52 protein-coding genes and 1 riboswitch (2 of these 53 running past the window's edge) are annotated in these 55449 nt (G+C 59.5%); of the genes, 29 read left to right on the top strand and 23 right to left on the bottom strand.

Going from position 1 to position 55449, the window contains the following annotated elements:
• Positions 1-877, bottom strand: the 5' portion of a protein-coding gene (locus BMZ32_RS04255; protein WP_090240012.1) for a peptide chain release factor 3. Its footprint begins 707 nt before the window's first position; 877 of the gene's 1584 nt are visible here — the first part of the coding sequence; its start codon is at positions 875-877; its stop codon lies beyond the left edge, outside the window.
• A 461-nt stretch (positions 878-1338) separates the two neighbouring features.
• Between BMZ32_RS04255 and BMZ32_RS04250 the strand changes: the two genes are divergently transcribed.
• Both BMZ32_RS04250 and BMZ32_RS04245 read left to right on the top strand, forming a co-directional pair.
• Positions 1339-2502, top strand: coding sequence for a type III PLP-dependent enzyme (locus BMZ32_RS04250; RefSeq protein ID WP_090240009.1), 1164 nt, complete (start codon positions 1339-1341; stop codon positions 2500-2502).
• A gap of 338 nt (positions 2503-2840) precedes the next feature.
• Positions 2841-4223, top strand: coding sequence for an NAD(P)-binding domain-containing protein (locus BMZ32_RS04245; protein WP_090240003.1), 1383 nt, complete (start codon positions 2841-2843; stop codon positions 4221-4223).
• Between the two features lie 57 nt (positions 4224-4280).
• Here BMZ32_RS04245 and BMZ32_RS04240 read toward each other — a convergent pair whose 3' ends face one another.
• Positions 4281-6401, bottom strand: a complete 2121-nt coding sequence (locus BMZ32_RS04240; protein WP_090240001.1) for a TonB-dependent receptor — start codon at positions 6399-6401, stop codon at positions 4281-4283.
• Between the two features lie 212 nt (positions 6402-6613).
• On the opposite strand from BMZ32_RS04240, the gene BMZ32_RS04235 reads away from it, so the two are divergent.
• The 7 genes from BMZ32_RS04235 (at position 6614) to BMZ32_RS04205 (ending at position 15860) form a co-directional block, all read left to right on the top strand.
• A complete protein-coding gene (locus BMZ32_RS04235) occupies positions 6614-7294 on the top strand; it encodes a Fe2+-dependent dioxygenase (protein WP_090239998.1) in 681 nt (226 codons plus the stop codon).
• Positions 7291-8406, top strand: coding sequence for an alpha-hydroxy acid oxidase (locus tag BMZ32_RS04230; RefSeq protein WP_090239996.1), 1116 nt, complete (start codon positions 7291-7293; stop codon positions 8404-8406). Before BMZ32_RS04235 ends, BMZ32_RS04230 begins: the two co-directional genes overlap by 4 nt.
• Before the next feature lie 93 nt (positions 8407-8499).
• Complete coding sequence (locus tag BMZ32_RS04225; protein ID WP_425272851.1) at positions 8500-10716, top strand: TonB-dependent receptor; 2217 nt, start codon at positions 8500-8502, stop codon at positions 10714-10716.
• 236 nt (positions 10717-10952) lie between these two features.
• Positions 10953-13478, top strand: a complete 2526-nt coding sequence (locus BMZ32_RS04220) for a PepSY domain-containing protein (protein WP_090241540.1) — start codon at positions 10953-10955, stop codon at positions 13476-13478.
• 65 nt (positions 13479-13543) lie between these two features.
• A complete protein-coding gene (locus BMZ32_RS04215; RefSeq protein WP_090239994.1) occupies positions 13544-14287 on the top strand; it encodes a 5-oxoprolinase subunit PxpA in 744 nt (247 codons plus the stop codon).
• Positions 14284-14961: a 5-oxoprolinase subunit PxpB gene (pxpB, locus tag BMZ32_RS04210; RefSeq protein WP_090239991.1), complete on the top strand. Its 678-nt coding sequence runs from the start codon at positions 14284-14286 to the stop codon at positions 14959-14961. The genes BMZ32_RS04215 and pxpB overlap by 4 nt, the downstream gene beginning before the upstream one ends.
• Positions 14958-15860 (top strand): 5-oxoprolinase subunit C family protein, encoded by a 903-nt coding sequence (locus BMZ32_RS04205; protein WP_090239988.1) that lies wholly within the window; start codon positions 14958-14960, stop codon positions 15858-15860. Before pxpB ends, BMZ32_RS04205 begins: the two co-directional genes overlap by 4 nt.
• 167 nt (positions 15861-16027) lie before the next feature.
• Here BMZ32_RS04205 and lnt read toward each other — a convergent pair whose 3' ends face one another.
• The 5 genes from lnt to miaB form a co-directional block, all read right to left on the bottom strand.
• Positions 16028-17548 carry an apolipoprotein N-acyltransferase gene (gene lnt, locus BMZ32_RS04200; RefSeq protein ID WP_090239986.1) on the bottom strand — a complete coding sequence of 507 codons (1521 nt, stop codon included), beginning with the start codon at positions 17546-17548 and terminating at the stop codon, positions 16028-16030.
• Positions 17549-17672: 124 nt separating this feature from the next.
• On the bottom strand, positions 17673-18512 hold the full coding sequence (locus tag BMZ32_RS04195; protein ID WP_090239983.1) for an HlyC/CorC family transporter: 840 nt from the start codon (positions 18510-18512) through the stop codon (positions 17673-17675).
• 5 nt (positions 18513-18517) lie between these two features.
• The gene (gene ybeY, locus BMZ32_RS04190) at positions 18518-19009 is read right to left on the bottom strand and encodes an rRNA maturation RNase YbeY (protein ID WP_090239980.1); all 492 of its coding nucleotides are present in this window, start codon (positions 19007-19009) and stop codon (positions 18518-18520) included.
• Positions 19002-20006, bottom strand: a complete 1005-nt coding sequence (locus BMZ32_RS04185; protein WP_090239977.1) for a PhoH family protein — start codon at positions 20004-20006, stop codon at positions 19002-19004. Before BMZ32_RS04185 ends, ybeY begins: the two co-directional genes overlap by 8 nt.
• Before the next feature lie 90 nt (positions 20007-20096).
• Positions 20097-21440: a tRNA (N6-isopentenyl adenosine(37)-C2)-methylthiotransferase MiaB gene (gene miaB, locus BMZ32_RS04180; protein ID WP_090239975.1), complete on the bottom strand. Its 1344-nt coding sequence runs from the start codon at positions 21438-21440 to the stop codon at positions 20097-20099.
• Between the two features lie 135 nt (positions 21441-21575).
• On the opposite strand from miaB, the gene BMZ32_RS04175 reads away from it, so the two are divergent.
• The gene (locus BMZ32_RS04175; protein ID WP_090239972.1) at positions 21576-21899 is read left to right on the top strand and encodes a DUF1820 family protein; all 324 of its coding nucleotides are present in this window, start codon (positions 21576-21578) and stop codon (positions 21897-21899) included.
• 121 nt (positions 21900-22020) lie between these two features.
• Here BMZ32_RS04175 and BMZ32_RS04170 read toward each other — a convergent pair whose 3' ends face one another.
• The 5 genes from BMZ32_RS04170 to BMZ32_RS04150 form a co-directional block, all read right to left on the bottom strand.
• A complete protein-coding gene (locus BMZ32_RS04170; protein WP_090239970.1) occupies positions 22021-22572 on the bottom strand; it encodes a tetratricopeptide repeat protein in 552 nt (183 codons plus the stop codon).
• Between the two features lie 92 nt (positions 22573-22664).
• On the bottom strand, positions 22665-23321 hold the full coding sequence (locus BMZ32_RS04165) for a DUF6962 family protein (protein WP_090239968.1): 657 nt from the start codon (positions 23319-23321) through the stop codon (positions 22665-22667).
• Positions 23321-24610, bottom strand: a complete 1290-nt coding sequence (hemL, locus tag BMZ32_RS04160) for a glutamate-1-semialdehyde 2,1-aminomutase (protein ID WP_090239965.1) — start codon at positions 24608-24610, stop codon at positions 23321-23323. Before hemL ends, BMZ32_RS04165 begins: the two co-directional genes overlap by 1 nt.
• A 130-nt stretch (positions 24611-24740) precedes the next feature.
• Entirely contained in the window at positions 24741-25367 is a 627-nt protein-coding gene (thiE, locus tag BMZ32_RS04155) for a thiamine phosphate synthase (protein WP_090239963.1), read from the bottom strand.
• A gap of 13 nt (positions 25368-25380) precedes the next feature.
• Positions 25381-26175: a hydroxymethylpyrimidine/phosphomethylpyrimidine kinase gene (locus tag BMZ32_RS04150; RefSeq protein WP_090241538.1), complete on the bottom strand. Its 795-nt coding sequence runs from the start codon at positions 26173-26175 to the stop codon at positions 25381-25383.
• A 244-nt stretch (positions 26176-26419) separates the two neighbouring features.
• On the opposite strand from BMZ32_RS04150, the gene BMZ32_RS04145 reads away from it, so the two are divergent.
• From BMZ32_RS04145 to amn, 6 genes are all read left to right on the top strand, one after another.
• Positions 26420-28801, top strand: a complete 2382-nt coding sequence (locus tag BMZ32_RS04145) for a hybrid sensor histidine kinase/response regulator (RefSeq protein WP_090239960.1) — start codon at positions 26420-26422, stop codon at positions 28799-28801.
• 405 nt (positions 28802-29206) lie between these two features.
• Positions 29207-29854 (top strand): TetR/AcrR family transcriptional regulator, encoded by a 648-nt coding sequence (locus BMZ32_RS04140; RefSeq protein ID WP_090239958.1) that lies wholly within the window; start codon positions 29207-29209, stop codon positions 29852-29854.
• Positions 29855-29856: 2 nt separating this feature from the next.
• The gene (locus tag BMZ32_RS04135; protein ID WP_090239955.1) at positions 29857-31509 is read left to right on the top strand and encodes an acyl-CoA dehydrogenase family protein; all 1653 of its coding nucleotides are present in this window, start codon (positions 29857-29859) and stop codon (positions 31507-31509) included.
• Positions 31510-31611: 102 nt separating this feature from the next.
• Positions 31612-31819, top strand: a riboswitch (cobalamin riboswitch).
• Positions 31820-31874: 55 nt separating this feature from the next.
• On the top strand, positions 31875-32555 hold the full coding sequence (locus BMZ32_RS04130; protein WP_090239952.1) for an energy-coupling factor ABC transporter permease: 681 nt from the start codon (positions 31875-31877) through the stop codon (positions 32553-32555).
• Between the two features lie 209 nt (positions 32556-32764).
• Positions 32765-33091 (top strand): DUF3703 domain-containing protein, encoded by a 327-nt coding sequence (locus tag BMZ32_RS04125; RefSeq protein WP_167376711.1) that lies wholly within the window; start codon positions 32765-32767, stop codon positions 33089-33091.
• Positions 33092-33173: 82 nt separating this feature from the next.
• The gene (gene amn, locus BMZ32_RS04120; protein WP_090239947.1) at positions 33174-34649 is read left to right on the top strand and encodes an AMP nucleosidase; all 1476 of its coding nucleotides are present in this window, start codon (positions 33174-33176) and stop codon (positions 34647-34649) included.
• A 63-nt stretch (positions 34650-34712) separates the two neighbouring features.
• Here the strand turns inward: amn and ahr are convergent, their stop codons facing one another.
• Positions 34713-35747, bottom strand: a complete 1035-nt coding sequence (gene ahr / locus BMZ32_RS04115; protein WP_090239944.1) for an NADPH-dependent aldehyde reductase Ahr — start codon at positions 35745-35747, stop codon at positions 34713-34715.
• 204 nt (positions 35748-35951) lie between these two features.
• Here ahr and BMZ32_RS04110 point away from each other — a divergent pair, with 204 nt between their 5' ends.
• Positions 35952-36521, top strand: a complete 570-nt coding sequence (locus BMZ32_RS04110; RefSeq protein ID WP_167376739.1) for a pseudouridine synthase — start codon at positions 35952-35954, stop codon at positions 36519-36521.
• On the opposite strand, the gene BMZ32_RS04105 is transcribed toward BMZ32_RS04110, so the two are convergent.
• The 5 genes from BMZ32_RS04105 to BMZ32_RS04085 all read right to left on the bottom strand — a co-directional run bounded on the left by BMZ32_RS04105 (position 36522) and on the right by BMZ32_RS04085 (position 39580).
• Complete coding sequence (locus tag BMZ32_RS04105; protein WP_090239938.1) at positions 36522-36914, bottom strand: globin; 393 nt, start codon at positions 36912-36914, stop codon at positions 36522-36524.
• A gap of 74 nt (positions 36915-36988) precedes the next feature.
• On the bottom strand, positions 36989-37192 hold the full coding sequence (locus tag BMZ32_RS04100) for a DUF2788 domain-containing protein (RefSeq protein WP_090239935.1): 204 nt from the start codon (positions 37190-37192) through the stop codon (positions 36989-36991).
• A 179-nt stretch (positions 37193-37371) separates the two neighbouring features.
• Positions 37372-37851, bottom strand: coding sequence for an Lrp/AsnC family transcriptional regulator (locus BMZ32_RS04095; RefSeq protein WP_090239933.1), 480 nt, complete (start codon positions 37849-37851; stop codon positions 37372-37374).
• Between the two features lie 315 nt (positions 37852-38166).
• Positions 38167-39045 carry a cation diffusion facilitator family transporter gene (locus BMZ32_RS04090; protein ID WP_425272861.1) on the bottom strand — a complete coding sequence of 293 codons (879 nt, stop codon included), beginning with the start codon at positions 39043-39045 and terminating at the stop codon, positions 38167-38169.
• Positions 39046-39160: 115 nt separating this feature from the next.
• A complete protein-coding gene (locus BMZ32_RS04085) occupies positions 39161-39580 on the bottom strand; it encodes a polyribonucleotide nucleotidyltransferase (RefSeq protein ID WP_090239928.1) in 420 nt (139 codons plus the stop codon).
• A gap of 163 nt (positions 39581-39743) precedes the next feature.
• Between BMZ32_RS04085 and hrpB the strand changes: the two genes are divergently transcribed.
• Positions 39744-42278 (top strand): ATP-dependent helicase HrpB, encoded by a 2535-nt coding sequence (hrpB, locus tag BMZ32_RS04080; RefSeq protein WP_090239924.1) that lies wholly within the window; start codon positions 39744-39746, stop codon positions 42276-42278.
• Positions 42279-42363: 85 nt separating this feature from the next.
• Here hrpB and BMZ32_RS04075 read toward each other — a convergent pair whose 3' ends face one another.
• Both BMZ32_RS04075 and BMZ32_RS04070 read right to left on the bottom strand, forming a co-directional pair.
• Complete coding sequence (locus BMZ32_RS04075; RefSeq protein WP_090239921.1) at positions 42364-43710, bottom strand: cyclic di-GMP phosphodiesterase; 1347 nt, start codon at positions 43708-43710, stop codon at positions 42364-42366.
• A gap of 331 nt (positions 43711-44041) precedes the next feature.
• The gene (locus BMZ32_RS04070) at positions 44042-44785 is read right to left on the bottom strand and encodes a substrate-binding periplasmic protein (RefSeq protein ID WP_090239918.1); all 744 of its coding nucleotides are present in this window, start codon (positions 44783-44785) and stop codon (positions 44042-44044) included.
• 254 nt (positions 44786-45039) lie between these two features.
• On the opposite strand from BMZ32_RS04070, the gene BMZ32_RS04065 reads away from it, so the two are divergent.
• Both BMZ32_RS04065 and BMZ32_RS04060 read left to right on the top strand, forming a co-directional pair.
• Positions 45040-45279, top strand: a complete 240-nt coding sequence (locus tag BMZ32_RS04065; RefSeq protein WP_090239915.1) for a CDGSH iron-sulfur domain-containing protein — start codon at positions 45040-45042, stop codon at positions 45277-45279.
• Between the two features lie 35 nt (positions 45280-45314).
• The gene (locus BMZ32_RS04060; RefSeq protein WP_090239912.1) at positions 45315-46160 is read left to right on the top strand and encodes an SDR family oxidoreductase; all 846 of its coding nucleotides are present in this window, start codon (positions 45315-45317) and stop codon (positions 46158-46160) included.
• Between the two features lie 38 nt (positions 46161-46198).
• Here BMZ32_RS04060 and BMZ32_RS04055 read toward each other — a convergent pair whose 3' ends face one another.
• A complete protein-coding gene (locus tag BMZ32_RS04055) occupies positions 46199-46861 on the bottom strand; it encodes a hypothetical protein (protein ID WP_090239908.1) in 663 nt (220 codons plus the stop codon).
• Between the two features lie 132 nt (positions 46862-46993).
• Here BMZ32_RS04055 and BMZ32_RS04050 point away from each other — a divergent pair, with 132 nt between their 5' ends.
• From BMZ32_RS04050 to BMZ32_RS19290, 3 genes are all read left to right on the top strand, one after another.
• Positions 46994-47473 (top strand): NYN domain-containing protein, encoded by a 480-nt coding sequence (locus BMZ32_RS04050; RefSeq protein WP_090239906.1) that lies wholly within the window; start codon positions 46994-46996, stop codon positions 47471-47473.
• Positions 47474-47476: 3 nt separating this feature from the next.
• Positions 47477-48103 (top strand): 3'-5' exonuclease, encoded by a 627-nt coding sequence (locus BMZ32_RS04045; RefSeq protein ID WP_090239903.1) that lies wholly within the window; start codon positions 47477-47479, stop codon positions 48101-48103.
• A 108-nt stretch (positions 48104-48211) separates the two neighbouring features.
• Positions 48212-48388 carry a DUF6435 family protein gene (locus BMZ32_RS19290; protein WP_139213934.1) on the top strand — a complete coding sequence of 59 codons (177 nt, stop codon included), beginning with the start codon at positions 48212-48214 and terminating at the stop codon, positions 48386-48388.
• Between the two features lie 123 nt (positions 48389-48511).
• Here the strand turns inward: BMZ32_RS19290 and BMZ32_RS04040 are convergent, their stop codons facing one another.
• Positions 48512-49417 (bottom strand): GlxA family transcriptional regulator, encoded by a 906-nt coding sequence (locus BMZ32_RS04040; RefSeq protein WP_208598693.1) that lies wholly within the window; start codon positions 49415-49417, stop codon positions 48512-48514.
• A gap of 240 nt (positions 49418-49657) precedes the next feature.
• Between BMZ32_RS04040 and BMZ32_RS04035 the strand changes: the two genes are divergently transcribed.
• Positions 49658-50794, top strand: a complete 1137-nt coding sequence (locus BMZ32_RS04035) for an acyl-CoA dehydrogenase family protein (RefSeq protein ID WP_090239900.1) — start codon at positions 49658-49660, stop codon at positions 50792-50794.
• A gap of 59 nt (positions 50795-50853) precedes the next feature.
• Here the strand turns inward: BMZ32_RS04035 and BMZ32_RS04030 are convergent, their stop codons facing one another.
• Entirely contained in the window at positions 50854-51891 is a 1038-nt protein-coding gene (locus BMZ32_RS04030; RefSeq protein WP_090239898.1) for an NADP(H)-dependent aldo-keto reductase, read from the bottom strand.
• A 250-nt stretch (positions 51892-52141) separates the two neighbouring features.
• Here BMZ32_RS04030 and rplM point away from each other — a divergent pair, with 250 nt between their 5' ends.
• From rplM to BMZ32_RS04005, 5 genes are all read left to right on the top strand, one after another.
• Positions 52142-52570, top strand: coding sequence for a 50S ribosomal protein L13 (gene rplM, locus BMZ32_RS04025; protein WP_090239896.1), 429 nt, complete (start codon positions 52142-52144; stop codon positions 52568-52570).
• A gap of 14 nt (positions 52571-52584) precedes the next feature.
• Positions 52585-52977: a 30S ribosomal protein S9 gene (rpsI, locus tag BMZ32_RS04020; RefSeq protein ID WP_090239893.1), complete on the top strand. Its 393-nt coding sequence runs from the start codon at positions 52585-52587 to the stop codon at positions 52975-52977.
• Positions 52978-53232: 255 nt separating this feature from the next.
• A complete protein-coding gene (petA, locus tag BMZ32_RS04015; protein ID WP_090239891.1) occupies positions 53233-53829 on the top strand; it encodes a ubiquinol-cytochrome c reductase iron-sulfur subunit in 597 nt (198 codons plus the stop codon).
• A complete protein-coding gene (locus BMZ32_RS04010; RefSeq protein WP_090239889.1) occupies positions 53826-55037 on the top strand; it encodes a cytochrome b in 1212 nt (403 codons plus the stop codon). The genes petA and BMZ32_RS04010 overlap by 4 nt, the downstream gene beginning before the upstream one ends.
• On the top strand, positions 55037-55449 hold the 5' portion of the coding sequence (locus BMZ32_RS04005) for a cytochrome c1 (RefSeq protein ID WP_090239887.1). It continues 370 nt past the right edge of the window; only the first 413 of its 783 coding nucleotides appear in the window; its start codon is at positions 55037-55039; its stop codon lies beyond the right edge, outside the window. The genes BMZ32_RS04010 and BMZ32_RS04005 overlap by 1 nt, the downstream gene beginning before the upstream one ends.

Raw genomic sequence — 55449 nt, 5'->3', positions numbered from 1 at the left:
ATTTCTCTTCCACGGGCTCTACGGTCCGCTCGTTGGCGACCCGGGCCAGTGGCTTGGGTGCCCAGTTGACCACGGCGTCGAGCACATGATCGACGCCGAAGTTGCCCAGCGCGGTGCCGAAGAACACCGGAGTCAGTTGGCCATCCAAGAACTCTTGTTGATTGAATTCATGGCAAGCGCCCTGCACCAATTCCAGCTGCTCGGTAAAGCGCTCGTATTCGTCACCCAAATGGTCGCGTGCTTCGTCGGAGTCGAGTTTTTCGATGATCTTTACATCGGTACGCTCGTGACCGTGGCCAGGGGTGTAAACAATGATGTAGTCATCGGCCAGGTGATACACACCCTTAAAGTCGCGATAGCAACCAATCGGCCAGGTGATAGGTGCGGCTTTGATCTTCAGTACCGCTTCAATTTCATCAAGTAGCTCGATGGGGTCGCGAATGTCGCGGTCGAGTTTGTTGATGAAGCTGACAATCGGCGTATCACGCAGGCGGCACACGTCCATCAGGGCGATGGTGCGCGGCTCAACACCTTTACCACCGTCGAGCACCATCAGCGCACTGTCTACCGCCGTCAGGGTGCGATAGGTGTCTTCCGAGAAGTCTTCGTGGCCGGGGGTGTCAAGCAGGTTGACCATGTGGTCGCGGTAGGGGAACTGCATCACCGAGGTGGTGATGGAAATGCCGCGCTGCTTTTCCATTTCCATCCAGTCGGAGGTCGCATGGCGGTCTGACTTACGCGACTTCACCGTACCCGCGACAGAAATCGCCTTGCCCATCAGCAAGAGCTTTTCGGTAATAGTGGTTTTACCGGCGTCGGGGTGAGAAATGATCGCGAACGTGCGGCGCTTGGCGACTTCGGCGGCCTGGATGGTCATTGTGCGGGAACCCATCGACTGAATAGTCGGTCTGTCAAAAAAGGCGGCGATTATAACGGTAAACGCCTTCGTGCGCGGCGACCTGTAGTCAGAGGATAAAATCGCGAAGATTTCGCGTGTTGTGCAGCATTCCATGACTTTTTGTTTTGAATATAAAACGATCAATCAATAAGGCGACAATGCAGGTCAAAAGCACGGCATTTTTGATTGATCTAAGCTGTCCATAGCCCTAAAGTTCGCGCCGAACGTCCATGCTGGCAACGATCCATCCGGCTCAAGTACTGACGACGAGAGACCTCTAGGTACTCGGCGACATGCCTTGGGAAGTAGGCGAACCAAAGTGGGGAAACTGATCAGACGTTCTGGGCCGTTTGCGGCCGCCCCCTGAAACGCAGTTGAACCTGTGCCCGGTTTAGCTGCCCGAATTATTGTGTTTCTGGTTTTGCCATATGGAGTCGAGCATGTCGATCAAGGTCGAAGATTATTACGCCCCCGCCACTTTTCAGCGCATGAAGGCGTTTGCTGATACTCAGGAAACCCCGTTTGTGGTGATCGATACCTCGATCATCAGTAAAGCCTACGACGACCTGCGTGCCGGTTTCGAATTTGCCAGCGTGTATTACGCGGTCAAGGCCAACCCGGCAGTCGAGATTATCGACCTGCTCAAGGAAAAAGGCTCCAGCTTCGACATCGCTTCCATTTATGAGTTGGACAAGGTGATGAGCCGTGGCGTCGGCCCGGAGCGCATCAGCTACGGCAACACCATTAAGAAAGCCAAAGACATCCGCTACTTCTTCGAGAAGGGCGTGCGCATGTTCGCCACCGACTCAGAAGCTGACCTGCGCAATATCGCCAAGGCGGCGCCGGGCTCGAAGGTTTATGTGCGCATCCTTACCGAAGGTTCGACCACGGCCGACTGGCCATTGTCGCGCAAGTTCGGCTGCCAGACTGACATGGCCATGGACCTGCTGATTCTGGCCCGTGACCTTGGCTTGGTGCCTTACGGTTTGTCGTTCCACGTTGGCTCGCAGCAGCGCGATATTTCCGTGTGGGATGCGGCGATTGCCAAGGTCAAGGTGATCTTTGAGCGGCTCAAGCAGGAAGATGGCATTGAGCTCAAATTGATCAACATGGGCGGCGGCTTCCCGGCCAACTACATCACCCGCACTAACAGCCTGGAAACCTATGCCGAGGAAATCATCCGCTTCCTCAAGGAAGACTTCGGCGACGAGTTGCCGGAAATCATTCTGGAACCCGGCCGTTCGTTGATCGCCAATGCTGGCGTCTTGGTCAGTGAAGTGGTGCTGGTGGCGCGCAAGTCGCGTACCGCCGTCGAGCGTTGGGTGTATGTCGATGTTGGCCTATTCGGCGGTTTGATCGAAACCATGGGTGAGGCGATCAAATTCCCCATTTACACCGAGAAGAAGGGTGAAATGGAGGAGGTGGTGATTGCCGGGCCAACCTGTGACAGCGCCGACATCATGTACGAAAACTATAAGTACGGTCTGCCGCTGAATCTGGCGATTGGTGACCGTCTGTACTGGTTGTCTACGGGCGCTTACACCACCAGCTACAGCGCCGTGGAATTCAACGGTTTCCCACCGCTGAAGGCCTTCTACTTGTAAGGCTCTCGCGCTCGGCTAAAACCCCGCTCCGGCGGGGTTTTTCGTTTCTACTCGAGGGCTTTTCCAGACTTTTTTCAGCGAAAGTCGAATGTATTTGCAACCCTGCGGGTGGTGCGGCGGGACGTCTAGTTAGTAATTTGTATGAGTATATTTCATGGCCTGTCGGCAGCATGTTTAGCTTGTATAGGTGGATTGGCTGGGCTTTTCCGGCGTTTTGCGGGTGTGCGACTTTGCGCTGAAAGTGCCGTCATCGTGAACTAATTTCAGGGAACAAGCTTGCTGCTTGCGCGCTTGGCGCGTTAGGGTGAAAAGGCCATTCAATTAGAGAGGAGAAAGGTTTGTCCCTGAAAATCGCTATTCTTGGGGCCGGCCCCAGCGGGCTTGCACAACTTCGATCCTTTGTTTCCGCCCAACTTGCCGCACATGAAGAAATGCCCGAAATCGTCTGCTTCGAGAAGCAGAGTGACCTCGGCGGCATGTGGAATTACACCTGGCGTACTGGTCTGGATAAACACGGTGAGCCGGTCCACGGCAGTATGTATCGCTACCTTTGGTCCAATGGCCCGAAGGAATGTCTAGAGTTTGCCGACTACTCCTTCGATGAGCACTTTGGCCGCGCCATTCCCTCCTACCCGCCACGTGAAGTGCTGAAGAACTACGTCATGGGGCGGATTGAGCGCAAAGATGTACGTCAGTACATCCGCTTTGAAACGGCCGTGCGCTGGGTCAGCTTCGATGAGCACACACAACGCTTCAGCGTCACGGTCATGGACCACCAAACAGATCAGCTGCACAGCGAAGAGTTCGATTTCGTGGTGGTCGCTACCGGGCACTTCTCCACGCCAAACGTGCCTTATTTTCCGGGCGTCGAGCGCTTCCCCGGGCGAGTGTTGCATGCCCATGACTTCCGCGATGCGCTGGAATTCAAGGATAAGGATTTGCTGCTGGTCGGTAGCAGTTACTCGGCCGAAGACATTGGCACCCAATGCCACAAGTACGGTGCCAAGTCGGTGACGTTTAGCTACCGCTCCCGCCCACTGGGTTACGACTGGCCTGCAGGTATTACTGAAGTGCCGTTACTGGAGCGCCTCGACGGCAACGTGGCGCACTTTAGTGACGGCAGCAGCAAAGCAGTGGATGCGATCATTCTGTGTACGGGCTACCAGCACAGCTTTCCGTTCCTGCCGGATGATTTGCGCCTGCAAACCCGTAACCGGCTCTACCCGCAGAGCCTGTACAAGGGCATCCTCTGGGAGAGCAACCCACGCTTGATCTACCTCGGTATGCAGGATCAGTACTTCACCTTCAACATGTTCGATGCCCAGGCCTGGTATGCCCGCGATGTCATGCTCGGGCGCATCCCTTTGCCGGATGCCGCGACGATGCAGGCGGATATGCAAGATTGGCTGAGCCGCGAAGAAGCCTTGGCAAACGCCAGTGCCGAAATCGATTTCCAGGCAGCCTATGTGCGTGATCTGTTGCAGCCGACCGACTACCCCGAGTTTGCCGTCGAGGCCCAGGGCGAGTTGTTCAAGCGCTGGAAGCAGGACAAGAAGGTCGACATCATGGGTTATCGCAACCAGTGCTACACCTCCACCGTCACGGGCACCGCAGCCCCCGAGTTGCCAGCCCCGTGGCTGGAAATTCTCGACGACTCGCTGGAACACTTTCTCAGCCATGACTACGCCGGTGTTGTTGGCGAGCCTGTGGAGCAGGTCTGAATTTGATTGCCAGTACCGCCTCGGCTGCAATGCCGAGTCGGTACGGCGGCGCGAAGATCAGAAGCGGTAGTTAGCACTCAGTTCCAGGCTGCGTGGTGCGCCAGGCGTGATTAAGTCCACTGAGCCATGGGCTGAAGCGAAATACGCCTTGTCAAATACGTTGCGCAGGCGAAGTGCTGCGTCCCATTGTGGTTGGCCGTAAAGCAGCGCGGCATCGTAGGTCGTGTAGCTGGGCATGACGGTAGCGTTATCCAAAGCGGTGAAGCGCTCATCGACATAGTTGGCGCCCATGCCGACACGCCATTGCTGATTCAGCGAGCGCACCAGCCACAGGTTGGCGCTATTGCGTGGGGTCAGGGTTGGCGTCTGGCCCTGGTTGGCCACGCCATTGGTGAAGCTGGTGGACTTGCTGATCTCCGCATCGAGGTAGGCGTAGCCGGCATACACCTGCCACTTGTCGCTGAGCTGGCCGCTTAGGGTTGCCTCGAAACCATCGGTGCGTTGCTCGCCGGCGAGGATCGTCTGGCCTGGGTTGGCCGGGTCGCTGGTCTTCATGTCGGTGCGCTCAAGGCGGAACACCGACGCGGTCAGCGACAGACGCTGGTCGAGTAGGTCCCATTTGCCACCCAGCTCGTAATTGGTGGTCTGCTCTGGCTCTAAGTCTTTGATCGAGTTGTTCAGCGGGAAGGTTTCGCCTGACGGCTGGTAGGAGCGGCTCACCGAGACGTAGTAGGACTGCACCTGGTCCGGCTGGAAGACCAGCCCAACCCGTGGGCTCCAAGTGCGGTCGGTACGCGAGATGTCTTGGCCGCTCAGGTCGTCAGCGAAGGCCTGGTCGAATACGTCATAACGCACGCCGAGCAGGGCCTTCCACTGTGGCGCCAGTTCGATCAGGTCCTGCACATAGATACCGGCTGTGTCTTGGGTGTTAAGTCCTTTGGAGGTCATTTGTGCCGCCTGGAATGGCACGTCGACCAAGCCATCGCGGAACAACGGCACCCGCACCACATCGCTCTGGCTGAAAACCGTCTGATGTTTGTTCTGCCGACCCAGTTCGACCCCATAGAGCAGGCTGTGCTGCATGCCTGCAATCTGCGCCTGTTGCTTCAGTTCAGTTTGGTTGAACCAGCCATCCTCTTTGCGCTGCACGTTACCGCGACGCAATTTGACCAGCAGCTCGCCGTTGGCGGCGGTGACGAAGCGGTTGGCGTCGGTGTGGGCCAGGGTGTTATTGCGGTCCAGGTCGTAGTGGTAGTAACGACTGGTGTTGGACAGGCTGAAGTCGTCGTTGATCTGATACTCAAGGCCGGCGGTGAAGGAGAATACCTCGCTGCGGGTGTAGTCTTGGTCCGGGTCGGCGGAACCGAAGCGGGTGCCAGGGTCAACGTCCACCGGCCGGCCGTTTAGCGCTGGAATGCCGAAGTCGATCAGGCGCTTGTCGTAAAGGTAGCTGGCGCCCAAGTTGAGCTCTAGGTCATCGGACAGTTTGAAGTAACTCGACGCGGCCAGGGCCTTGCGCTCAAGGAAGGCGTCGTCGCGAAAACCGTCGCTGTCTTCCACTGCACCGGTCACGCGCAGGGCTTTGTCGCCCTGCTCCTGATCGGCCCAGCCAGCATCGAACTGGGTGCGCTTCTTGCCTTCGCTGTCGACCGAAACGCCGACTTCCTGCACTGGGGCGAAGGTCGGGCGCTTGCTCACGCTGTTGATCAGGCCGCCCGAAGAGCCTCGGCCGTAGAGAACCGCAGCAGGGCCCTTGATCACTTCCACGCGCTCGATGTTCGATAGATCGCGGTAGTACAGCGCGTCGTCACGGATGCCGTCGATGTACTGGTCGCCGATGGCGCTGAAGCCGCGAATGGTGACCTGGTCGCGCTGGCCGTCGCCGTTGGACAAGCCCACGCCAGGCACGTTCTTCAGCACGTCTTCCATCGACTGCGCGCCCTGATCCTTGATCACGCTCTGCGGAATGACGTTAACCGTCTGTGGAATGTCGCGCAGTGGCGCATCAATCTTCAGCGCGCTGGTGCTGCGACTGGGCTGGTAGCTGGTCTGTTGCTGCTGCCCGGTAACAGTGGCGGCGGGAATCTCCAGTGCACTGTTTGATTCGGCGTGTACAGCTGGCGCAGCGAACGCGCCCAGCAGTGCGAGGTAGAGGGGTTTTAAGCGGAAGACGGTCACCGGGCAGCTCCAAACAAGAAGTTATGCTTTATGGTAAGGCTTATCATTAACAAATGTAAATTTATTGTAAAAGACTCCGGTGCACCATAGCTTTTGCTGGACTCAAGCAATCTCTTGACGCATAGCGCTGTCATAGTGGGGCTTGGCTATTTAGAATCATTTGCATTTGAATGGTTGGGTCGCTTGAAGCGGCCGGTGAGGAGCGCGCAATTATGATGCTGAGCATTGCCGAGGTGCTGACGCCTGAGCAGGTGGCTGAATGCCGTCAGGCCTTCGAGCGGGCCAGTTGGCAGGATGGGCGGGGTACGGCAGGTCATCAGGCCGTCAAGGCCAAAGCGAACCAGCAACTGGCTCAGGATGATCCGCTGGCAGTGCAGGTCGGTGACTTCATTGTGCAGCGCTTGGGCAGTCATCCGCAGTTTGTCTCCGCCGCCCTACCGCTCAAGGTATTACCGCCGCGTTTCAACCGCTACAGCGACGGTGGTACCTACGGTAACCATATTGATAACTCGATTTTCAGTGTGCCGGGCTCGGCGCAGCGGGTGCGTAGCGATTTGTCGGCCACGTTGTTTTTCAGTGAGCCAGATGAGTATGACGGCGGCGAGTTGGTGGTCGAGGACAGCTATGGCAGTCACCGGGTGAAGTTGCCGGCGGGGCATCTGGTGCTGTATCCCGGCAGCAGTTTGCATCGGGTTGAACCGGTGACTCGCGGCGTGCGCTATGCCGCGTTTTTCTGGATTCAGAGCCTGGTGCGTGAAGACAACCAGCGCAGCATGTTGCTGGAATTAGACAAGGCGATCCAAGCGCTGACGCAGCAGGTACCAGACAGCGCCGAGCTGGCGCGGTTGACCGGCGTGTATCACAACCTGCTGCGCCACTGGGCCAACACATGAGCGATGGGCCGTTATCGAAGTTGACGCAAATCCCGCCGAGCATTGCCGCTGTAGCCGACTATGAGCCCTTGGCGCGTGAGCGTATGAGTGCCCAGGCCTGGGCTTATATGGCTGGCGGCGCGGCTGATGAGCTGACCTTGGCCGACAACCAAGCCGCGTTTCAGCGCATCCGTTTACGCACGCGGGTGTTGGCCGACCTGAGTGGCGGCAACACCCACCTGAGCCTATTCGGCCAAACGTTTGCTCATCCGATTTTCCTCGCGCCGGTGGCGTATCAGCAGCTCGCTCATGCCGATGGTGAGCTGGCCACGGTGTTGGCGGCTTCGGCCGTGCAGGCTGGCATGGTGCTTAGCACTCAGGCCAGCGTGAGCCTGGAGGCGGTCGCCGAGCAAGCGCACAACCCGCTGTGGTTTCAGCTGTATATCCAGCCGGATCGAGCCTTTACCCAGGCTCTGGTAAAGCGTGCCGAAGCCGCCGGTTATCAGGCGCTGGTGCTAACCGTGGATGCGCCGGTTAACGGGATGCGCAATCGCGAGCAGCGGGCGGGCTTCTGTTTGCCCAAGGGGGTCGAGGCGGTCAACCTGCGCGGGATGCAGCCACTGCGTGGGAGTGCCGCACCCAGCGGCGGCTTGTTGCTCGGTAGCGCGTTATTAGCGGCCGCACCTGGTTGGGCGGATGTGCAGTGGCTGCGCTCGCTGACGCGCCTGCCGATTCTGCTCAAGGGCGTGATGTGCGCCGAGGATGCGCAGCGTGCGCTGGCCGAAGGGGTCGACGGCATCATCGTCTCTAACCATGGCGGTCGCACCCTGGACGGTCAGCCTGCAACCATCGAGGTGTTGGCGGAGATTGCCGCCGCAGTGCAGGGGCGCGTACCGCTGTTGCTGGATGGCGGTATACGCCGTGGCACTGATGTGTACAAAGCGCTGGCCCTGGGTGCCGACGCCGTGCTGGTAGGCAGGCCTTATGTGTATGGGCTGGCCACGGCCGGAGCCAGTGGAGTGGCGCATGTGGTGCAGCTGCTGCGCGCCGAGCTGGAGGTGGCCATGGCGCTGACCGGTTGTCGCGATCTGGCCAGTATTGGTGCTGAGCGTGTGCTGGTCGGTGCGCATTAGCGGAACTTATTGCGAATAAAAGTGTAAATACCTATTGATTGATAATGATTATCAAATAGAATCACGCCTCGTTTTGATCTGGGGGTGGTTCTCATGGGTATGCATAAACAAGCTGGCAACTTGCCGCAGCGTCGTCTTCTGGCTTCGGCTATCGGTCTGGCCGTCGCCTCTTGGGCGGGTGCTGGTATGGCTGCTGAGCAAGCGCTGCAGCAAGCCAAGACGCCGGTTGAGCTGGGCAGCGTAACGGTCAAGGGTCAGCAAGCTGAAGAGTACAAAACCGACACCTCGTCCTCAGCCAAGTACGCCGTCCCGCTGCTTGATACCCCGCAAACCATCACCGTGGTGCCGCAGGCGCTGCTCAGAGAGCAGCAGGCACTGAGCATGAAGCAAGTGCTGGCTAACGTTTCTGGCATCACCTTCAATGCAGGTGAGGGCGGTGGTGGCTCGGGCGACAGCATCAATATTCGTGGCTTCAGTGCCAATGCCAATATGCAGATCGACGGCCTGCGCGACAGCTCGCAGAACAACCGTACCGACACCTTCAATATCGAGGCCGTCGAAGTCATCAAGGGCCCCAACTCGGTGTTCGGGGGCTCCGGCACCACCGGCGGCAGCATCAACCAGGTCAGCAAGCAGCCACGCCAGCGCGATTTCACTGAGATTGGCGCGAGCTTAGGTACGGATAACTACCACCGCCTGACGCTGGACACCAACCAGACCCTGGATGAAGTCGGCACCGGCAGCGCCTTTCGTCTCAACCTAATGGCCCATGAAAATGATGTGCCGAGCCGTGAGCAGATCGACCGCGAACGCTGGGGCATTGCGCCTTCGCTGTTGTTGGGGCTGAGCGATTCGACGCGATTGACCTTGAGCTACTTGCATCAAAACGATAACAACATGCCGGACTACGGCGTGCCAGCCTTCGATGGCAAGCGCCTGGCGGGTGTTGGTCGTGATGCGTATTTCGGCTGGAAGAACCTCGATAAAGAAGAGATCCAGACCGATGCTTTCACGGTTAAGTTCGAGCACGACTTCAGCGACAGCCTGCGCTTGCAGAACCTCAGCCGTTACAGCCGTGTTGAGCGCGACACGGTCATTTCCGCCTCCCACGTTAACCTTACGGGCGTTCCAACCGGTCGTTATGTTCCCGCCGGGCCGCAGGCGTATGGCCGGGATGTAACCAGCGAGATGTGGATCAACCAAACCAACCTGACGGCGTATTTCGATACTTTGGGCCTGGGCCATACCCTAGTTACGGGCGTCGAGGTGTCGCGTGAGGATTACTACCGCAATACCTACAATCACGCGCTCAACTTTGCCGGCAAGGATTACGACCTAGGCAACCCACCGGGTTATTACGCAGGGGCGACCAGCAAGACTCGCACGGCCGAAACCTCGACCGAGCTTGAGAACCAGGCAGTCTATGCGTTCGACACCATTGCCCTGAACCAGCAGTGGGATTTAAGCCTGGGGCTGCGTTATGACTGGATCACGGGCGACTCGAAGAACACTGCGCTGCCCGCCGGTACGACGACGCGCCTGAGCTCGCGCGACAAGGAGCTCAGCGGGCGGGCTGGCGTGGTCTACAAACCCGCTGAAAATGGCCGCATCTACCTGGCGTACGGCACCTCCTTTAACCCGGCTGCCGAGGCCTTGGCGTCTTCTGGTTCGTTAAACGCCGCCGAGTCCGAGTTGGACCCGGAAGAGAATAAAACCTGGGAGCTCGGTACCAAGTGGGAGTTGCTGGACAACCGTCTGCAGTTGGATGCCGCACTGTTTCGCGTAGAGAAAACCAATGCCCGTGAAACCTTGGCAGACGGCTCTACCGCCTTGGCCGGTGAGCAGCGCGTGCAGGGTGTGGAACTGGGCGTGAGTGGTCGTATTAGCGAGCAATGGAACGTCTACGCCAACTACACCTTCCTCGACAGCGAAACCCTCAAAGCGGCGGATACCGCCGCCGGTATCGCCAAAGAAGGTCAGGCCCTGGGCAACACCCCGCCACGCTCGTTCAACCTGTGGAGCACCTACGAGCTGCCAGCTGGCTGGCGCGTCGGCTACGGTGCGCGTTATGCCAGCGAGCGTAACGTGACCTCCAGTGATAACGCCAAACTGGATGCCTACTGGGTGCATAACGCCATGCTCGGCTACAAGGTTAATCAGGAACTCGACCTGCAGCTGAACATGAACAACCTGTTCGACAAGGACTATGTGCAGAGCGTGCGACAGAACGTCGGTGCCAACACGCGCTCCTCAGCCATCGAATATGGCGATGCGCGTTCGGCAGTCTTGTCGGCCACCTACCGCTTCTAGTTGCGCCACGTTTCAGGTAGGTAGCGAACGCCAACTTGCCGGTTTAACCAGAAAACCCTGCTCCACTGCGTGCGGGGTTTTCTGGTTCAGTGGGGGCGCCGCCAGTAAAGAGTAGGTAAAGGTCGGTGCGCCCTGGTTATATGAAATTAATTATCAAATAGAATTATTTCTTCTTTGGCGGTCGCCCGTTTGTGAGCATTGACAGCCTGTGTCCAACCTCTGTGGTCGAGTTTTCCGTGTTAAAGAAAATCCTGTTCCAGTTGCATTGGTTATTCGGCATCACTGCCGGTCTGGTGTTGGCCCTGATGGGCGTAACGGGTGCGGCTTACTCGTTCCAAGACGAGCTGCTGCGTGCGCTCAATCCTGAAGTATTTCAGGGCGAGGTGCGCGACCGTACGGAGCTGTCGCCTGTGCAGCTGGTGCCAATGCTTACAACGGCAGGGCAGCAGCCGGTGGTCGGTTTGTGGCTGGATGTGCAAGGCGAGCGCGTCGGCCGGGTGTTCTTTGCGCCTAAGCCGGGTGAGCGCCGCGGCCCTTCGCGTTACTTCGATGCCAGCAGCGCTGAATTGTTGAGTGAGCCGCGTGGGCAGGGCTTCTTCGATTTGATGCTGCAGCTGCACCGGTTTCTCGCCATGGGCGAATACGGCAAACAGATCACTGCGGCGTGCACCCTGATTTTGTTGTTCTTCTGTCTGTCGGGCCTGTACTTGCGTTGGCCGCGTCAGGCTAGCAGCTGGCGCGCCTGGCTAACCCTGGACTGGGCGCGCAAGGGCCGTAGCTTTAATTGGGACCTGCACGCGGTGGTGGGTACCTGGTGCTTGGCGCTCTATCTGCTTGCCGCGCTGACGGGTTTGTATTGGTCCTATGACTGGTACCGCGAAGGGGCGACGGCGTTGCTCGGTGAGCAGGCGGCTGGGCAGCAGCGTAGCGGTAAGCGCAGCCCACCGGCGGATGGGACGTTGCCCGCGGTCAATCTGACGGCTGTGTGGGCGACGTTCCAGCGCGAGGCCGGCGCTCAGCTGAGCAGCTACAACCTGCGCCTGCCGACTGCTGCCGGACAAGCGGTGACGGTGTTTTATCTGCGTGATGACGCTGCCCATGAGCGTGCGTTCAACCAGCTGACACTCGATCCGCTGAGTGGTGAGCTGGGCATGCATAAACGCTATGCTCAGCAGGCCTTTGGCGAGCAGCTGCTGAGCAGCGTGTATGCCTTGCATGTGGGCAGTTACTTTGGCCTGACTGGACGCATTTTGCTGTTCCTAGCCAGCCTGGCGATGCCGTTGTTCGCCATCACTGGCTGGTTGCTCTACCTCGACCGTCGGCGTAAGAAACGCGCGATGCTACAGGCGCGAGGCGCGGTGCATTCGAGCGCGGCAACCGCGGGCAGCTGGTTGATCGGCTTTGCCAGCCAGAGTGGCTTTGCCGAGCAGCTGGCCTGGCGGGCTGCCGGGCAACTGCAGGCTGCCGGGTTGGCGGTCAACGTGCAGCCCTTGGCCAAACTCACCGAATCGATGCTGCGCCAGGCGCATCAGGCGCTGTTTGTCGTCAGCACCTTTGGCGAGGGAGAGGCTCCGGACAGTGCGCGTGGCTTCGAGCGCAAGCTGCTCGGCCAGGCGTTGGGCCTTGAGCATTTGCGCTATGCCATGCTCGCCCTAGGTGATCGCCAGTATCAGCACTTCTGCGGTTTCGCCCAGCGCGTGCAGGGCTGGTTGACTGAGCAGGGTGCGCAAAGCCTATTTGAAGCCGTGCAGGTGGACGCGGGCGATGCGACGGCGCTGGCCAGTTGGCAGCGTCAACTCGGCGAAGTGACCGGTGCCAAGCCGCAGCATCAAGCAGAAACACCCTACGGCCTGTGGACCCTGAACCGCCGGGAGTTGCTCAACCCAGGCAGCCAAGGTGCGCCGACGTATTGGCTCGGGCTGCGCGCGGAGCAGGTCATTGAGTGGGCCGCTGGCGATATTCTCGACGTGTTGCCCCGTCACACCGATGCGCGGGTGCTGGCTTGGCTGCAGGCGCACGGGCTGGAGGGGCAGCAGCCCGTTCGGCTGAACGGTTTGTCGCAATCGCTGCAGCAGGCCTTAGCGGGCAAGCAGTTGCCTGAGCAGTCCATTCACCTGGTTGGCCTGCATGCGCAAGCCTTGTTGGACGCACTGCTGCCGCTGGCCGCGCGTGAGTACTCGATCGCCTCGCTGCCCAGTGACGGTCAGCTGGAATTGATCGTGCGCCAGGAGCGGCATGCCGACGGCTCGCTGGGGCTCGGCTCCGGCTGGTTGACTGAGGGCGTGGCGCTGCACGGCCAGTTGCTGGCGCGGGTGCGGCGTAACAGCGGCTTCCATGCTCCGGAAGATGAGCGGCCGATGATTCTGATCGGCAATGGCACCGGTTTGGCCGGGCTGCGCAGCCTGCTCAAGGCGCGCATCGTCGCCGGGTATACGGAAAACTGGCTGCTGTTCGGCGAGCGCAATGCGGCGCATGACTTCTATTGCCAAAGTGAGCTGCAAGGTTGGTTGGCCAGCGGCGAGTTGGCGCGCCTGGATCTGGCCTTCTCCCGTGATCAGGTGTCAAAGGTCTATGTACAAGATCGTCTGCGTGAGTCTGCCGAAACATTGTCGGCATGGTTAGCAAAGGGCGCTGCTATTTATGTGTGCGGCAGCTTGGCGGGCATGGCCGCCGGGGTGGATGCGGTGTTGCATGAGTTACTGGGCGAAGCTGGCGTTAACGCGTTGCTGGAAGAGGGCCGTTATCGCCGTGATGTCTATTAAGCGCGGTCGACACTGCGCTTTTTGCAGGCTTCCCGCCACGGCGTTGCGCCTCTAAGCTTGTGGCTATGAAAACAATCCTGCTGAACTGCGATATGGGTGAAAGCTTCGGCGTCTGGCGCATGGGCGATGACGCTCATGCCATGCCGCTGGTTGATCAAGCCAACCTGGCCTGTGGCTTCCACGCCTCGGACCCCCTGACCATGCAACACACCGTTGCCCTGGCGCTGCAGCATGGCGTGAGCATCGGCGCGCACCCGGCTTACCCGGACTTACAAGGTTTCGGCCGCCGGCACATGGCCTGCTCTCCTGAGGAGGTGACGGCGCTGGTGCTGTATCAGCTTGGTGCGCTGGATGCCTTTTGCCGCGCGGTGGGCACTCAGGTCGCCTACGTCAAACCCCATGGTGCGCTGTACAACGACCTGGTGCGTGACGATGCCCTGTTCAGTGCGGTACTCGAAGCGTGCGCCAGTTACCGCAAAGGGTTGCCGCTGATGGTGCTGGCGCTGGCCGATAACAGCCGTGAGCGGCGCTTGGCCGATGCTGCTGATGTACCGTTGATGTTCGAAGCTTTTGCCGATCGCGCTTATCTGGCTGATGGGCAGCTGGCGCCGCGCCGCTTAAGCAGTGCGGTGCACCACGATCCGCAGCGGATTCTGCAGCAGGCGTTGGCAATTGCCCAAGGCGAGTCGTTTGCTGATATCGACGGCAAACCGTTGCAGCTGCGTGCCGACAGCCTCTGCGTGCATGGCGATAACGCCGACTCCCTGGCTGTGCTGCGGCGTCTGCGGGCTGCCCTGGACACCCTATGATGCGCTTTGAACCGGCCGGTGCCGAAGCCCTGCTGCTGGTGCTGGCCGATCAGCCCGATGCGCAGTTGCCGCCGCGTATTGCCCTGTTGGCCGAACGTATCCGTACTGAGTTGGGCGAGGTGCTCACTGATCTGGTGCCGGGTTGGACCAGTCTGCTGCTGCACTATGACCTGATGCGCACCGACCATCTGCAGTTGGCTGAGCGGCTCAAACCTATGCTGGAGCGATGGTTGGCAGAGCCTTATGTGGCAGAGGCCGGGCGGCTGCACGAGCTGCCCATTTGGTATGGCGGCGAAGACCTTGGCGAAGTTGCCCGGCTGTGCCAGCTGAGCATTGCTCAGGTGATCGAGCTGCATACGGCGGTTGAGTACCGGGTCGGCGCAATTGGTTTTGCCCCGGGTTTTGCCTACCTCGCTGAGCTGGACGCACGCTTAGCATTGCCGCGTCGGGCCACCCCACGCACTGCTGTGCCGGCCGGTAGCCTGGCGATTGCCGAGCGGCAGACGGCAATCTACCCGCAGAGTTCACCCGGTGGCTGGCATCTGATCGGCAGTTGCCCCTGGCCATTATTTGATGTGACGCAAACTCCGCCGTGCCCTCTGGCGCTGGGTGATCGTGTGCGTTTTCGTTCGATTGCTGAGCGCGATTTTGTCGGCGAAGGCGGCCGGTTATGAGCGGCTTACGGGTGCTCAAGCCTGGGCCGCAGAGCCTGTTGCAGGATGGCGGCCGGCTCGGTTGGCAGCACCTCGGCGTATCCCCAGCCGGGCCGCTCGATGGGCATGCTGCCGCTTGGGCCAATCACCTCTTGGGTAACCCCTGGGGCACGCCGCTGCTGGAAGTCGCCTTGGGCGATGTCGAACTACAGGCTGAGGTCGACACCTGGGTGGCGGTCTGCGGCGCGCAGATGCCACTGAGTGTGGATGATCAGCCGCAGTCACTGTGGACGCGTTTGCCGCTGCATAAGGGCCAGTCTCTGCGGATGGGCTTTGCCCGCAGCGGTCAACGTGCTTACTTGGCGGTGGCCGGCGGCTTTATTGCTGTGCCGGTGCTGGGCAGCGTCAGTGTGCAGTTGCGCGAAGGCATGGGGCAGGCGCTGCAGGCGCCGGATCTATTAGCCTGCCGGGCAGCCAGTTTCAGCCGCTCAGCCAGTGTGCCTTGGCCTTATGTGGCGGATTACAGCTGCACGCCGCTGCTGCGGGTGATCACCGGCGCTGATGCGGCAAGTTTTGAGGAGGACCAGTTGCAGGGCTTTTTTGCCCAGACCTGGCAGCTCAGCCCGCACTCCGACCGCATGGGTGCGCGGCTGGTCGGCGAGGCGCTGCAGCCGCCTGTGCGCCAGTGGTCGTTAGGCGTTGGTCGCGGGGCGATTCAGGTGCCGCCGGATGGTCAGCCCATCATTCTTCAGGCCGACCATCAGACCATGGGCGGTTACCCGCTGCTGGGCTGGCTGCATCCGCTCGACCAGGGCCGCCTGGCGCAGTGCCCGGCGCACCATTCACTGCGCTTCACCCCGATTAGCATCGGCGACGCGCAGGCTGAGTTGCGCGAGTTCTACCGCTTTTTCGGCCGTTAATTGCCAGCGCGGCTGTTTTGTAGGATGGGTTGAGTAACGCGATACCCATCGGTCAATCGGTACTTCTCGCGGATGGTGGGTTACAGCGCTACGGGCTAGTCAGCGTTAGCTAGTCCGTCGTCATGCGCGCCTAACCCACCCTACGAATTGTTGTCTTCTTTCGGACGTTAAAACGTCTTAGCCATGCGGCTGGCCAATAGCGCCCAGCCAAACAACACCAGGCAAACGATCAGCATCGGCCAGCCGCGCCAGTACAGGTAGGGCGTCAGTTGCTGCATCGGTTGCACCTGGCCATACAGCACCGCTTGTTCGAACTGCGGCAGTTGCTCGGTGATCTGCCCGTAAGGGTTGATCAATGCAGTAACGCCGTTATTGGTCGCGCGGATCATCCAGCGGCCCGCCTCCAGTGCGCGCATCTGCGCCATCTGCAGGTGCTGTAGCGGGCCGATAGAGCGCCCAAACCAAGTGTCATTGCTGATGGTCAGCAACAGGTCACTCTGCGCGGCGAGGCCGGCGGAGAACTCTGGGTATACCACTTCGTAGCAAATAAACGCCGCAATCGCATGGCCCTTGGCCTGCAACAGGCTTTGCTCTGATGAGCCGCGGGCAAAGTCGGACATCGGCAGGTCGAAGAAGGCGATCAGGCCGCGCAGCACGTCCTGCAGCGGCACGTATTCACCGAAGGGCACCAGCTTCTGCTTGAGGTAGTCGCCGCTGCCCTGGCCAACCACGCTGATGCCGTTGTAGTAGCGCTGCTCGCCACGCTCGTTGCTTTGGCGAATGGGCACGCCGGTAATCAGCGCGGCATTGCGCTCGTTGGCGAAGCGATTAATCACCCCCAGGTAGCCTTGCGCGCGATCTTTGAGCACCGGCACGGCGGTTTCTGGCCAGATGATCAGATCGGTCGGTTTGGCGCTGAAGGTCATGTCGCGGTAAAGCGCCAGCTGAGCATTGAGCTGCTCGGGGTCCCACTTCATGTTCTGTTCGATATTGCCTTGCATGGCCGCCACGCTAAGCGGTTCGCCCAGGGCTTGGGTCCATGCGTGGCCCTTTAAGGTGATACCAGCAATCCATGGCGCGCAAAGCAGGGCAATGCCGATGGCGAGAAACGCCTTGCGCGTGCGCAGTTGCACCAGATTCACCAATAGCGCTGCACTCAGTGCTAGAACAAAGGAAAGCAGCCACACCCCGCCTACTGGAGCGAGGCCAGCCAGTGGCCCGTCCAGCTGGCTGTACCCGGCGTACAGCCAGGGGAAGCCGGTAAGAAACCAGCTGCGGAAAGCTTCCTGCGCCAGCCACAGTGCGGCAAAGGCCAGGGCGTCGGCCAGCGGTGCTTCCACCCGACGTAGCCAGCGCGTCCAGATCCAAGCGCTAAGGGCGAATAGCAAACCGAGGCCACCGACGAATAGCAGGGTCAGGAACGCCGCCAGTGGCGGCGAGGCGGCGCCGTAATCGTGGATGCTCACATACACCCAGCTGGTGCCGGCCGCGAACAGGCCAAAGCCGTAACTCCAGCCGCGCAGGGCTGCCTGGCGCGGCGCGAGATCACGTAGGCCAAGGTAGAACAGGGCGATGGAGAGGATGGCCAGCGGCCATAGGTCGTAGGGCGCCAGCGCCAGTGTGGTGATTGCGCCAGCAAGCAGAGCGATCAGGTTGCCGGGCCAGCCAGGTCGGGTTATCCAGTGCATTGCATGCAGGTCCTTGGATTGAGGTGGCGCAAAGGGTAAAGCGCAATAGGCGGCGGGGGAAGGTGGGGCGCTGCTGAGCCGACTATGCACAACGGCCACCGATTAGGGTGGCCGTATAGGGTGATCAGTTATTGATCGGGGTCAGGCGCAGCAGGTGGATGCGCCGGCTGTCTGCATTCAATATGCGGAAGCGGAAACCGCCGATTTCAGTCACTTCGTTGCGCTTGGGCAGATGACCAAATGCGCTCATCACTAGGCCGCCGACGGTGTCGAATTCGTCATCGGAAAACTCGGTATCGAAAGCTTCATTGAAACTGTCGATGGGCGTCAGTGCCTTGACCAAGAAATCGCCTGAAGGCAGGGGTTTGACGTAGCTGTCTTCCTCAACGTCGTGCTCGTCTTCAATATCGCCGACGATTTGCTCAAGCACATCTTCGATGGTTACCAGTCCGGCCGCGCCGCCGTACTCGTCAATCACCACGGCCATATGATTGTGGTTAGCGCGGAACTCGCGCAGCAGCACATTCAGTCGCTTGGACTCGGGCACGAAAGTGGCCGGGCGCAGCAGGTCTTTAATGTTGAAGTTGGGCTGGTCGCCTTGCAGGATCAACGGCAGCAGATCCTTGGCCAGGAGGATGCCGATGACATCATCGAGACTTTCGCCAACTACCGGGTAGCGCGAGTGTGCGGCTTCGATGATGCCGGGTAGAAACTCTTTGGGCGACTGGTTGGCCTTGATGCTCATCATCTGTGAGCGCGGCACCATGATGTCACGGACCTGTAGATCGGCGACCTGAATGGCGCCTTCGACAATGGCCAGCGCTTCGCTGTCGAGCAGCTTATTTTGATGCGCTTCGCGCAGCACTTCGAGCAGTTCCTTGCGGTTTTTCGGCTCATGAGCAAACGCCTGGGTCAGTCGGTTAAACCAGGATGTTTGCTCGTTGCTCGATCGGTCTTCGCTCATGGTGGTTACTCAGGAACCTTCTGTGTTGTGAGAGGGGAATCATCTTCGTCGGCGTAAGGGTCTGGGTGACCCAGTTCAGCCAGTAATTGTCGTTCCAGCGTTTCCATCTCTTCAGCTTCCTCCTCCTCGATGTGGTCGTAACCGAGTAGGTGCAGGCAGCCATGGATCACTAGGTGCGCCCAATGGGCTTCGCTAGTCTTCGCTTGTTCGTGTGCTTCACGCTCGACCACCGGCACGCAGATGACCAGGTCACCGAGCAGTGGGATATCGAGAAACTCGTCCGGTACATCAGCGGGGAAGGACAGCACATTGGTGGCGTAATCTTTTTGCCGCCAGGTGTAGTTGAGTTCGCGCCCTTCGGCCTCATCAACCAGGCGAATGGTCAGTTCCGAGTCGGCTGTGCGCTGGCGCAGGGCAATCACGCACCAAGCGCGCAACTGCGCCTCGCTCGGCAGGTTGGCGGCGTTGCTGGCAATCTGCAGGTCAAGCTCAAGCATCGCCGTTGCCCTGCGTGTCATCGAGCTTGCCGTGAATGCGGTTTTCGTAGCGCTCATAGGCTTCGACAATGCGTTGCACCAGCGGGTGGCGCACCACATCTTTCGGCTTAAAGTGGGTGAAGCTGATGCCCGGGACATCGTGCAGCACGTCGATCACATGGGTCAGGCCGCTTTTGGTGCCGCGCGGCAGGTCGACCTGGGTGATGTCGCCGGTGATCACGGCCGTGGAGCCGAAGCCGATACGGGTGAGGAACATCTTCATCTGTTCCAGGGTGGTGTTCTGGCTTTCGTCGAGGATGATAAAGCTGTTGCTCAGCGTGCGGCCGCGCATATAGGCCAGCGGCGCGACCTCGATCACTTGTTTCTCGATCAGCTTGGCCACCTGCTCGACGCCAAGCATCTCATAGAGGGCGTCGTACAGCGGGCGCAGGTAGGGGTCGATCTTTTGCGACAGGTCGCCGGGCAGAAAGCCGAGCTTCTCACCGGCTTCTACTGCCGGGCGCACCAGCAGGATGCGGCGGATTTGTTCGCGCTCCAAGGCATCCACGGCGCAGGCCACGGCCAGGTAGGTTTTACCCGTACCGGCTGGGCCAATACCGAAATTGATGTCGTGGTCGAGGATGGCTTTGACGTAGCGCTGCTGATTGGCCCCGCGTGGGCGAATCATGCCTTTGCGCGTGCGCAGGGCGATGCTGGCTTCAACCACTGGGTTGCTCAGCTCTTCGATCCCGGATTCCTGTAGAAACAGGTGCACCAGATCGGGCGACAGTTCGGTGTTTTCGGCTTCGCGATAAAGGCGGCGCAGCAGCTGCTCGGCAGCGGTGGTCTGGCCGGCGCTGCCGACCAGCTCAAATTGGTTGCCGCGGTTGCGCAGTTCTATGCCCAGACGCGCCTCGATCAGGCGCAGGTGTTCATCAAATTGGCCGCACAGGTTAGCGAAGCGGCGAGCCTCGAAGGGTTCAAGGATAAAACGAAGTGGTTCTATAGGTGTGTTCAAGGTCGTGTGATGGCCGCCAGTCGGCTGGGGTAATGAAAAACGAAGAATAGCGCTAGCGGCCGCGACGTGGAAGCGCGGGCCGCTGCGGCTTTAGTTGCAGTCGGTTTCGCTCAGCAGCGTGCCGCGCAGCGAGTTTGGCATGGCTTGGTCGATACGCACATCGACAAACTGACCAATCAAACGCGGGTTGTCACTGCGGAAGTTGACCACACGATTACTCTCTGTTCGGCCCTGGAGCATACCCGGGTCTTTTTTTGAGTAATCGGTGACCAGGATGCGCTGTACGGTGCCGGCCATGCGCCGGCTGTTTTCGGCGCCCTGCTGGGTGATGCGGTGCTGCAGCAAAGCCAGGCGCTGTTTCTTCAGCTCCAGCGGCGTGTCATCGGGCAGGTCGGCGGCCGGTGTGCCGGGGCGCGGGCTGTAGATAAAGGAGTAGCCGAAGTCGAAGCCGACGTCCTCCACCAGTTTCATGGTTTGTTCGAAGTCTTTCTCGGTTTCGCCGGGGAAGCCGATGATGAAGTCCGAGCTGATCAGGATGTCCGGCACCGCGGCGCGCAGTTTGCGAATACGCGATTTGTATTCTAGGGCTGTGTGGTTGCGCTTCATCGCCGCGAGAATACGGTCAGAGCCCGATTGCACCGGCAGGTGCAGGTATTTCACCAGTTCGGGGATCTCGACGTGGGCTTGAATCAGCGCGTCGGAGAACTCCAATGGATGGCTGGTGGTATAGCGAATGCGGTCGACGCCGTCGATGGCGGCCACGGCATAGAGCAGCTCGGCGAAGTCGGCGATCTGGCCATTGCCCGTCTCGCCGCGGTAACCGTTGACGTTCTGCCCGAGCAGGGTGATTTCACGCACGCCGTGTTCGGCCAGGTGAATGATCTCGCTGAGCACATCGGCCATCGGTCGGCTGACTTCTTCGCCGCGGGTGTAGGGCACCACGCAGAAGGTGCAGTACTTACTGCAGCCTTCCATCACCGATACGTAGGCGCTGGGGCCGTCGACCCGCGGCTCGGGTAAACGGTCGAATTTTTCGATTTCCGGAAAGCTGATGTCTACTTGGGCGACTTTGGTGCTGCGCGCGGCGTCGATCATTTCCGGCAGGCGGTGCAGGGTCTGCGGGCCAAAGACCACGTCAACATAGGGCGCGCGGCCAAGGATCGCTGCGCCTTCCTGGCTGGCTACGCAGCCACCGACGCCGATTACCAAGTCCGGGTTCTCCAGCTTCAGTTCACGCCAGCGGCCAAGTTGTGAGAACACTTTGTCCTGCGCTCTTTCACGAATAGAGCAGGTGTTGAGGAGGATGATGTCGGCATCGTCCGCTTTATTGGTGATTTCCAGGGCTTGATGTTCACCCAGTAGGTCGACCATGCGCGAGCTGTCGTACTCGTTCATTTGGCAACCGTGGGTTTCGATATAAAGCTTCTTGGTCATGCGCGCTCAATAAGGGTGATTCGACGAACCGCGCATTATAGAGGCCCAAGCCTCTGGTTCCTAGCATTGGCTGCTCGGTGGCTATGCTATGATCCGCGCCCTTTCAAGCAACCCGTCGGTGCGAGCGGCATAACCATGAGCAAGCGCGAACCCATCTACAAGGTGATTTTCCTCAACCAGGGTCAGGTGTACGAGATGTACGCCAAGCAGATCTTTCAAAGCGATCTGTGGGGCTTTCTGGAAGTAGAAGAGTTCGTCTTTGGTGAGCGCACCCAAGTGGTAGTCGACCCAAGCGAAGAAAAGCTCAAGGCGCAGTTCGACGGGGTGGTGCGCAGCTTTATCCCGATGAATGCGATCGTCCGTATCGACGAAGTCGAGCGCCTCGGCACGCCGAAGATCAGCGAAGCCAAGGGCGGCGGCAATGTCATGCCGTTTCCTATGCCGATGCCGGATAAGTGAAGCGACTGCGCTCGACCATGCGGCGATAAAAACTCGCTGAGCTGAGTAGGATGGGGTGAGCCGCGCGATACCCATCATCGGTTCGCCGTTCGTAGGGCAGATGTTGCTTTTTACATCCGCCCTACGGCAGCGGGGCGAACGGCGAGGTCAGAGTATCGGCGTTCTGCAGCTCCAGCAGGTAGTTGCGGAAAATCTGCCCGAGTACTTGGCTGGCGATTTCCAGTTCATTGCGCGGCATTTGCGCGGCGATTAAGTCGGCGCTGTCCATGGCCTCATCTGAGCCATTCACCGCCGCCATTTTCAGCACGATGTAGGCCTGTACGGCATTCGCCGGCACGCCTTCGCCGCGAAAGAACATCATGCCCAAGTGGTATTGCGACTGCGCATGGCCTTGCAGTGAGGCCTGCTCAAACCATTGCAGCGCCTGGCTGAGGTCGCGTTCGATGCGCTTGCCGTCGTAGTAGAACTCACCCAGTTCAAACTGCGCCTTCACATCGCCCGTAAGGGCGGCTTGCTGGCAAGCATCGAGAGCGGCCGGCAGTTCTTCGGTGGCGGTGTTGAGTGAGCAGCTGCCAAGTGCGGGGATCAGCAAGGAGTTGCCGCTCGCCGAGGCAAGCAGTGGCAGTAGGAGCAACAGGCAGCCCAGAGACAGGGTGCGGCCGGTGCGTTTCATGAAAGTCCATTTACCTCGGGATGCAAAACAGGCGATCAGCCTGGCCGCCGGAACGCGGCGGCCGTCACATTATGAAATAAGCAGTGGCGTACTTACAAAGTCTTTACCGGGTTTTCTTCGATTTCACTGAGTTTGGCACTGCCAGGTAAGTTCAGTAGCAACCAGGCCAGTAGTGGGTAAGCCGGCGTCAGCAGGGCGTGGAACAGGTCAATACGCCGTAGCGAGCCGATAAAACCCTGGGTGCCTACGGCCGCGCCGGCCAGCAAAAACAATCCAACTACCAATCCGGCCACCGCTGGCGGCGCGCGCTTGGGCCACTGCACGGCTCCGGCGTAGAGCACCAGTAGCAAGGTCGCCAGGTTGAGCAGCAAGCGGTAATTATCGAGCTGGTTCAGCTGTCGGAATAGTTCGAAGAAGGCGCACAGCCCGAGCAGGATGCGCCCCCAGTTGGCGCGGCTCCATTGCCAGCTTCGGCCCAGTGCCAGCGAGGCAGCGCCGAGTAGCGGCAGGCCGAGGAAGCTGCTGGCCTGGCTCAGCCACAAGTGCGCGGCCTCTACGCTGGGGTCGAATCCAAAGCGAATGACCCCGGCTGCGGCAGCGGCTGCCGGCAGCAGAAAGCCCAGTAACGCGCAGAAAAGGGCCGGTTGATCGGCCTCGCCATAGTGACTGCGGGCCTTACCGATGGCGATGGCGCAGGCCAAGCAGGCCAGCGCCAACAGGCCGTCTGACAGTGCGGTGCTGTATTGCATTAGGCCTTCTTCAGCTCGGCGAAGGCGCGCTCGGCGGCGTCCAGGGTAATTTTCAGCTCGGTATCGCCATGGGCAATGGAGGTGAAGCCAGCCTCAAAGGCGCTGGGGGCTAGATAAACACCACCGTCCAGCATCAAGTGGAAGAAGCGCTTGAAGCGTTCGGCATCGCTGGTCATCACGTCATCGAAGGTGACAATATCGTTAGCCGCGCTGAAGTACAGGCCAAACATGCCGCCCGCTTGGGTGGTGACGAACGGGATGCCGGCGGCATCGGCACGCTCTTGCAGGCCTTGCAGCATGCGGCGGGTGTAGTCGCTCAGCTCAGCGTGGAAACCCGGGCGGTTGATCAGGCGCAGCGTGGTGAGGCCCGCGGCCATTGCCAGCGGGTTGCCGGACAAGGTGCCCGCCTGATAGACCGGGCCGAGCGGGGCGATGCAGTGCATGATCTCGCGCTTGCCGCCGAAGCAGCCGACTGGCATGCCGCCGCCGATGATCTTGCCGAAGGTGGTCAGGTCCGGGGCGACGCCGTAATACGCCTGAGCACCGCCGAGGGCCACACGGAAACCGGTCATCACTTCGTCAAAAATCAGCACCACGCCGTGCTTGTCGCACTGCTCGCGCAGGCCCTGCAGGTAGCCCGGTGCGGGCGGCACGCAGTTCATGTTGCCGGCCACCGGCTCGACAATGATGCAGGCCACGCTGTCGCCGACTTCACTGAGCATCTGCTCGACGGCTTTGATGTCGTTGAAGGGCAGGGTCAGGGTGTGTTTGGCGAAATCCGCCGGCACGCCTGCCGAGCTGGGTACACCCTGGGTCAGCAGGCCAGAGCCGGCTTTAACCAGCAGGCTGTCAGAGTGGCCGTGGTAGCAGCCTTCGAATTTGATGATGTTGTCGCGGCCGGTGTAACCACGGGCCAGACGAATCGCGCTCATGGTCGCTTCGGTGCCGGAGCTGACCATGCGCACCATTTCCATCGACGGCACCAGGCTGCACACCAGATCAGCCATTTCGGTTTCCATGGCAGTTGGTGCGCCGTAGGACAGGCCGTGCTGCAGCTGGTTGCGCACCGCATCGAGCACGTCTGGGTGGCTGTGGCCGAGGATCATTGGGCCCCAGGAGCCGACGTAGTCCACGTAGCGCTTATCGTCTTCGTCGGTGACGTAGGCGCCTTCGGCGTGCTTGAAGAACAACGGGGTGCCGCCAACGCTTTTAAAGGCGCGCACGGGCGAGTTAACGCCACCGGGGATGTGCTTCTGGGCTGCATTGAACAGGGTTTCGGAGCGGGACATGGCAGGGCCTCTCAAATGGGGATGCGGGGCGAGCCGGGTCGCCCTTATGAACAATTAGTTATGGCCTGCCATCCGTGGCGGCCACCCTTCTGGCAGCGTCGCTGGCGACGTTAAAAATGGCTCCAGGCCATTACTTAGGGTTGAACAGGGCGCTAAAGGCGTGAGCGCGGCGCTCGACGTCGGCGGCTGAATCGGCGGCGAACAGGCCATGGATCACTGCGACCATGCTTGCCCCGTGGGCAATCAGCGCGGGGGCGTTATCCTGGGTCACGCCGCCGATGGCGACGATCGGCAGGTTGATCCGGCCTTTGCTGGCATCGAGCAACGCTACATCGGCGCTAGGTGCGCCCGGCTTGGTATTGGAATTGAAGAAGCGCCCGAAGGCGACGTAGCTGGCGCCTTCTTTAGCAGCCGCCTCAGCCAGTTCAAGCTGGGCGTGGCAGGTGCCGCCGATGATCGCCTGGCGGCCGAGCAAGGCGCGCGCGACCGATAAGGAGCCGTCGCTTTGCCCCAGGTGCAGGCCCACGCCTAAGCGGGCCGCCAGTTCGGCGTCATCATTGATAATCAGCGACGCGCCATAGCGGTTGCACAGTTCGCGCAGGGCCTCGGCTTCGCGCAAGCGGCGTGCTTCGTCGGTCGACTTGTCGCGGTATTGCAGCAGTTTTGCCCCACCTTTGAGTGCGGCCTCGACGTAGGGCAGTAGGCGGCCTTCGAGGAGCTGGCTGTCGGTGATGGCATACAGGCCACGCAGTTTCATCGGGTGCGCTCCATCAGCAGAAGTCTAGGGGCAGGCGGCGTGGGATGTACTGGCCATGCCCAGGTTGCTCGGCATCGCGCAGGGTGCGCCAGGTGTAGTCGAGGGCAAACTCGACGGCGCTGACCAGTTCCTGGCCCAAGGCCAAGCGACCTGCCAGGGTGCTGGCCAGGGTACAGCCCGAACCGTGGTAGCTGCCGGGCAAGCGCTGGCAGGTAAAGGTGTGGCGGCTGCCGTCACGCGAATACAGGCGATTGTGCACCTGATGTTCATCACCATGGCCGCCTGTGATCAGCAGGTGCTGGATATGCTCTAGGAGCTTTTCCGCGCACTCATCGGCCGTGCCCTCTGGCAGTTCGGCAAGGATGCGTGCTTCCGGCAGGTTCGGTGTGGCAATGGTCGACACGGCGAACAGGCGTTCGCGCATCGCGTAACCGACTTCATCCTTGCCCAGTGCGCCGCCGCCGCCAGCCCGCAGCACGGGGTCGCAAACCAGTGGGATGCCGGGTAGGCGCTGCATGATTTCCAGGACGGTTTCGACCATCTCGACTGAGCCGAGCATGCCCAGTTTGACGGCTTCAACCGGCAGATCGTTGATCACCGCATTGGCCTGGGCCAAGACCCAGTCGCGGTCGAGCACCCGGAAGTCAGACACATTGACAGTATCCTGCACAGTCAGCGCGGTCACGGTTGGAGCGGCGTGACAGCCTTGGGCGAGCAGGGCTTCGATATCGGCTTGCAGGCCGGCACCACCACTGGGGTCGTGACCAGACAGGCACAGCACTACGGGGCGAGAAGTAGGCATTTTCATGGTGCGCGAGCTTACCACCAAACCATGCTGTAGAGACCCCAGCGCTTGATGAAAGCCTACCTGGCGGACGATCTGTCGCACCTCACTATGATGCGGCATTAAGGGTCAGCCACACGCGTAAAACCCCAAGCAGTTCAAGTTTCCCTGGGGTTGTGGCGCAAGTGCCTATGCTAAAGTGCCGGCCTTCTGAATACGCCGCTCTAAAGCGCACCATGGCGCTGCGGGCTAACTCTGGCTGGGCTGCATGCACTACATCTTTCTCTGCTTCTTTATGTTGGTGCCAGGGCTGGCTGGGGCCTTGGTTTTTGATGAGAACACCCGCAGCCTGCCGCTCGGCAAGGCCATGTCGGTATTTGAGGATGTGCGCGGCGATGCCAGCATCGAAGACATCACCTCACCGGCTCTGCGCGCCAGCTTCCGCCAGCATGACAAAGACGTGCTCAACGCCGGCTATTCGCGCTCGGTGTTCTGGTTGCGTGTCGATCTTGAATACCGTCCGCAGCAAGCGCCTGGTGTGCAGCCCTGGTTGCTAGAGCTGGCCTACCCGCCGCTGGACAATGTGCAGCTGTACTTGGCCGATGCCCAGGGACGTTTTCAGCTGCGCCAGCACACCGGTGATGCGTTGCCGTTCTCCAGCCGTGAGATCAAACAGCACAGTTATGTGTTTGAGTTGAAGTTAGCGCCTGCGCAGCCGCAAAGCGTTTACCTGCGGCTGGAAAGCCAGGGTTCTATTCAGGCACCGCTGACGCTCTGGGCGCCCAACGCCTATCTGGAGGCGCAACCAGCGCGCATCTATGTGCTGGGCATCATCTATGGCGTGCTGCTGGTGATGCTGATTTACAACCTGTTTATCTACCTCAGCGTGCGCGACACCAGCTACCTGTATTACATCCTCTATATCGCCGCGTTCGGCTTCTATCAATTGTCGGTCAACGGCGCGGCCATCGAGTATTTTTGGCCCAACAGCCCGTGGTGGGCGAACGCTGCCACGCCATTCTTGATTGGCGCTTCGGCACTGTTCGGTTGTCAGTTCTCTCGCAGCTTCCTGCATACCGCTGAGCACAGCCCCTGGGTTGACCGCTCACTCTTGTTGATGATGGCCTGTGGTGCGCTGGTGATGACGCTGGCCTTGACGACCAGTTATGCATTGTCGCTGCGGTTGGCCACCTACTTGGCGCTGGGCTTTACCGTGGTGATCTTCACTGCCGGCATCCTGGCTTGGATGCGCGACATGCGCGTCGCGCGCTATTTCATCATCGCCTGGAGTGCGTTTCTCGGTGGCGGCGTGGTCAATACCCTGATGGTTCTGGGCTACCTGCCCAATATGTTCCTGACCATGTATGCCAGTCAGATCGGCTCGGCGCTGGAGGTGGGCCTGTTGTCGCTGGCCCTGGCCGATCGCATCAATGCCATGAAGGAAGACCGCACGCGGATACTCCGAGAAGCGGCGCTAAAGCTGGAAGCTTTCAACCAAGAGCTGGCTAACAGCAACCGTCTCAAAGATGAATTTCTCGCCACGGTCACCCATGAGCTGCGCACCCCGATGAATGGGGTGATCGGCTCGTTGGAGTTGATGCAGACGCTCGATATCGACGGCGAGCTTGCGCATTACCAGAAGACCGCAGCCAGCTCGGCCCGTGACATGATGCGCATGGTCAATGACATCCTGACCCTGACCGAGCTTCAGGCCGGGAAGTTATACCCTCGGCGCGAGCTATTCAGCCTGCGCGGCGTGTTCGATAGTCTGAGTGCGCACTATGCACCGCGCGCCGAAGAAAAGGGCCTGCACTTTATTCTCGAACTCGACGACAGCCTGCCAGACACCCTCGAAGGTGACGCCAGCAAGCTGCTACAAAGCCTTAACTGCCTGCTGGATAACGCCGTTAAATTTACCCTGCAGGGCGAGGTGCGGGTACGTGTCCGTCGGGGCGGTAGCGCGAGCGATATTCTGCCGTTGCGTGTCGACGTGATCGATAGCGGCGTGGGCTTCACCACTCCAGCCGATGGCAAGCTGTATCAGCGCTTCCAGCAACTGGATGGCTCGATGACGCGTGAGTACGGCGGCCTGGGCATTGGCCTGGCGATTTGTCGGCAGCTGGTCGATTTACTCGGAGGTGACCTCAGTCACGAGTCTCATCCAGGCAAGGGCAGCTGCTTTCGCCTAGAGCTGCCGTTGCTCTTACCCGCGCCGGTCACCGCGCCGACAGCCGTCGCACCGCGCGCCAGCGGCCCGGCATGGCGTCAGCCGCAGCAGTGCACGGTGTTGATTGCTGAAGACAATGCGATTAACCAGCTGGTCACCCGCGGCATGCTGCTCAAGCTGGGGTATCAAGTGCGTACCGCCGATAACGGCGCCGAAGCCCTAGAGGTGCTGCGTAACGAAACCATCGACGCAATACTGCTGGATTGCCAGATGCCAGTAATGGATGGTTTTGCCACCTGCCGCGTGCTGCGCAACCTACCCGGTTGCAAGACGTTGCCGGTGCTGGCGATCACCGCGCACAGCCATAGCGGTGACCGCGAGCGTTGCCTGGCCGCTGGCATGAGTGACTACCTGGCCAAGCCAGTGAAATTTGAGCAGTTGCGCAGCCTGTTGCATGACTGGGTGCTCTGCCGCGAGGCCTGATCTTACGATCGGCTGCGCGTCGGCCCTACTGCGTTAAAAGCAGGCTGGTATAACAGCCCGGTCGGAATCACGTGTGGCTAACGTGCTTTAACGCGACCCGAAGGGCGAGTGAAACGAGTAATGCTCATTTACAGGCGAACCCCGCCCGCTTGATTCGCTGCGCTCACACTACGAGCCAGCCGTTGGCTGTTACTTTGCTGCGTTGCGTTTCTCGCCGCTCTGACCAGTCGGAGGCTGTTACTAACGTAGAGCCTTGTATGGCTCTAGCTCGTGAGGTCGTGAGTTTTTTATTAAGCTGTATACGCCAGCGGCTGGCGTATATGCCTGCTGTTGTGCCCGGAACCGCGCTTTAGTCAAGCTCTGAATCCTGATTCAATCGAGTGATCGTGAATCAGGATTCAGACTATGGCTTATCGCACTACTGCATTGCGTATCGACCGCGACGTCGCGCTGCGAGAACGCATCATCAGCGCGGCCCTGGCGCGGGTTGCCGAGGGTGGCTTTGTCGCACTAACCATGCAGGCCTTGGCCGAGGATGTCGGCATCGCCACCGGCAGCCTCTACCGCCACGTGCGCAACAAGGGCGAGTTGGCGGCCGAGGTGTTTGCCGTGGCCAGCCAGCGTGAAGTCGACGCTCTAGCCACCAGCGTGCGCGGCCCTGGCTGCCCGCAACAACGCCTTGCCGCCGGGCTTGAGCGCTTTGCCGCGCGGGCCTGGCACAGCCGCCAATTAGCCTTCGCCCTGATTGCTGAGCCGGTTGACCCGGAAGTGGACGAACAGCGCCTGTTCTACCGCGAAGCCTATGCCGAATTATTCGTCGAGTTACTGCAGGAAGGCGCCGCCCTGGGTGTATTTCACGTGCAGCAGGTCAACGTGGTCGCCGCCTGCTTGGTCGGGGCGATTGCCGAAGCCCTGGTCGGTCCATTATCGCCGCCCGCGCGCGCCGCCCGTGAAGCTGGATATCCGGCCCTCAGCTTGGCTGAAGTCAGTCACGCCCTGGTCACCTTTTGCCTACGTGCCGTGGGTGCCCAATCGCCTGAAGAGGAGCGTTAGCCATGAATGCCAGTCAACATGCCGAAACCCATGAGGTCTTCAATCAGGTGCCGTCGCTGGACGGCGCCAACCTCTATCGCGTAGATCTGCCGCTGCAGGAGTGGACCCAGCGCTTTGGCGGCGGCTGGGCCGAGCAGCGCCTGGATGTGTATGGCGGCCTGGCGGGCGGTGAGCTGATGGCCGCCGGCTTTCTCGCCAATGAAAATAAGCCGCTGTTTAAGAGTCACGACCGCTATGGCCATCGCGTCGATCTGGTTGAGTTTCATCCTGCTTATCACCAGTTAATGAGGACCGCCATCGCCCACGGTCTGCCGTCAATGCCCTGGACCGATCCACGTGCCGGTGCGCAGGTGGCGCGTGCCGCCATGAGTTACCTGCACAGCCAGGCCGAGGCCGGCAGTGGTTGCCCGTTGACCATGACCTTTGCCAGCGTGCCGGCGCTCAAGCTGCAAGGCGATGTGGGCGAGAAGTGGCTGCCGAAAATTCTCTCCAGCCAGTACGACCCGCGCAACCTGCCGATCGAGCAGAAAACCGGCGCAACCATCGGTATGGCCATGACCGAGAAGCAGGGCGGCACTGATGTGCGCGCCAACACCACCCGCGCTTATCCGGTGGGCCTAGGCGGCCCCGGCCAGGCCTATGAGCTGGTCGGCCATAAGTGGTTTTGCTCGGCGCCGATGTGCGATGCCTTTCTCACTCTTGCGCACACTAGCAAAGGCCTGACCTGTTTTCTGTTGCCGCGTCACCGCCCGGATGGCACGCGCAATGAGTTCTATATCCAGCGCTTGAAAAACAAGTTGGGCAACTGCTCGAACGCTTCCAGCGAGGTGGAGTTTCGCGGCGCGTTGGCCTGGATGATTGGTGAAGAAGGGCGCGGTGTGCCGACCATTATCGAGATGGTTTCGCTGACCCGCTTCGACTGCATGATCGGCTCCAGCGCGTTGATGCGTCAGGCCCTGATCCAGGCCGCGCACCACTGCGCCCATCGTCAAGTGGGCGGCCGCCTACTAAGCGAGCAGCCGCTGATGCAGAACGTATTGGCCGACTTGGCCTTAGAAAGTGAAGCAGCACTGGCGCTGACCCTGCGTATGGGCAAAGCGTTGGATAACCCGCACGACGAGCAGGAAGACAAGTTCGCCCGCCTGGTCACTGCGGTGGGTAAATATTGGATCTGCAAACGTGCGCCAGCGATGATCAACGAGGCCGCCGAATGCATGGGCGGTGCTGGGTATGTCGAGGACAGCATCCTGCCGCGGCTGTACCGCGAAGCGCCGGTCAACTCGACCTGGGAAGGCTCGGGCAACGTGCAATGTCTGGATGTGTTGCGGGCGCTGTCCAAAGAGCCGGGCGTGCTCGATGCACTGTTCGCCGAGTTGGGCGACGGTCACGGTGATGCAAGGCTCAAGACTCATATTGCCAAGCTGCAAGCGGATTTCCGCGATACCGCCGATATCCAGTACCGCGCCCGTCAACTCACCGAAGACGTGGCCCTGGCGTTGCAGGCCAAGCTGCTGCTAGAAGCCGGTAATGCGGCGGTATCCGATGCCTTTATCGCTAGCCGTTTGAGCGGTCAGGGTGGCCGGGTCTACGGGACGTTGCCGCGTGGGCTGGATGTTGAAGTGTTATTGGCGCGCAGCACACCGCATCTGGTCTGAGGTGTGCGCCCTCTAGCCAGGGCATTTGCGCAAATTGCAGCGTTCTGCTTGAACCTGAGCCCGGCCCTCTGCGCCGGGCTCTGTCATTTCTGTGGCCGGCCGGGTAAGGTGGCCGCCGATGGTTCCGCAGCGTGTGACGTGAGTGGATGAAAAGGGAACATGGAGGGTACTGCAACCGGTACCGAAACCATGGCTGCCCCCGCAACTGTAAACGGTGAGCGACGCCCCTATGCCACTGGCCGCAAGGTCGGGAAGGCGGGCGAAGTGTTAAGCCGTGAGCCAGGAGACCTGCCATCGAAGCCGGGCGCTTATGCCCACTCCCTCAATCCAGATCATCGCGCGGTGGGCGCGGTACAGGAATCTCTATGCACATCGAACCCGAAGTCGTTACTGGCGCCAAACTCTTCCTCAGTTACGCAACCGCCGTAGGTGCCTTTGGCCTCACGGCCAAGCTTGCCCTCGACAGCATCCGCAGCAATGGTGGCGTCGCCGCCCTGGCCTTGCGTAGCCTGCTGACCACCGTGTTGGTGTTCTGCTTCTTCGAGGTCTTTCCGCATCAGGCGGTTGGCGTTTCCGAAGTGCACCTGATCCTCGGCTCGACTCTGTTGCTGCTGTTCGGCGCAGGGGCAACGGCTGTCGGTCTGGCGTTTGGCCTGTTACTGCAAGGGCTGCTATTCGCTCAGTTCGACTTGCCGCAGTACGGCATGAACGTCACCACGTTGCTGCTGCCGCTGTGGGGTATCAGTCTGCTGGCCAAGCGCATCATCGCGCCGGGCACCGCTTATGTGGAGCTTTCCTACAAGCAGGCGTTGGCGTTGTCGGCGACTTATCAGGGCGGCATCGTTGCCTGGGTAGGTTTTTGGGCGGTCTACGGCAATGGCTTCTCCGGCGAGAACCTGGCGGCCGTGGGCAGCTTTGGTCTGGCGTATATGAGTGTGATCCTGCTTGAACCTCTGGTCGATCTGGGTGTATTGGCTGCGGCCAAGGCGCTCTCGGGTTATAGCCGCGGGCCGCTGTTCAACGCACGCCTGCACCAGCCGGCCTAATCGTTAGTCGCTATCGTTTCAGTGAGCCGATACCGGTCGCTGAAGCGATAGCGCTGCGCAGCTTCGCTAACCGCTATCGCCCTGCATTGGCGTATCCAGTCATAGCGTTTGGCTGTTCAAGAACCACTCATTCTGTCGCCTGTCCAGGCTTGACCTGGGGGCCGCCCCGCGCCTGCAAGCTGATGCCGAACCCTTGCAGGAGTAACATCATGACCCGTAAACAGGCCTTCTGGCAGGAACAGCAACTGGCCCGTGCCCAGCGCGGCCATGACCCCGTCGCCGAGCTGCGCCATCTGGAGCGTGCACATATTCTCGGCCAGCGTGATTTTCGCGAGCACCTGCGCAGCCACCTGTGGCTACTAGCGTGGGCCTGGCGGCAACGCGATTGGGCCGAGTGTGGCGCACAACTGTTACGTATACCTGGCAGTCTCGGTTCGCTGGTGGGTGTTTACCCGCTGGGTAATCCCGGTACGCGCCGCGTGGGAGCATTGACCCCGCAGCCGCTGTCTGAGGATTTGCAGGTGCTGCTCAAGTAAACCGCAGACGCAACGCGCGCTATCGCAGGCGCGGTGGGTCAGGGCAAGATAGAGCCATTGCGATCAGCCAGGAAGGTGTTTTGTGAATACGTGTTCTGATGACTTTGTTGTCGCTAATAGTGCTGAAGAGGCGGTCGACCGTCTGGCCGCATTGCATCTGCAAGCGACCAGCGGCTTAAGTGCAGCGCTCAAGCGCTACTTGAAAGAGCGCATCAAGCCCGATGCGGCGCAGCACTGCCAGTTCCGCTACCCCGAGTTGCGCCTGACCTACCAAGGGCAGGGTGAGGTACCCGCCAGTGTGCGCGCCTATGCCAAGGTGCAAGTGCCGGGTACCTACAGCGTCACTGTTACCCACCCGGCGGCTTTTCGGAAATATCTGCTGGAGCAACTGCGCCCGTTGATGAGCGACTACACCGTGCGCGTCGAAGTAGGCATCAGCCAGCAGAGTATTCCTTACCCCTATGTCGTCGAGCAGGGTGATGAGCTGGCTGGCTCCGGGGTGACGGCTGCAGAGCTGGCGCGGGTGTTTCCTAGCACGGACTTGTCCGCCGCCACTGACGGCACGGCCGATGGTCTGTACGACTGGGAAAACACCGACCCATTGCCGTTGGCATTGTTCGACGCGGCGCGGGTGGATTTCTCCCTGCGTCGCCTGGTGCATTACACCGGCAGCGACTGGCGACATGTGCAGCCGTGGATTCTGCTGACCAACTACCACCGTTATGTCGACCAGTTCATCCGTCACGGTCTGGACATGTTGGTCGGCGACTCGCGCTTTGTACGCATGGTCATGCCCGGCAATGTGATGATCGAGCGCGGCATGGCCGAAGGCGAAATGCAGGCGATTATCGAAAACGTCATCTGGCACCGTTATCAGATGCCGGCCTATCACCTACAGGGCGAAAAAGAAGGCGATGGCATCACCTTAGTCAATATCGGCGTCGGTCCATCCAACGCCAAGAACATCACTGATCACCTGGCCGTACTGCGCCCGCATTGCTGGCTGATGATCGGCCACTGTGGCGGATTGCGCCAATCGCAGACCATCGGCGACTACGTGCTGGCCCACGCTTACATGCGCCGCGATGGCATTCTCGACCGTGTGCTGCCGCCGAACATTCCCCTGCCGGCCTTAGCGGAGGTCCAGCAAGCGCTGCAGGAAGCCGCTCGGCAGGTAACCGGTGAAGAGGGTGATGAGCTGAAGAAGCGCCTGCGCACCGGCACCGTACTGACCTACGACGACCGCAACTGGGAGCTGCGCTGGGCCCAGGAGCGACCGTTGATCAACCTGTCGCGCGCCGTGGCAGTGGACATGGAAAGCGGCACCGTCGCGGCGCAAGGTTATCGCCTGCGGGTGCCTTACGGCACGCTGCTGTGTGTGTCGGACAAACCGCTGCACAGTGAGATCAAATTGCCGGGCGCGGCGGGAGCGTTTTATGAGCGCGCGGTGACTCAGCACCTGCATATTGGCATCACCGCACTGGATCTGCTGCGCGGTCAGCTCAACTCGCTGCACTCGCGTAAGCTGCGCAGCTTTGACGAGCCGCCGTTCCGTTAAATTGGGGCTTGCACATGAAAAAGCCCGAGTGTTACGCCTCGGGCTTTTGCGTTTCAGCTTCGCTTATTTACTAGCGTCGAGCACCACGCGGTAGCGTGCCTTGCCGGTGCGCAGGTGGTCGATGGCTTCATTGACCTGGCTCATCGGGAAGTGCTCGACCTGCGGCACAATCTGATGGCGCGCGCAGAACTCCAGCATGCTGGCCATGCTCGCGGGGGACCCTACGGGCGAGCCGGACATCGTCTTCTGTTGCGGGATCAGGCTGAACACGTGCACCGGAATGGCGCTTGGTACAATACCGACAAAATGCAGCCGGCCTTTGCCCTTCAGGGTGCCGAGCAGGGCGTTCCAGTCCAGGTCAGCGCTGGCCGTAACCAGCAGAAAGTCAAGGCTGCCGGCAATCGCCTTCATCGCAGCGCTGTCAGTCGAAGCCACGACTTTGTGTGCGCCCAGGCGTTTGGCTTCTTCTTGTTTGTTCAGCGATGAGGTGAAGGCAGTGACATCGCAGCCCCAGGCATTAAGGAAGCGCAGCGCCAGATGGCCAAGGCCGCCGATGCCGACTACACCAACGTGGTCGGTTGGTTTAACGCCGAACTCCAGCAGCGGGCTGAACACCGTGGAGCCGGCGCAGAACAGCGGTCCGGCCAGCGCCGGATCGAGCCCTTCCGGCAGTGGCACGGCCCAGGCCCAGTGGCTGCGCAGACGGTCGGCAAAGCCGCCGTTACTGCCAACTATGGTCGGTTTCACCGTGCGGCAGAGGTTATGCGAGCCTTCCATGCACGAGCCGCAATGCATGCAGCTGCCCTTGTACCAGCCGATGCCTACGCGCTGGCCGAGCTTTAGGCCGCGTGCTTGTTCGCCCAAGCGCACGATGGTGCCGACCACTTCATGGCCGGGGATAAAGGGGTAGCGCGCATTGCCCCACTCGTTGTCGATCATCGATTGATCAGAATGGCAGATGCCGCAATATTCCACCGCCACTTCGACCTCTTCAGCCCCTAGTGGGCCAGGGTCATAGCTGAACTGCTCAAGGGGCGCGCCGGGGGCCTTGGCGGCCCAGCCGGTGAAGGTGTCGACGTCGGATGCGGACGAACTCATGATGATTGCCTCTGTGAAGGGAACAGAACTCAGCCAGCATAGCCTGCTCATCCCTCGAGATGCGCCCGGATAAGCTAGGGTGATAGGCCAACGCCTGCCTCGGTTACACTGCGCCTTTCAGTTGCTCAGTTTGGATTTGCCATGTCACGCCCCCCGCATCCGGCCGCTTCGCGGCGTTCTGCAGCTAAGCCCAGCATCCGCCGCGTGGCCAAGGTCGCCCCAGCTGAGCCGCGCTTACTACTGATGAACAAGCCTTTTGATGTGTTGACTCAGTTCAACGACGAGCAGGGCCGCGCCACCCTCAAGGATTTTGTCGAGGTGCCTGGCGTCTATCCGGCCGGGCGACTGGATCGCGACAGCGAAGGCCTGCTGCTGTTGACCAATGATGGCGGCCTGCAGGCGCGCATCGCCGACCCTAAGCACAAGCTGGCGAAAACCTACTGGGTACAGGTGGAGGGTGAGCCGAACGAGGCGCAGTTGCAGCAGTTGCGGGACGGTGTGCAGCTCAACGATGGCCCGACCCTGCCGGCCGAAGCACGCCGGCTGGAGGCGCCGCAGCTGTGGCCGCGCAACCCGCCGGTGCGTTTTCGTAAAAGCATCCCCACCTCCTGGCTGGAACTGGTGATCCGTGAGGGGCGCAACCGCCAGGTGCGGCGCATGACGGCCGCCGTTGGTTTGCCGACCCTGCGCCTGGTGCGGGTGCGTATCGGCCCGTTTAGTTTGGAAGATTTGCAGCCGGGACAGTGGCGTGAAGTGCCGGCCGAGCTTAATTGATCAGTAGGCGGCTTTGATCACGGCGATGCCCTTGTCGAGGACTTCATTCCAGGCGCTACGCGTTTCGCCGCAGTATTGCGGGTCATGCTCGCCGATGGTCAGCAGCAGCGCCTCCTGCCACAGGTCATAAAGCCCCGGGCGAATGTCCATGGCGGCGCGGGCGTGGGTGCAGCCAAGGGCACGCAGCTTGGTGTCGGGCATGCCGCGGGCGTGCATCACCAGGTTGAGAATGCCCTGGCGCAATAGCAGCTTTTGCCCGTTCATCTCTGTATTAGCGAATTTTTCCCGCACTTCTGAGGAGCTGGCGAGGAAGTGCCGGTAAAAGCTGTCAAAAAAACTTGGGCTGGCACAGCAGCGTCCGTAGCTTTGCATCACGCGGTCGGTGGCGTTCATGGTTTCTCCAGGTAAAAGGCTGCCCTGGCCGCATAGTTATGCAGCCGTAAGTCAATTGAGTAGGGCGCAAGCGGTTAGACGCCTTCCAGGCCTGCGATGACGAAAGATTTGATGATAAAGCCCAGTACGCCCAGGCCTAGGGCGAGGAACAGGATCATGGTGCCGAAGCGTCCTGCCTTGGATTTTTTCGCCAGGTCCCAGACGATAAACGCCATAAACAGCACCAGGCCGCCAACCAGGACGGTCATCATCAGTTCTTCAAACAGTTCGACTTCCATCGCAACCTCGTTTGGCTAAAACAGGCTGTGCCGCCAGCGAGGGCGGGAGGTGGGCGATGCGATTTTATAGATTGAGCGCAAGGCTCTTATTGGCGGGTCGCACATGGCACAGCAATAGGCCGACGATTATACGCCGTTGCGCAGTTGCATCGCGATCTGCGTTTAGCCCTAAACCGTGATCAGCCGCGCAGGTGTTGCAGGGGCAATTGAGTGCTGGAGAGGATCTGCTGCAGCACGAAGCTGGAGCGCACGCTGGAAACGCCCTCGATACGGGTCAGGGTTCCTAGCAGCAGCTTCTGATAGTGGTCCATGTCGGGCACCACTACCTTGAGCTGATAGTCCGCATCCATGCCGGTGACCAGGCAGCATTCGAGGACTTCCGGACATTTACGGATTTCTTCCTGGAAGTGTTCGAAGCGCTCCGGAGTATGCCGGTCCATGCCGATCAGCACGTAGGCGGTCAGCGTGAGGCCGAGTTGCTTGCGGTCGAGCAGGGCGACTTGGCCGAGGATATAGCCATCGTCTTGCAGTTGCTTGACCCGGCGCGAGCAGGGCGAGGGCGACAAGCCGATACGCTCGGCAAGGTCCTGATTAGACAGGGTAGCGTCGCGCTGCAATTCAGTGAGGATGTTCAGGTCGTAGCGATCAAGTCTGTTCATCTTTGCCATGCTATGGTTTATTTATTGCGATAAATAGTGCGCTTGTAGCTATTGATTGCGCAAGTGGTGGGTTTATCAGCAATATTAGCAATCTTTCGTTGCGCTAGCAGGCGTAAGCTTTATCTCAGCTTCAAGGCCCGGACGACATGTCCAGCCGGCTCGCCCAATCAGGTGAGCGGTCGCCGCCGATCCCACCGGATCGCCACGGCACCCGGGTTCGCACTGCCCAACCAGGCGGGCGAAGAAAAGGCGTTATCATCGCCACAATGACGGACAAAAAAGGGAGGCCTGCAGGCCTCCCTTTTTTGTTGTGTGCTAGTTGCCCGCTTGCGCGGCTGCCGAGTGCCGCGGCACGTTGCAGGGGTCTGCATGCACCAGTACTTCGGCGCGGGGGAACTCGCTGCGAATTGCCGCCTCGACTTGATCGCAGAGCTGGTGGGCTTGCTGCAGGCTCAACTCACCCGGCAACTCCACATGCAACTGGACAAACCAGTGGGTGCCAGACAAGCGCGTGCGTAAATCATGTACACCCAGCACTCCCGTGACGGCGCAGGCCAGGCTGTGCATTTGTGCGCTGATCTGTGGGTCGAGTTCTTTGTCCATCAGCACAGTTGCCGCTTCGCGGGCGATGCTGATGGCGCTCCAGAAGATATACAGCGCAATGCCGATGCCGAAGATGGCGTCCAGTTGCGCCCAGCCGTAACTGGCAAGCAGCAACGCCAGGAGGATGCTGCTATTGAGCAGTAAATCCGAGCGGTAGTGCAGCGAGTCTGCGCGGATCGCCGTGGAGCCGGTCAAGCGCACCACATGGTGCTGGAACATTAGCAGGGCAATGGTCAGCGCTAATGACAAGAGCATCACCGCAATGCCCAAGGCCGGTGCGCCAATAGGCTCGGGGTGCAGTAGGCGGTCAATCGCGTGGCTGCCGACCAACAATGCACTGGCGCCGATAAACAATGCCTGGCCCAGGCCAGCAAGCGCTTCGGCCTTACCATGGCCGTAACGGTGGTCTTCATCGGCGGGGCGCAGGGCGTAGTGCACGGCGAGTAGGTTGAGCAGCGAGGCCGCGCCGTCGAGTAGCGAGTCGGTCAACCCTGCCAGCAGGCTGACCGAGCCACTGAGCCACCAGGCAATCGCTTTGGCCAGCGCCAGGGTGAGTGCCGTCGCCAGTGCAGCGAAGGTCGCCAAACGCATCAAGCGGGCATGATGGGAGGGTACGTTCACGGGCTATCCAGAATAGGAGGGTTTTCTGCCAGGCTCGCGCGAAATTGAGGCGAGCCCGCCGTAATGACGGGCTGTACAGCCGGGGTTAGGCCGCCGGGCGCAGGCCGTAAGCGGTCAGTTGCTCGACGCTGCCGCTGTGCTGGATCAAGCGTGGATCGTCCAATGGCAGGCTATGGCCGGTTTGTACTTGGATCAGCGCCTTGAGCTTAGCTGGGTCGATCTTGCCATACGCGTCGACGACTTTCGGCAAGTCTTCAGGTGCAAGTTGGGCTGTTTTCCCGCCGGGTAGATAGATCGCGCCGGTGGCGAAGTCGATCGCAAAGGCAATCAGCCCTGGGACAACAAAAAAGAGAATGCCGATGGCATCTAGCGCGGCTACCACGGGGTCGATGCGACCTTCGATCTGGCCGCGGCGTTCAGGGAAAAATAAGGTGCCGCAAGCGGTCAGCTGAGTGAACAAGGCAGTGACGAGAAGGCCACCGATAACGCGGGTATGGATACGCATTGAACATCTCCCTGGGTAAGTGACGCAACTATACCAATGCCTGCCGCACAATACCGCTGCGTCAGGCGCGGCCGCTGATGCCTACAGAAAATAGCTGAAGTTCAGACAACGCTAATACCAGACTGGTTCGCCGTTATAATCGTGCCCCTTGAATGGAGCCCGCATGAAAACCCTGCCTATCGATGTGTTGCTGCCTGAGCTGTGTCAGGCCCTTGCCTTGCGCGATGAAGCGGTGCTCGAAGCGCCACCCGGTGCTGGCAAGACCACTCGCGTGCCGCTGGCGTTGCTGACGCAACCTTGGTTGGCCGGACAGACCATTATCATGCTTGAGCCGCGTCGGTTGGCGGCGCGCGCCGCGGCCGAACGCTTGGCCAGCGAGTTGGGAGAAGCGGTGGGGGAAACCGTCGGTTATCGCATCCGCTTGGACAGCAAGGTCGGCCCGCGTACCCGTGTTGAGGTGGTCACCGAAGGCATCCTGGCCCGGCGTCTGCAGGACGATCCGGCCCTGGAAGGTGTTGGCCTGGTTATATTCGATGAGTTTCACGAGCGTAATCTTGACGCCGACTTGGCGCTAGCGCTGTGCCTGAATGGCCGCGCGATGTTTCGCGGCGAAGACTCTGGCGAGTTGCCGCTGAAGGTGTTGCTGATGTCGGCAACCCTTGAGGGTGAACGCCTGGCAGGTTTGCTGGGCGATGCGCCAGTGCTGCGCAGCGAGGGGCGTATGTTCCCGGTGGATACCCGCTGGGGCGCACCCTGGCAGGCGGGTGAGTGGCTGGAGCCAAAGGTACTGCAGACGGTGCTGCAGGCATTGGCCGATGAGTCGGGCAGTGTGCTGGTGTTTCTACCGGGGCAAGCGGAAATTCGCCGAGTGACTGAGCAGTTGGCCGAAGCCTTGGCGGGGCGCCGCGACATTTTGCTCTGCCCCCTGCATGGTGAATTGGATCTTAGCGCCCAGCGCGCAGCCATCGAGCCAGCGCCTGCAGGGCTGCGCAAGGTGGTGCTGGCGACCAATATCGCCGAGACCAGCCTGACCATCGACGGCGTGCGGGTGGTGGTGGATGCGGGGCTGGCGCGGGTGCCGCGTTTCGATCCGAACAGCGGCATGACCCGTCTCGACACCCAGCGTATATCCCGTGCATCCGCTACCCAGCGCGGCGGCCGGGCTGGGCGCTTGCAGCCGGGCGTGTGCTACCGGTTGTGGTCGCAGGCGCAGCATGAGCAGTTGGCGGCTTACGGCACGGCGGAAATACTCCAGGCCGATCTCGCTGGGCTCGCGCTGCAATTGGTACGCTGGGGCGTGCAGCCGGATGAGCTGGTCTGGCTCGATCCACCACCCGCGGCTGCTTATGCCCAGGCCCTGGAATTGCTGGCGCGTTTAGGGGCGGTGGATGGCCAGGGCAAATTGACCGTTCATGGGCAGGCTATGGCCGAACTGCCCACCCATCCACGTATCGCCCACCTGCTCCTGCGCGGGCAGGAACTGGGTCTTGCTGCAATGGCCTGCGACTTGGCGGCGCTGCTTGGCGAACGTGACATTCTGCGCGGTGCTGGGGCTGACCTGCACAGTCGGCTGGCCCTGCTGGCGGGCGAGTTACGCGCCGCCCGTGGCGCACAAAGTGGGGTGCAACGTGTTCGGCAACTGGCCCGGCAGTTTCAGGGTTATCTCAAGCACCGGCCCAGTCCGCAGGCGGTCAGTGATCCGGAGCATCCGCGCTGGCTGGGGGCTTTGCTAGCGTTTGCCTACCCGGACCGCATCGCCCAGCAGCGCCGTGACGGCGGCGCGGAATATCGCCTGGCTAACGGCCGGGCGGCACTGTTTGCTGAAGTCGATGGCCTGATGAAACACCGCTGGTTGGTGGTGGCCGATCTGGGCAGCCGCCAGGGTCAGCGTGAAGAGCGCATCTACCTGGCCTCTGAGCTTGAGCCGCAGCTGTTCGAGGGTGTGCTGGCTGAGCAGGTCAGCAGCTTGGATGTATTGGATTGGGATGAGCGCGAAGGCGCTCTGCGTGCCGAACGCCAGCGCAAGGTTGGCGAGTTGGTGGTCTCGCGCGAAGCCTTGAGCAGGTTGGATACCCAACAGCGCAGCCGCGCTCTGCTCGGCTTGGTGCGGCGCAAGGGCTTGGCGTTGCTGCCTTGGAAGCCCGAGCTTCGTCAATGGCAAGCTCGGGTGGCGTTATTACGCGCGCTGGATCTGGCCGGCAAGGGCGCGAGCGACTGGCCGGATGTCAGCGATGCCGCCTTGTTAGCGACGCTGGAGAACTGGCTGCAGCCTTACCTGGGTAATGTCACCCGGCTCAGTCATTTCGCTAACCTAGATTTACCCAGCCTGCTGCTGAACCTGCTGCCCTGGCCGCTACCGCAGCGCCTGGATGAGCTGGCACCGCGCAGCGTGCAAGTGCCCTCGGGTTCACGCATTAGCTTGGACTACAACGAGCAGCCGCCGGTGCTGGCGGTGCGCTTACAGGAGCTGTTTGGTTTGGCCGATACGCCGCGCATTGCTGGCGGCCGGCAGGCGGTCAAGTTGCATCTATTATCACCGGCGCGCCGGCCGGTGCAGGTCACGCAAGACCTGGCCAATTTCTGGCGCAGCACCTACACCGAGGTGAAGAAAGATTTAAAGGGGCGCTACCCGAAACATTATTGGCCCGATGATCCCTTGATCGCCGAGCCCACCGCGCGTGCTAAACCGCGAAAGTAGCGATGACCTTGCCTGCAGGGTTTACCTGTGGCTTAGCCGGTCATTTATCTCCGGCAAAGAGCGTTTGCGGTGTGGCGCTGTTGCCTTATGTGGCGGCAAAGGCCAGCCAGCCTTCCTGGAGAAACGCCTTGATATCAATGCCGAAGGTCTTGTTCGGTACTTCATGAGCAATGGCGTAGGGCTTGCCGTCTTTATCCTGATCGTCTTGGCTCAAGTCAATGCTGCGTTTTTCTTGCCACTCTTTATCGCAATCTTGGACCAGGACAATCTTTGGGCGCAGCTTGCTGCTCTCGTTTGATTCGACTACGACACCAACTTCGCCATTGGTCATTACGACTATTGCGCCTGGCGGATACACGCCTATGCAGCGGATAAACTCTACCGTTAGATCAGCATCAAAGTGGCTGTCGCGACTGTTGTAAATGATTTCCAGAGCCGCCATTGAGGCGCGCCCGGTGTCATAGGCACGGCTGCTGGTAATGGCGTCATAAGTGTCGACGATGGCGACTAGTTTGGCGTAATAGGGGATTTGGTGAGCCTGCAGCGCACGCGGATAGCCAGTGCCGTCCACTCGCTCGTGATGACTGTAGGCAACGTCGATGGTGTAATGCTCGACGGAGGCGGAGGTCATCAACAAGCTGCGCCCCATATTAGGGTGCTGCCTGATCAGGGCGCGCTCATCGTCGTCCAGCGGACCAGGCTTGTTGAGTATTTCGACCGGTATTTTTGCTTTGCCAATATCGTGCAATAGCCCTGCGAGCCCAATCTTACGTATCTCTGCCTCGTTATGACCCAGGTGTCGAGCGAAGGCCGCCGACAAAATACAGACGTTGAGCGAGTGTTCAGCGGTGTACTCATCCTGGTTCTTCAGCTTGGTTAGCCACACCAATGCATCATCATTGCGCAGTAGGCTGTCGACTACCTCGTCGACCGTATTGCGTGCCTGGTTCATATCGAGCATGCGGCCGATGCGTAAGTCTTCCATGATGCTCTTTGCCACGGTCTTGGCGGAGCTGTAACTGTCCCGCGCAACCTGCATTTCTTCTCCGGCACTGATCTTATTGATGTAGGTCGTGCGCGACTGTTCGGTCGGCTTGCAGGGCGTTAGTGCCGAGGGTTCTTGCTTGTTTTTTATGGCTGTAGGCTTGTTGAGTGTGTTGCCCAGTATGCGACTCAATAGGCTCGGCTTCTTAGCGTGAAACTCGGGCTGTATATCGAGTTTTTGCTCAATACCTTCGATAAAAACGAAGACGCACTGCCGCTGTAGTGAGTCTATCTCCGCTCTGTGCTTGATGATGAAACCCTGTATTAGAAAGTCAGTTTCTAGCCACGGTCTATCTAGCTCGATTACATGCATGCCTAAGGCCAGTTCACTGACCGGTATGCGCACACGTGTGAGGACTTTTCTTAGACCCGTGAGGTTGTTGCTCATGTGTGTCACACCTATTAACGGCGCTGGCCTATTCGCTACTGAGACCACGCTAGAGCCCCTGAACAATATGCCAAGACTAGTGCGGCCCAGCGTTTCAAGCTTTGAAGATTGTGGTTGATCAATATGTTAATGACGATTTTCTTGGCCGTACCTTGCTAATCGTCTGATCGGTCATTTTAAAGTGTTTGCTTGTGCTTGTTGCCATGCTGCTTGTTGCCGTACGTGTAAGGCAAGCTACGAATCAAATCGTCTTGCGCGGCGGCATAGCGATCATCCTTTCAGCGTGGTTAAGGCGTTGTCAGCCTCGTTGCCGGGGGCAATTTACCTGGCATTAGGGCAGGCGCATGTCCTCGCCCGCCGCCTGCAATTCTTCATAGGCTCGATCCAGCGCATCACGCAACGCTTCGGCTCCTGGTGTATGGCTGGAGACGATTAGTTTGAGCGCAATACGCTGCAGTTGCACGAAGGGCAGTTCTGGCATGCCTAAGCGTTTGCGCGCTTGCTCTACCGGGGTGTGGTAGTCGAGCAAAAAATCGCCGCGACGGCGCTGGAGCATTTCCAGGGCCGCTGTGTGGGTGCCGGTACGGTGTTGCTGCACGCCCAGTCGCGGATCGTCGAGCATCTGGTTAATCGGCTGCCAGTAGGTGTAGCCGCTGATCATGATCACTCCACGCCCCTTGAGGTCTTCAGGCAGGCTCGGCATCAGGGTGCCACGGCGGAAATACAGGTTGAGGACAATTTCGCCCAGCTGGGTACGGGCTTCCAAGGTGTGCTGACGCAGCTCCGCTTTACCCGGGGCCCCTGGCCAAACCTGCACGCTGCCATCTTGCAGCGCGTTGTAAAGGCGCGCGCTGGGGTATGAGCGAAATTCGCCGCGGTAACCGGCGTGCTCCAACAGGCGTTTGCTCAGTTGCAGGATGGCGCCCTTGGGAAGTCCCTGGCTGTCTGTGTAGGAGTAAGGTGGAAATTCGTAATAACCCACCCGCACCAACGGCCGAGCGTCGTTGGTGGTGGCGGCGTAGCTGAGTCCGCAGAAGAACACGGTGAACAGCGCAAGACAGAGAGAGCGTGGCATCAAGTGGTTACACACTGCGGCTATACACCGTCTTTTCATTATAAAACTGTCACATGCTGCGATCATGGCTAACTGCCAGTAGTGTTGTCCAGCTGAATACAGCAAAGCTTAGCCCATGGTCGGTAAAAGCCGGTGCGTGAGTAGCCGCAGCAGCAAGGCCGCTGATAGGGGTGAGCTATGCTGGGCGAGCATGCCGGAGATGCGTGGCGGTAACGATGCTGCAACGCATGACCCCGGTTGCTTCAGGAGGTCGCATGAATACCCCTACGATTGCTCAGCGCAGCCCCTATGCGGTGGCGGTCACCGCCGGCAAAGATTATTTTTGGTGTCGTTGCGGGCGCAGCGCAACGCAGCCCTTTTGCGATGGGCAGCATAAAGGCAGCGGTTTTACCCCGCTGAGATACCATGCAGACGAGGATACGACCCTGTACTTCTGTGGCTGTAAGCACACGCAAGCACCGCCCTGTTGCGATGGCAGTCATAACAGGTTGTAGTAACGCCTTTGCAGTGACTGGCTCGAGGGCAGGTTATGTACCGTAAGGTGTTCGCCAATAAGGTATTCGACCGCAAGGTTGTGCTAATTACCGGCGGCTGCGCCGGTATCGGTCGGGCCTTGGCCATTCGCTTGGCTCAGGCAGGTGCGCGTTTGGTGATTTTCGACCTAGAACAGCAGGCGCTCGACAGCCTGGTACAGCACTTGGCGGATCACCATAACGCCGAGGCTCTAGGCGTGCTCTGCGATGTGGCTGATGCAGTGGCGGTTGAGCGGGCCATGGCCCTGACCGTTGAGCGTTTTGGTGGTATCGATGTGCTGGTCAATAACGCTGGAGTTACCCACCGCAGCAGTTTTGCCGACACCGAGCTGGCGGTATTCCAGCGGATTATGGCGGTCAATTATTTTGGTGCTTTGCACTGCACCAAAGCCGCATTGCCCAGCCTGATTGCCCGCGGTGGGCAGATCATCGTGCTTAGCTCGCTGTCAGGCTTCGCACCGCTGCTCTACCGCAGCGCCTACAACGCCAGCAAGCATGCGCTGCATGGGCTGTTTGAAACCTTGCGTTATGAACTGAAAGGCTCCGGGGTCAATGTGATGCTGGTGTGCCCAGGTTTTACCGCCACCGACCTGCGCAAAAATGCCCTGGTGGGTGACGGTTCGGTGGCCGCGCAGCCGCCTCTGGCGATGGGTAAGGTCGCGTCAGCGCAGGATGTCGCCGAGGCGATCTATCACGGCGCCTTAAAGCGCCGGCGGCTGTTGGTATTGTCGAATGTTGACTGGCGTGCGCGGGTGCTCGCGCGGTTCTTCCCGCGAGTGTTCGAGCGCGTGTTGTTGCCGCGCTTGTCCGGCTTGAAGCCGCAGCGCGCGGGGCGCACCTGATAATTACTACTGCTGCAGTGGGTGGTCGGAGCCACCACTCACTCGATATCAGGCAGGCTGCTGCGCAGCATAAATAGGCGAAACAACACGACGCTGGAAAACAGTTGGAGAAAGCGGCTGATGCAGTCCAGCAGCAGGCTGGCCAGGGCATTACCGGCGAAGGTCGTGCTGGCTTGGCTCCAGCTGTCGAGCAGCCACAGCGGCAGCATGACAATCAGGATGCAGCCGAGCATGGGCCAGAAATAACCGCTGCTCATCTCGAAACTCTCATGCAATGCTTTCAGCGGGCTCAGGCCACGCAGTACCAGCAGGTACTCAGCAAACGCCAGTTTGACCATCAGCCATAGCCCCGGAAGCACGAATAGCGAGGCGCCCAGCAAGACTGCCAGGGTGTTGAGCCCTGCCAATAAAGCAAAGCTTGGCCATAGACGCAGACTCGTGGCGAACAGATCGCGGCCACGGGGCTGCAGGCCTTGGCTGCGTGCATCGAGAAACAGAATCAGCGCGGCACTGTACAGCGGGTAAAACAGTAGGCCGGCGAGTAAGCGCCAGAGTGTCGCGGTCTCGGCCGCGACCAACCCGCTGACCTGTTGCAGCAGCAAACCCTCAAGTACGATTAGTGGCAGGCACAGGCGGGCAATCGCCGCCAGGTTGTGAGTGAAAAAGTAGTAGGCGTCACGCAGTACAGAGAACAGATTCATGGTGGGCGCGCATTGAGGAGGGCAGTCGCTACTCTAGCCGATTGCTCCGGGGCCTCCAATTGATGCAGGCCTGCAGGCGGTCACCTTCTGGCATACTGCCCGGCGCTTATTGCCCAGTTATGAGGATTGCCGGTGAAGAAGATCGCCGTATTCGCCGATGTACAGAACCTCTATTACACCGTGCGCCAGGCCTATGGTTGCCATTTCAACTACGCCGCACTATGGGCTGATATCAGCCAGCATGGGCAGATTGTTGAAGCCTATGCTTACGCCATCGACCGCGGTGATCACAAGCAACAGCAGTTTCAGCAGATCCTGCGTAACCTCGGCTTTACCGTCAAACTCAAACCCTATATTCAGCGCAGCGACGGTTCGGCCAAAGGCGATTGGGACGTGGGGATCACCATCGATATCATGGACGCCGCGCTGCGTGTGGATGAGGTGGTACTGGCCTCGGGTGATGGCGACTTTGATTTGCTGCTGGAGAAAATTCGTAGCAGTCACGGCGTCGAAGCCATCGCTTATGGCGTGCCAGGGCTGACTGCGCAATCGCTGGTGCGTGCCGCCAGCCGCTATGTGCCGATTGAAGGCAGCCTGTTGCTGAGAAACTGATCAATGCTTGCAGATTCCATCGCCGTACTCGATTTCGAAACCACCGGCATGTCCCCGGCTCAACAGGCCCGCGCGACTGAGATCGGTGTGGTTATCGTCGAGAACGGACAGATTGTTGCCCGTTATCAAAGCCTGATGAACAGCGGAGCCTGGGTGCCACCGTTTATCGAGCAACTCACCGGCATCAGCAACGCCATGTTGCGTTCGGCGCCACCTGCCGCGCAGGTGATGCAGGAGGTGGCAGCGTTTGTTGGCGAGCGCCCGCTGCTGGCGCATAACGCTAGCTTCGATCAGAAATTTTGGGATGCCGAGTTGGCGCTGATTCGCCGTCAGCGGGTGCAGCCCTTTGCCTGCTCCTTGCTGTTGTCACGGCGGTTGTTACCACTGGCGCCTAGCCATAAGTTGGGTAACCTAAACCGCTGGGCCGGCTTGCCGGATACCGGCAAGGCGCACCGGGCTTTGGCTGATGCAGAAATGGCGGCCAACCTGACCTGCTTTATGGCGGCGCTGCTGCGCGAGCGTCACGGCATCGCCGAGATATCGCATGAGCTGCTGTGTAACCTGCAGCGGGTGCCGGCAGCGAAAATGTCACTGGCACTGCAGCAAATCCGTGATCACGCATCGGCTTGAATCGCGGTTTTAGTACCTTGTTACATCTGTTCGCCAAGTGGTGCACGCGACTGAATTAAGCTTGCAGTGCGCTCATCTCAGCGTCTTTTCTCGATAGAGGCATCCAGCATGTTCGGTTTGTTTAAAAACGATCCCGCGAAGAAGCTGCGCAAGCAATACAGCGCTAAATTGGAAGAGGCCATGCAGGCTCAGCGCAATGGCGATATACGCAGCTACGCCACGCTGAGCGAAGAGGCGCAGGCGTTGTGGGCGCAGCTTGAGCCGCTGGAGCGCGACAAGACCTGATTGGTCTGTTGGTTCAATAGCAAGGCTGCCAGTGGGCGGCCTTTTTGCGTTTTAGCACTACTTAGATAACCCAAGTAAGGTGCGCGTAAGAACAGGTGTGTCTACAAGGTTGCACAACAACACTTAGGCGTGGCTGTCCTTATGCTGGAACTGGCGGCGGTACTGGTTAGGTGACAGTTCGGTGTGTTGACGAAACAGGCGAGCGAAGAAACTGGCGTCGTCGTAACCCACTTCATAGCTGATGGTCTTGATGCTCTTGCGGGTAGCGCTTAGCAGGCTCTTTGCGGTTTCAATGCGCAGGCGCTGCAGGTAGTGCAAGGGTTTGTCACCGGTGGCGGTTTGAAAGCGGCGCATAAAGTTGCGGATGCTCATGCCGTGTTCGCGGGCGACATCCTCAAAGCGGAATTTGTCGGCGAAGTGATCTTCCAACCACTGCTGGATCTGCAGAATGGTCATGTCGTGGTGCAGCTTCTGCCCGCCAAACCCGATGCGCCCGGGGGCGTAATTACGCTGCACTTCATAGAGAATGTCGCGGGCTACACCCTGGGCTACGTTGGCCCCGCAGAAGCGCTCGATCAAGTAGATGTACAAGTCGCAGGCTGATGTGGTGCCGCCGGCGCAGTAAAGGTTATCGGCATCTGACAGGTGTTTCTCTTGGTTCAGCAGCACCTTGGGGAAGCGCTCGGTGAACTCGTTAAAGAACCGCCAGTAAGTGGTTGCCTCTTTGCCATCGAGTAAGCCGGCCTGAGCCATCCAAAACACACCGGTGGCTTCACCGCAGATCACACTGCCGGCCGCGTGGCGCTGTTTCAGCCAGCTGAGTACCTGCGGATGGCGCTGGCACAGCGCGTCGAAGTCATCCCAGAACGCCGGCAGGATAATCACCTCGGCATCCTCCAGTGCGCCATCGACCGGGATCAGTACGTCACTGAAGCTGCGCACCGGCAGACCGTCTGGACTAACCAGGTGGATCTCGAAGGTGGGCGTCAGGCCCAAACCCTGCTGTTTCCCATAGCGCAGGCTGGCCATGTGGAAGAAGTCCTTGGCTTGCATCAGGGTCGAGGCAAATACGCCTTCGGTGGCGAGAATGCTGACGCGGTGCAGGGGCGCTGGCGACTGAATAGGCATAGATATTGTTCTTATTAAGGCTAAGTGGTCATGAGCTGGCTGGATCGTCTTATTTATTGGCGCTTGTGTCCAGTGCGACCAAGCGTTTGCTTGGCTAAAGTCGGGGTCACTTTAAAATCGCCCTATCCAACAGGTGTTGCCATGATCCCCAGAACAATTTTCAGCTCTGAGCACGAACAGTTCCGCGATAGCGTGCGCAAGTTCCTTGAGCAGGAAGCCGTGCCTTTTCATGCCCAATGGGAGAAGGATGGTCACATTGACCGCGCGCTGTGGAACAAGGCGGGCGAGGCAGGCATGCTCTGCTCGCATATCCCGGAAGAATATGGCGGCATGGCGGCGGACTTTCTTTACAGCACGGTGGTGATCGAGGAGGTCGGTCGCTTAGGGCTGACCGGCATCGGCTTCTCGCTGCACTCAGATATTGTCGCGCCTTACATCCTGCATTACGGCAGTGAGGCCTTGAAGCATAAGTACCTGCCCAAATTGGTCTCCGGCGAGATGGTCACTGCCATCGCCATGACCGAGCCAGGCGCTGGTTCCGATCTGCAGGGCGTGAAAACAAGCGCCGTGCTGGACGGCGACGAGTATGTGATTAACGGCTCGAAGACCTTTATTACTAATGGTTTTCTGGCCGATCTGGTGATTGTGGTCGCTAAAACCGACCCTAAAGCGGGCGCTAAAGGCACCAGTTTGTTCCTGGTGGAAGCCAGTACGCCAGGCTTCTCCAAGGGCAAGCGCCTGGAAAAAGTGGGTATGAAGGCCCAGGACACCTCTGAGCTGTTTTTCCAGGACGTGCGCGTGCCTAAGGAAAATCTGCTGGGTCAGGCCGGCATGGGTTTCGCCTATCTGATGCAGGAGTTGCCGCAGGAGCGTTTAACCGTCGGTATCGGTGCGTTGTCGTCTGCAGAGGCGGCGCTGCAATGGACGCTGGACTACACCCGCGAGCGCAAGGCGTTTGGCAAGGTGGTGGCGGACTTCCAGAACACCCGCTTCAAGCTGGCTGAAATGGCCACTGAAATTCAGATTGGTCGGGTGTTTGTCGATCGTTGTTTGGAGTTGCACCTGCAGGGCAAGTTGGATGTGCCGACGGCGGCCATGCTCAAGTACTGGGGCACCGACCTGCAATGCAAGGTGTTGGATGAGTGCGTGCAGTTGCACGGCGGCTACGGTTACATGTGGGAGTATCCTGTTGCGCGGGCTTGGGCCGATGCGCGTGTGCAGCGCATCTACGCCGGCACCAATGAGATTATGAAAGAAATCATCGCCCGCTCACTCTGATCGGTGCTTAGAGCAAAAAGCCCGGCATATGCCGGGCTTTTTCATGCACCAGATTTTGCTTAAGGCGCCGGGTTAGGTTGAGCTTGGTGAATTGCATCAATACTGGCGAGTACCTCAGCGGACAGCACCAACTCGCTGCTGGCCAGGTTGCTGTCCAGTTGTTCCAAGCTGGTCGCGCCGATAATGTTGCTGGTGACGAACGGCTGTGCGGTAACGAAGGCCAAGGCCATCTGCGCCGGATCCAAATCATGTTGGTGCGCCAGTGCGACGTAGCGCGCGCAGGCCGTTTCCGACTCTGGGTTTGAGTAGCGGGTAAATCGGCTAAACAGGCTGATGCGTGCATTGGTCGGGCGTGCGCCGTTTGCGTATTTGCCGCTGAGCATGCCAAAGGCCAGCGGGGAGTAGGCCAGCAGACCGCACTGCTCGTGGATAGCGATTTCAGCCAGGCCTACTTCGAAGCTGCGGTTAAGCAGGTTGTAAGGATTCTGTATGGATACGCTACGTGGCCAGCCGCGCTCCTCTGCCAGCTGCAGAAACTTCATGGTGCCCCAAGGTGTTTCATTGGACAGGCCGATATGGCGGATCTTGCCGGCCTTGACCTGCTCATCAAGGGCTTCGAGGGTTTCTTCCAGTGGCGTGAATTCGCTGTCCTGGTGGCGGTAGCCGAGTTGCCCGAAATAATTGGTTGGGCGCTCCGGCCAGTGCAGCTGATAGAGATCGATCCAGTCGGTCTGCAGTCGCTTCAGGCTGGCATCTACTGCGGCAACGATGTGTGCACGGTTATGTTTGAGCTGGCCGTCGCGGATATAGCCGATGCCATTACCAGGGCCTGCAATCTTGCTCGCCAGCACCCAATCAGCGCGATCGCCGCGCTGCTTGAAATAGTCGCCGATGATCTGCTCGGTTTTGCTGTAGGTTTCGACGCGCGGCGGTACCGGGTACATCTCGGCGGTATCAATAAAATTTACCCCGTATGCCTTGGCGCGTTCGATCTGTGCAAAGCCCTCGCCAGCGCTGTTCTGCTCGCCCCAGGTCATGGTGCCCAAGCACAGGCTACTCACCTTAAGATCGGTACGGCCGAGTTGTCGATAATCCATTGCAGGCTCCTTAAGAAAAACGGATAGGTTGAATCGTGTTGATATTTTCCGCGCAATCTGCATAATTGCGCACCTCTTTCTGCAGTGGAAGTGATGCGCCGCTTGCCGAAGAATCTTGCCGTATTACGGTCGCGCTGACCCGAGCCCCCGATAGCGCCTGTTTTCGGCTGCCTTTGACCTTGTCAAAGTACGCACTATTCAGTAAGATCCGCCGTCTTATTTATCAGGGCGGCCCCTGAGGCTATAAAGAATGAAAACTTTTACTGCTAAACCGGAAACAGTTAAGCGCGACTGGTTCGTCGTCGACGCTGCAGGTCAGACCCTGGGTCGTCTGGCTACCGAAATCGCGAGCCGTCTGCGTGGCAAGCACAAACCTGAATACACCCCGCACGTTGATACCGGTGATTATATCGTTGTCATCAATGCTGAGCAGATTCGCGTTACTGGTGCAAAGGCCACTGACAAGATTTACTACTCCCACTCCGGTTTCCCGGGCGGCATTAAGTCGATCAACTTCGAAAAGTTGATCGCTAAAGCCCCTGAGCGCGTGATCGAGACCGCGGTTAAAGGCATGCTGCCTAAGAATCCGCTGGGTCGCGACATGTATCGTAAGCTGAAGGTTTATGCGGGCGCTGCTCACCCCCATACTGCTCAGCAGCCCCAAGAACTGAAGTTTTAACGGAATAGTTCATTATGTCGGCGACTCAAAATTACGGCACTGGCCGTCGCAAGACTGCAACAGCTCGCGTCTTTCTGCGTGCAGGTACTGGCAAAATCTCCATCAACAACCGTACTCTTGACGGTTTCTTCGGTCGCGAAACTGCCCGCATGGTAGTTCGTCAGCCGCTGGAACTGGTTGAGATGACCGAGAAGTTTGATGTGTTCATCACTGTTATTGGTGGTGGTGTAAGTGGTCAAGCTGGCGCAATCCGCCACGGTATCACTCGTGCCCTTATGGACTACGACGAGTCTCTGCGTCCTGCTCTGCGTAAAGCTGGCTTCGTAACTCGCGATGCCCGTGAAGTTGAACGTAAGAAGGTTGGTCTGCGTAAAGCGCGCAAGCGTCCGCAGTACTCCAAGCGTTAATTCGCTACCTGCGTTCAAAAAAACGCCCAGCTTCCTTTCGGAGCTGGGCGTTTTTTATGGGTGATTATTTGCTCTGCGGCATCATGCCGCATCCGCGAATGCCCTGATTTGTAAGGGGTTGCGCCTGCTTTGTATGGGTAATTACCTTGTCAGTAGAGGGGCTTTTCTTTACCATTTGACAAATTTTCGCGCGACTCGATTTTTACCTAGTATAGGCCTGACCTACAGGCCATAAAGCTGATGGGAGACGACTGAATGAGCAATGACGGCGTGAATGCAGGCCGGCGTCGCTTCCTGGTAGCGGCCACCTCTGTGGTCGGTGCTGCAGGAGCGGTAGGTGCCGCGGTCCCGTTCGTGGGATCCTGGTTTCCTAGTGCCAAGGCTAAAGCTGCCGGAGCACCCGTTAAGGTGAACGTCAGCAAAATTGAGCCTGGCCAGCAGATGGTTGCGGAGTGGCGGGGGCAGCCGGTATTTATCGTGCGCCGTACTGAGGAGATCCTCAGTAATTTGGTGAAAATCGAAGGGCAGCTCGCTGACTTCGACTCTAAAGCGTCCGTGCAGCCGGGTTATGTTGACCCGAAGACCCGTTCGATCAAGCCGGAGTTGTTGCTGTTGGTAGGCCTGTGTACTCACCTGGGTTGTGCGCCGTCGTTCCGTCCTGAAGTCGCGCCTGCCGATTTGGGTGCTGAGTGGGTCGGTGGTTACTTCTGTCCGTGCCACGGCTCGCGTTATGACCTCGCGGGTCGCGTGTACAAGGGGCAGCCTGCGCCCTTGAACCTGCCGGTGCCGCCGCACACGTACGAGACGGATGATTTGATCATCATCGGTGTGGATCAGGAGCAAGCGTCATGAGTAAATTCATGGAATGGGTCGATGCGCGCTTTCCCGCGACAAAAATGTGGGAAGACCATCTAGCCAAGTACTACGCGCCAAAGAACTTTAACTTCTTTTACTTCTTCGGCTCCCTGGCTTTGCTGGTGCTGGTGAATCAGATCGTGACCGGTGTCTGGCTGACCATGAGCTACACCCCGTCGGCTGAAGAGGCATTTGCTTCGGTCGAATACATCATGCGAGACGTCGAGTACGGCTGGATTTTGCGCTATATGCACTCCACCGGTGCTTCGGCATTTTTCGTGGTGGTCTATCTGCACATGTTCCGCGGTTTGCTCTACGGCTCTTATCAGAAGCCGCGCGAGCTGGTGTGGATCTTCGGTATGTTGATTTACCTGATGCTGATGGCTGAAGCCTTTATGGGCTACCTGCTGCCATGGGGCCAGATGTCCTACTGGGGCGCCCAGGTGATCATCTCGCTATTTGGTGCCATTCCGGTCATCGGTGCAGACCTGACGCAGTGGATCCGTGGTGACTACCTGATCTCCGGTATTACCCTGAACCGCTTCTTCGCCTTGCATGTAGTGGCGCTGCCCATCGTGATTCTGGGCTTGGTGGTGCTGCATATTCTGGCGTTGCACGAGGTTGGTTCGAACAACCCGGACGGCGTTGATATCAAGAAGAAGAAAGATGAGAACGGCGTCCCGCTTGACGGTATTGCGTTCCATCCGTACTACACCGTTAAAGATATCGTCGGTGTCGTGGTCTTCCTGTTTATCTTCTGCTTCGTGATCTTCTTCTTCCCGGAAATGGGCGGCTATTTCCTCGAAAAGCCGAACTTTGAAGTGGCGAACTCATTCAAGACGCCAGCGCACATTGCCCCAGTATGGTACTTCACCCCGTTCTACGCGATTTTGCGTGCGGTGCCGGACAAACTGCTCGGTGTAATTGCTATGGGTGGTGCAATTGCTGTGTTGTTCGTCTTGCCTTGGCTAGATCGTAGCCCGGTCAAGTCCATGCGCTACAAGGGCTGGATGAGCAAGGTCTGGCTGCTGGTATTCTGTGTATCCTTCGTGATTCTTGGGGTTCTTGGGGTTCTGGCTCCTACTCCGGGTCGTACGTTGCTGTCGCAGGTATGTACCTTCCTGTACTTCGCGTACTTCATCCTGATGCCGTTCTACACCAGGATGGAAAAAACCAAACCGGTTCCGGAAAGGGTGACGGGCTGATGAAAAAGCATTTTGCAGCACTAATTATTGCGCTTCTGCCGGGTCTGGCCTTTGCTGCGGGTGGTGCTGAGCACCCCTTGGACAAAGTTGATATTGATCTGACTGATAAGGCGGCCATGCAGGACGGTGCTCGCACCTTCGCTAACTATTGCATGGGCTGTCATAGCGCCAAATTTCAGCGCTATGAGCGTGTCGCTGACGATCTAGGGATTCCGCATGATGTGATGCTGAATAACTTGGTTTTCAATGATGCCAAGATCGGCGATCACATGAAGATCGGCATGCAGCCTTCTGATGCTAAGGCTTGGTTCGGTGCGGCTCCGCCCGACTTGACCTTGGTTGCCCGTGTGCGCGGTAATGACTGGTTGTACACCTACCTGCGCACCTTCTATGAAGACACTGCGCGTCCATT

Origin of the sequence: Pseudomonas guineae, from assembly GCF_900113745.1 — a bacterium.
Lineage (GTDB): Bacteria > Pseudomonadota > Gammaproteobacteria > Pseudomonadales > Pseudomonadaceae > Aquipseudomonas > Aquipseudomonas guineae.
The sequence above is the reverse complement of the archived record's forward strand: the minus strand, read 5'-3'. Positions and strand labels throughout refer to the sequence as shown.

What these genes read in the sequence shown, in the direction of transcription:
- pxpB (WP_090239991.1), top strand. Translation starts at nt 14,284, where the DNA reads ATGATGCGCTTTGAACCGGCCGGTGCCGAAGCCCTGCTGCTGGTGCTG.
- BMZ32_RS04250 (WP_090240009.1), top strand. Translation starts at nt 1,339, where the DNA reads ATGTCGATCAAGGTCGAAGATTATTACGCCCCCGCCACTTTTCAGCGC.
- miaB (WP_090239975.1), bottom strand. Translation starts at nt 21,440, where the DNA reads ATGACCAAGAAGCTTTATATCGAAACCCACGGTTGCCAAATGAACGAG.
- BMZ32_RS04125 (WP_167376711.1), top strand. Translation starts at nt 32,765, where the DNA reads ATGACCCGTAAACAGGCCTTCTGGCAGGAACAGCAACTGGCCCGTGCC.
- BMZ32_RS04130 (WP_090239952.1), top strand. Translation starts at nt 31,875, where the DNA reads ATGCACATCGAACCCGAAGTCGTTACTGGCGCCAAACTCTTCCTCAGT.
- BMZ32_RS04165 (WP_090239968.1), bottom strand. Translation starts at nt 23,321, where the DNA reads ATGCAATACAGCACCGCACTGTCAGACGGCCTGTTGGCGCTGGCCTGC.
- BMZ32_RS04065 (WP_090239915.1), top strand. Translation starts at nt 45,040, where the DNA reads ATGAATACCCCTACGATTGCTCAGCGCAGCCCCTATGCGGTGGCGGTC.
- BMZ32_RS04175 (WP_090239972.1), top strand. Translation starts at nt 21,576, where the DNA reads ATGAGCAAGCGCGAACCCATCTACAAGGTGATTTTCCTCAACCAGGGT.
- BMZ32_RS04060 (WP_090239912.1), top strand. Translation starts at nt 45,315, where the DNA reads ATGTACCGTAAGGTGTTCGCCAATAAGGTATTCGACCGCAAGGTTGTG.
- BMZ32_RS04095 (WP_090239933.1), bottom strand. Translation starts at nt 37,851, where the DNA reads ATGAACAGACTTGATCGCTACGACCTGAACATCCTCACTGAATTGCAG.
- BMZ32_RS04030 (WP_090239898.1), bottom strand. Translation starts at nt 51,891, where the DNA reads ATGGATTATCGACAACTCGGCCGTACCGATCTTAAGGTGAGTAGCCTG.
- BMZ32_RS04145 (WP_090239960.1), top strand. Translation starts at nt 26,420, where the DNA reads ATGCACTACATCTTTCTCTGCTTCTTTATGTTGGTGCCAGGGCTGGCT.
- BMZ32_RS04195 (WP_090239983.1), bottom strand. Translation starts at nt 18,512, where the DNA reads ATGAGCGAAGACCGATCGAGCAACGAGCAAACATCCTGGTTTAACCGA.
- BMZ32_RS04170 (WP_090239970.1), bottom strand. Translation starts at nt 22,572, where the DNA reads ATGAAACGCACCGGCCGCACCCTGTCTCTGGGCTGCCTGTTGCTCCTA.
- BMZ32_RS04010 (WP_090239889.1), top strand. Translation starts at nt 53,826, where the DNA reads ATGAGTAAATTCATGGAATGGGTCGATGCGCGCTTTCCCGCGACAAAA.
- hemL (WP_090239965.1), bottom strand. Translation starts at nt 24,610, where the DNA reads ATGTCCCGCTCCGAAACCCTGTTCAATGCAGCCCAGAAGCACATCCCC.
- BMZ32_RS04100 (WP_090239935.1), bottom strand. Translation starts at nt 37,192, where the DNA reads ATGGAAGTCGAACTGTTTGAAGAACTGATGATGACCGTCCTGGTTGGC.
- BMZ32_RS04150 (WP_090241538.1), bottom strand. Translation starts at nt 26,175, where the DNA reads ATGAAAATGCCTACTTCTCGCCCCGTAGTGCTGTGCCTGTCTGGTCAC.
- BMZ32_RS04140 (WP_090239958.1), top strand. Translation starts at nt 29,207, where the DNA reads ATGGCTTATCGCACTACTGCATTGCGTATCGACCGCGACGTCGCGCTG.
- hrpB (WP_090239924.1), top strand. Translation starts at nt 39,744, where the DNA reads ATGAAAACCCTGCCTATCGATGTGTTGCTGCCTGAGCTGTGTCAGGCC.
- BMZ32_RS04235 (WP_090239998.1), top strand. Translation starts at nt 6,614, where the DNA reads ATGATGCTGAGCATTGCCGAGGTGCTGACGCCTGAGCAGGTGGCTGAA.
- rplM (WP_090239896.1), top strand. Translation starts at nt 52,142, where the DNA reads ATGAAAACTTTTACTGCTAAACCGGAAACAGTTAAGCGCGACTGGTTC.
- BMZ32_RS04055 (WP_090239908.1), bottom strand. Translation starts at nt 46,861, where the DNA reads ATGAATCTGTTCTCTGTACTGCGTGACGCCTACTACTTTTTCACTCAC.
- lnt (WP_090239986.1), bottom strand. Translation starts at nt 17,548, where the DNA reads ATGCACTGGATAACCCGACCTGGCTGGCCCGGCAACCTGATCGCTCTG.
- rpsI (WP_090239893.1), top strand. Translation starts at nt 52,585, where the DNA reads ATGTCGGCGACTCAAAATTACGGCACTGGCCGTCGCAAGACTGCAACA.
- BMZ32_RS04075 (WP_090239921.1), bottom strand. Translation starts at nt 43,710, where the DNA reads ATGAGCAACAACCTCACGGGTCTAAGAAAAGTCCTCACACGTGTGCGC.
- BMZ32_RS04230 (WP_090239996.1), top strand. Translation starts at nt 7,291, where the DNA reads ATGAGCGATGGGCCGTTATCGAAGTTGACGCAAATCCCGCCGAGCATT.
- BMZ32_RS04090 (WP_425272861.1), bottom strand. Translation starts at nt 39,045, where the DNA reads ATGCGTTTGGCGACCTTCGCTGCACTGGCGACGGCACTCACCCTGGCG.
- BMZ32_RS04035 (WP_090239900.1), top strand. Translation starts at nt 49,658, where the DNA reads ATGATCCCCAGAACAATTTTCAGCTCTGAGCACGAACAGTTCCGCGAT.
- ybeY (WP_090239980.1), bottom strand. Translation starts at nt 19,009, where the DNA reads ATGCTTGAGCTTGACCTGCAGATTGCCAGCAACGCCGCCAACCTGCCG.
- thiE (WP_090239963.1), bottom strand. Translation starts at nt 25,367, where the DNA reads ATGAAACTGCGTGGCCTGTATGCCATCACCGACAGCCAGCTCCTCGAA.
- BMZ32_RS04045 (WP_090239903.1), top strand. Translation starts at nt 47,477, where the DNA reads ATGCTTGCAGATTCCATCGCCGTACTCGATTTCGAAACCACCGGCATG.
- ahr (WP_090239944.1), bottom strand. Translation starts at nt 35,747, where the DNA reads ATGAGTTCGTCCGCATCCGACGTCGACACCTTCACCGGCTGGGCCGCC.
- BMZ32_RS19290 (WP_139213934.1), top strand. Translation starts at nt 48,212, where the DNA reads ATGTTCGGTTTGTTTAAAAACGATCCCGCGAAGAAGCTGCGCAAGCAA.
- BMZ32_RS04215 (WP_090239994.1), top strand. Translation starts at nt 13,544, where the DNA reads ATGAAAACAATCCTGCTGAACTGCGATATGGGTGAAAGCTTCGGCGTC.
- BMZ32_RS04225 (WP_425272851.1), top strand. Translation starts at nt 8,500, where the DNA reads ATGGGTATGCATAAACAAGCTGGCAACTTGCCGCAGCGTCGTCTTCTG.
- BMZ32_RS04085 (WP_090239928.1), bottom strand. Translation starts at nt 39,580, where the DNA reads ATGCGTATCCATACCCGCGTTATCGGTGGCCTTCTCGTCACTGCCTTG.
- BMZ32_RS04070 (WP_090239918.1), bottom strand. Translation starts at nt 44,785, where the DNA reads ATGCCACGCTCTCTCTGTCTTGCGCTGTTCACCGTGTTCTTCTGCGGA.
- BMZ32_RS04040 (WP_208598693.1), bottom strand. Translation starts at nt 49,417, where the DNA reads ATGGCCAGCCTGCGCTATGGGAAACAGCAGGGTTTGGGCCTGACGCCC.
- petA (WP_090239891.1), top strand. Translation starts at nt 53,233, where the DNA reads ATGAGCAATGACGGCGTGAATGCAGGCCGGCGTCGCTTCCTGGTAGCG.
- BMZ32_RS04105 (WP_090239938.1), bottom strand. Translation starts at nt 36,914, where the DNA reads ATGAACGCCACCGACCGCGTGATGCAAAGCTACGGACGCTGCTGTGCC.
- BMZ32_RS04205 (WP_090239988.1), top strand. Translation starts at nt 14,958, where the DNA reads ATGAGCGGCTTACGGGTGCTCAAGCCTGGGCCGCAGAGCCTGTTGCAG.
- BMZ32_RS04135 (WP_090239955.1), top strand. Translation starts at nt 29,857, where the DNA reads ATGAATGCCAGTCAACATGCCGAAACCCATGAGGTCTTCAATCAGGTG.